This window comes from Bradyrhizobium sp. NBAIM18 (assembly GCF_020193825.1).
Lineage (GTDB): Bacteria > Pseudomonadota > Alphaproteobacteria > Rhizobiales > Xanthobacteraceae > Bradyrhizobium > Bradyrhizobium yuanmingense.
In genome coordinates this window covers 1-56,578 of the sequence record NZ_JADYVO010000029.1, presented here as the reverse complement: position 1 = coordinate 56,578, position 56,578 = coordinate 1, and the positions used below count along the sequence as shown (strand labels likewise).

General features: G+C 65.1%; 53 protein-coding genes (1 of these 53 cut by a window edge). 21 read left to right on the top strand and 32 right to left on the bottom strand.

What is annotated here, in order from left to right:
- The 4 genes from sdhA to I6F17_RS34560 form a co-directional block, all read right to left on the bottom strand.
- Window positions 1-800 carry the 5' portion of a succinate dehydrogenase flavoprotein subunit gene (gene sdhA, locus I6F17_RS34575; RefSeq protein WP_036038731.1) on the bottom strand. Its footprint begins 1,036 nt before the window's first position, so only the first 800 of its 1,836 coding nucleotides appear in the window; it begins with the start codon at window positions 798-800; its stop codon lies beyond the left edge, outside the window.
- A 3-nt stretch (window positions 801-803) separates the two neighbouring features.
- A complete protein-coding gene (gene sdhD / locus I6F17_RS34570) occupies window positions 804-1,220 on the bottom strand; it encodes a succinate dehydrogenase, hydrophobic membrane anchor protein (protein WP_036038730.1) in 417 nt (138 codons plus the stop codon).
- Window positions 1,217-1,615, bottom strand: a complete 399-nt coding sequence (gene sdhC / locus I6F17_RS34565) for a succinate dehydrogenase, cytochrome b556 subunit (RefSeq protein ID WP_225131526.1) — start codon at window positions 1,613-1,615, stop codon at window positions 1,217-1,219. Before sdhC ends, sdhD begins: the two co-directional genes overlap by 4 nt.
- 510 nt (window positions 1,616-2,125) lie before the next feature.
- A complete protein-coding gene (locus tag I6F17_RS34560; protein WP_225131524.1) occupies window positions 2,126-3,655 on the bottom strand; it encodes a malonyl-CoA synthase in 1,530 nt (509 codons plus the stop codon).
- A gap of 86 nt (window positions 3,656-3,741) precedes the next feature.
- Here I6F17_RS34560 and I6F17_RS34555 point away from each other — a divergent pair, with 86 nt between their 5' ends.
- The 4 genes from I6F17_RS34555 to I6F17_RS34540 all read left to right on the top strand — a co-directional run bounded on the left by I6F17_RS34555 (window position 3,742) and on the right by I6F17_RS34540 (window position 6,959).
- Window positions 3,742-4,503, top strand: a complete 762-nt coding sequence (locus I6F17_RS34555; RefSeq protein ID WP_225131522.1) for an SDR family NAD(P)-dependent oxidoreductase — start codon at window positions 3,742-3,744, stop codon at window positions 4,501-4,503.
- A gap of 296 nt (window positions 4,504-4,799) precedes the next feature.
- Window positions 4,800-5,354 (top strand): fasciclin domain-containing protein, encoded by a 555-nt coding sequence (locus tag I6F17_RS34550; protein ID WP_036038724.1) that lies wholly within the window; start codon window positions 4,800-4,802, stop codon window positions 5,352-5,354.
- Window positions 5,355-5,536: 182 nt separating this feature from the next.
- Window positions 5,537-6,166, top strand: coding sequence for a cytochrome b/b6 domain-containing protein (locus I6F17_RS34545; protein WP_036002769.1), 630 nt, complete (start codon window positions 5,537-5,539; stop codon window positions 6,164-6,166).
- Between the two features lie 10 nt (window positions 6,167-6,176).
- Window positions 6,177-6,959, top strand: a complete 783-nt coding sequence (locus tag I6F17_RS34540; RefSeq protein ID WP_225131520.1) for a molybdopterin-binding protein — start codon at window positions 6,177-6,179, stop codon at window positions 6,957-6,959.
- 119 nt (window positions 6,960-7,078) lie between these two features.
- Here the strand turns inward: I6F17_RS34540 and I6F17_RS34535 are convergent, their stop codons facing one another.
- On the bottom strand, window positions 7,079-8,281 hold the full coding sequence (locus I6F17_RS34535; protein ID WP_225131518.1) for a YbfB/YjiJ family MFS transporter: 1,203 nt from the start codon (window positions 8,279-8,281) through the stop codon (window positions 7,079-7,081).
- A gap of 232 nt (window positions 8,282-8,513) precedes the next feature.
- Between I6F17_RS34535 and leuB the strand changes: the two genes are divergently transcribed.
- Window positions 8,514-9,626, top strand: coding sequence for a 3-isopropylmalate dehydrogenase (gene leuB / locus I6F17_RS34530; RefSeq protein ID WP_225131516.1), 1,113 nt, complete (start codon window positions 8,514-8,516; stop codon window positions 9,624-9,626).
- Window positions 9,627-9,783: 157 nt separating this feature from the next.
- On the top strand, window positions 9,784-10,419 hold the full coding sequence (locus I6F17_RS34525; protein WP_225131514.1) for a DapH/DapD/GlmU-related protein: 636 nt from the start codon (window positions 9,784-9,786) through the stop codon (window positions 10,417-10,419).
- A 76-nt stretch (window positions 10,420-10,495) separates the two neighbouring features.
- Here the strand turns inward: I6F17_RS34525 and I6F17_RS34520 are convergent, their stop codons facing one another.
- Window positions 10,496-10,882: a hypothetical protein gene (locus I6F17_RS34520; protein WP_036038714.1), complete on the bottom strand. Its 387-nt coding sequence runs from the start codon at window positions 10,880-10,882 to the stop codon at window positions 10,496-10,498.
- 170 nt (window positions 10,883-11,052) lie between these two features.
- Window positions 11,053-11,841, bottom strand: a complete 789-nt coding sequence (locus I6F17_RS34515; RefSeq protein ID WP_036038712.1) for a hypothetical protein — start codon at window positions 11,839-11,841, stop codon at window positions 11,053-11,055.
- A 117-nt stretch (window positions 11,842-11,958) separates the two neighbouring features.
- Here I6F17_RS34515 and I6F17_RS34510 point away from each other — a divergent pair, with 117 nt between their 5' ends.
- A complete protein-coding gene (locus tag I6F17_RS34510) occupies window positions 11,959-12,993 on the top strand; it encodes an aspartate-semialdehyde dehydrogenase (protein WP_225131511.1) in 1,035 nt (344 codons plus the stop codon).
- A gap of 5 nt (window positions 12,994-12,998) precedes the next feature.
- On the opposite strand, the gene I6F17_RS34505 is transcribed toward I6F17_RS34510, so the two are convergent.
- The 4 genes from I6F17_RS34505 to murJ form a co-directional block, all read right to left on the bottom strand.
- Entirely contained in the window at window positions 12,999-13,568 is a 570-nt protein-coding gene (locus I6F17_RS34505; protein ID WP_225131510.1) for a NifU family protein, read from the bottom strand.
- 318 nt (window positions 13,569-13,886) lie between these two features.
- Window positions 13,887-14,381, bottom strand: a complete 495-nt coding sequence (locus I6F17_RS34500) for a universal stress protein (protein WP_036002710.1) — start codon at window positions 14,379-14,381, stop codon at window positions 13,887-13,889.
- Between the two features lie 106 nt (window positions 14,382-14,487).
- A complete protein-coding gene (trpS, locus tag I6F17_RS34495; protein ID WP_036002766.1) occupies window positions 14,488-15,540 on the bottom strand; it encodes a tryptophan--tRNA ligase in 1,053 nt (350 codons plus the stop codon).
- Between the two features lie 81 nt (window positions 15,541-15,621).
- Window positions 15,622-17,154, bottom strand: coding sequence for a murein biosynthesis integral membrane protein MurJ (gene murJ, locus I6F17_RS34490; RefSeq protein ID WP_225131508.1), 1,533 nt, complete (start codon window positions 17,152-17,154; stop codon window positions 15,622-15,624).
- A gap of 124 nt (window positions 17,155-17,278) precedes the next feature.
- Between murJ and I6F17_RS34485 the strand changes: the two genes are divergently transcribed.
- On the top strand, window positions 17,279-18,280 hold the full coding sequence (locus I6F17_RS34485; protein WP_225131507.1) for an adenosine kinase: 1,002 nt from the start codon (window positions 17,279-17,281) through the stop codon (window positions 18,278-18,280).
- A gap of 150 nt (window positions 18,281-18,430) precedes the next feature.
- Here the strand turns inward: I6F17_RS34485 and I6F17_RS34480 are convergent, their stop codons facing one another.
- The 3 genes from I6F17_RS34480 to I6F17_RS34470 all read right to left on the bottom strand — a co-directional run bounded on the left by I6F17_RS34480 (window position 18,431) and on the right by I6F17_RS34470 (window position 22,747).
- A complete protein-coding gene (locus I6F17_RS34480; RefSeq protein WP_225131506.1) occupies window positions 18,431-19,264 on the bottom strand; it encodes an outer membrane protein in 834 nt (277 codons plus the stop codon).
- A gap of 443 nt (window positions 19,265-19,707) precedes the next feature.
- Window positions 19,708-21,402 (bottom strand): AMP-binding protein, encoded by a 1,695-nt coding sequence (locus tag I6F17_RS34475; protein WP_225131505.1) that lies wholly within the window; start codon window positions 21,400-21,402, stop codon window positions 19,708-19,710.
- A 148-nt stretch (window positions 21,403-21,550) separates the two neighbouring features.
- Complete coding sequence (locus tag I6F17_RS34470) at window positions 21,551-22,747, bottom strand: serine hydrolase domain-containing protein (RefSeq protein ID WP_225131504.1); 1,197 nt, start codon at window positions 22,745-22,747, stop codon at window positions 21,551-21,553.
- Window positions 22,748-23,093: 346 nt separating this feature from the next.
- Here I6F17_RS34470 and I6F17_RS34465 point away from each other — a divergent pair, with 346 nt between their 5' ends.
- Both I6F17_RS34465 and I6F17_RS34460 read left to right on the top strand, forming a co-directional pair.
- On the top strand, window positions 23,094-23,414 hold the full coding sequence (locus tag I6F17_RS34465; RefSeq protein WP_036002694.1) for a hypothetical protein: 321 nt from the start codon (window positions 23,094-23,096) through the stop codon (window positions 23,412-23,414).
- A gap of 108 nt (window positions 23,415-23,522) precedes the next feature.
- Window positions 23,523-25,016 carry an NAD-dependent succinate-semialdehyde dehydrogenase gene (locus I6F17_RS34460; protein ID WP_225131503.1) on the top strand — a complete coding sequence of 498 codons (1,494 nt, stop codon included), beginning with the start codon at window positions 23,523-23,525 and terminating at the stop codon, window positions 25,014-25,016.
- Between the two features lie 167 nt (window positions 25,017-25,183).
- On the opposite strand, the gene I6F17_RS34455 is transcribed toward I6F17_RS34460, so the two are convergent.
- Window positions 25,184-26,098: a phosphoribosylaminoimidazolesuccinocarboxamide synthase gene (locus tag I6F17_RS34455; protein ID WP_225131502.1), complete on the bottom strand. Its 915-nt coding sequence runs from the start codon at window positions 26,096-26,098 to the stop codon at window positions 25,184-25,186.
- Between the two features lie 63 nt (window positions 26,099-26,161).
- Window positions 26,162-27,079 carry a pirin family protein gene (locus I6F17_RS34450; RefSeq protein WP_036024106.1) on the bottom strand — a complete coding sequence of 306 codons (918 nt, stop codon included), beginning with the start codon at window positions 27,077-27,079 and terminating at the stop codon, window positions 26,162-26,164.
- A gap of 309 nt (window positions 27,080-27,388) precedes the next feature.
- Here I6F17_RS34450 and I6F17_RS34445 point away from each other — a divergent pair, with 309 nt between their 5' ends.
- Window positions 27,389-28,444 carry a helix-turn-helix domain-containing protein gene (locus I6F17_RS34445; protein ID WP_225131501.1) on the top strand — a complete coding sequence of 352 codons (1,056 nt, stop codon included), beginning with the start codon at window positions 27,389-27,391 and terminating at the stop codon, window positions 28,442-28,444.
- A 306-nt stretch (window positions 28,445-28,750) separates the two neighbouring features.
- On the top strand, window positions 28,751-30,178 hold the full coding sequence (locus I6F17_RS34440) for a serine hydrolase (protein ID WP_225131871.1): 1,428 nt from the start codon (window positions 28,751-28,753) through the stop codon (window positions 30,176-30,178).
- Between the two features lie 51 nt (window positions 30,179-30,229).
- On the opposite strand, the gene I6F17_RS34435 is transcribed toward I6F17_RS34440, so the two are convergent.
- Window positions 30,230-31,597: an MmgE/PrpD family protein gene (locus I6F17_RS34435; RefSeq protein ID WP_225131872.1), complete on the bottom strand. Its 1,368-nt coding sequence runs from the start codon at window positions 31,595-31,597 to the stop codon at window positions 30,230-30,232.
- A 117-nt stretch (window positions 31,598-31,714) separates the two neighbouring features.
- On the opposite strand from I6F17_RS34435, the gene I6F17_RS34430 reads away from it, so the two are divergent.
- Window positions 31,715-32,830: an FUSC family protein gene (locus I6F17_RS34430; protein WP_225131873.1), complete on the top strand. Its 1,116-nt coding sequence runs from the start codon at window positions 31,715-31,717 to the stop codon at window positions 32,828-32,830.
- A gap of 312 nt (window positions 32,831-33,142) precedes the next feature.
- Window positions 33,143-33,637 (top strand): septal ring lytic transglycosylase RlpA family protein, encoded by a 495-nt coding sequence (locus tag I6F17_RS34425; protein ID WP_225131874.1) that lies wholly within the window; start codon window positions 33,143-33,145, stop codon window positions 33,635-33,637.
- A 35-nt stretch (window positions 33,638-33,672) separates the two neighbouring features.
- Here the strand turns inward: I6F17_RS34425 and I6F17_RS34420 are convergent, their stop codons facing one another.
- A complete protein-coding gene (locus tag I6F17_RS34420) occupies window positions 33,673-34,161 on the bottom strand; it encodes a DUF2867 domain-containing protein (RefSeq protein ID WP_225131875.1) in 489 nt (162 codons plus the stop codon).
- Complete coding sequence (locus I6F17_RS34415; protein WP_225131876.1) at window positions 34,158-35,558, bottom strand: MATE family efflux transporter; 1,401 nt, start codon at window positions 35,556-35,558, stop codon at window positions 34,158-34,160. Before I6F17_RS34415 ends, I6F17_RS34420 begins: the two co-directional genes overlap by 4 nt.
- 159 nt (window positions 35,559-35,717) lie before the next feature.
- Between I6F17_RS34415 and I6F17_RS34410 the strand changes: the two genes are divergently transcribed.
- The 5 genes from I6F17_RS34410 to I6F17_RS34390 all read left to right on the top strand — a co-directional run bounded on the left by I6F17_RS34410 (window position 35,718) and on the right by I6F17_RS34390 (window position 38,338).
- Entirely contained in the window at window positions 35,718-36,446 is a 729-nt protein-coding gene (locus I6F17_RS34410) for an outer membrane beta-barrel protein (RefSeq protein ID WP_225131877.1), read from the top strand.
- Between the two features lie 43 nt (window positions 36,447-36,489).
- A complete protein-coding gene (locus tag I6F17_RS34405; RefSeq protein ID WP_276325982.1) occupies window positions 36,490-37,092 on the top strand; it encodes an RNA polymerase sigma factor in 603 nt (200 codons plus the stop codon).
- Entirely contained in the window at window positions 37,089-37,517 is a 429-nt protein-coding gene (locus I6F17_RS34400) for a hypothetical protein (protein WP_225131879.1), read from the top strand. Before I6F17_RS34405 ends, I6F17_RS34400 begins: the two co-directional genes overlap by 4 nt.
- A complete protein-coding gene (locus tag I6F17_RS34395; protein WP_225131880.1) occupies window positions 37,514-37,957 on the top strand; it encodes a periplasmic heavy metal sensor in 444 nt (147 codons plus the stop codon). Before I6F17_RS34400 ends, I6F17_RS34395 begins: the two co-directional genes overlap by 4 nt.
- 78 nt (window positions 37,958-38,035) lie before the next feature.
- Window positions 38,036-38,338: a hypothetical protein gene (locus I6F17_RS34390; protein WP_036038675.1), complete on the top strand. Its 303-nt coding sequence runs from the start codon at window positions 38,036-38,038 to the stop codon at window positions 38,336-38,338.
- Between the two features lie 6 nt (window positions 38,339-38,344).
- On the opposite strand, the gene murA is transcribed toward I6F17_RS34390, so the two are convergent.
- From murA to rpsT, 10 genes are all read right to left on the bottom strand, one after another.
- Entirely contained in the window at window positions 38,345-39,637 is a 1,293-nt protein-coding gene (gene murA / locus I6F17_RS34385) for a UDP-N-acetylglucosamine 1-carboxyvinyltransferase (protein WP_036024088.1), read from the bottom strand.
- Window positions 39,638-39,895: 258 nt separating this feature from the next.
- Window positions 39,896-40,363 (bottom strand): hypothetical protein, encoded by a 468-nt coding sequence (locus I6F17_RS34380; RefSeq protein ID WP_225131881.1) that lies wholly within the window; start codon window positions 40,361-40,363, stop codon window positions 39,896-39,898.
- Between the two features lie 209 nt (window positions 40,364-40,572).
- On the bottom strand, window positions 40,573-43,008 hold the full coding sequence (gene gyrB / locus I6F17_RS34375) for a DNA topoisomerase (ATP-hydrolyzing) subunit B (protein ID WP_036002622.1): 2,436 nt from the start codon (window positions 43,006-43,008) through the stop codon (window positions 40,573-40,575).
- 387 nt (window positions 43,009-43,395) lie between these two features.
- A complete protein-coding gene (locus I6F17_RS34370; RefSeq protein WP_225131882.1) occupies window positions 43,396-45,558 on the bottom strand; it encodes a hypothetical protein in 2,163 nt (720 codons plus the stop codon).
- Between the two features lie 120 nt (window positions 45,559-45,678).
- A complete protein-coding gene (locus tag I6F17_RS34365; protein ID WP_225131883.1) occupies window positions 45,679-46,413 on the bottom strand; it encodes a hypothetical protein in 735 nt (244 codons plus the stop codon).
- Between the two features lie 120 nt (window positions 46,414-46,533).
- Window positions 46,534-47,670: a DNA replication/repair protein RecF gene (gene recF / locus I6F17_RS34360; protein WP_036002616.1), complete on the bottom strand. Its 1,137-nt coding sequence runs from the start codon at window positions 47,668-47,670 to the stop codon at window positions 46,534-46,536.
- A 46-nt stretch (window positions 47,671-47,716) separates the two neighbouring features.
- The gene (locus tag I6F17_RS34355) at window positions 47,717-48,004 is read right to left on the bottom strand and encodes a GIY-YIG nuclease family protein (RefSeq protein WP_225131884.1); all 288 of its coding nucleotides are present in this window, start codon (window positions 48,002-48,004) and stop codon (window positions 47,717-47,719) included.
- A 56-nt stretch (window positions 48,005-48,060) separates the two neighbouring features.
- Entirely contained in the window at window positions 48,061-49,179 is a 1,119-nt protein-coding gene (dnaN, locus tag I6F17_RS34350) for a DNA polymerase III subunit beta (RefSeq protein WP_172787964.1), read from the bottom strand.
- A 259-nt stretch (window positions 49,180-49,438) separates the two neighbouring features.
- Window positions 49,439-50,848 (bottom strand): chromosomal replication initiator protein DnaA, encoded by a 1,410-nt coding sequence (gene dnaA / locus I6F17_RS34345; RefSeq protein WP_036002610.1) that lies wholly within the window; start codon window positions 50,846-50,848, stop codon window positions 49,439-49,441.
- 1,255 nt (window positions 50,849-52,103) lie between these two features.
- Window positions 52,104-52,370, bottom strand: a complete 267-nt coding sequence (gene rpsT, locus I6F17_RS34340) for a 30S ribosomal protein S20 (RefSeq protein WP_036002606.1) — start codon at window positions 52,368-52,370, stop codon at window positions 52,104-52,106.
- A gap of 423 nt (window positions 52,371-52,793) precedes the next feature.
- On the opposite strand from rpsT, the gene I6F17_RS34335 reads away from it, so the two are divergent.
- Window positions 52,794-53,111: a hypothetical protein gene (locus tag I6F17_RS34335; protein WP_025033220.1), complete on the top strand. Its 318-nt coding sequence runs from the start codon at window positions 52,794-52,796 to the stop codon at window positions 53,109-53,111.
- 344 nt (window positions 53,112-53,455) lie between these two features.
- The gene (locus tag I6F17_RS34330; protein WP_225131885.1) at window positions 53,456-54,202 is read left to right on the top strand and encodes a polysaccharide biosynthesis/export family protein; all 747 of its coding nucleotides are present in this window, start codon (window positions 53,456-53,458) and stop codon (window positions 54,200-54,202) included.
- A gap of 145 nt (window positions 54,203-54,347) precedes the next feature.
- Here the strand turns inward: I6F17_RS34330 and I6F17_RS34325 are convergent, their stop codons facing one another.
- The 3 genes from I6F17_RS34325 to I6F17_RS34315 form a co-directional block, all read right to left on the bottom strand.
- On the bottom strand, window positions 54,348-55,022 hold the full coding sequence (locus I6F17_RS34325) for a dienelactone hydrolase family protein (protein WP_225131886.1): 675 nt from the start codon (window positions 55,020-55,022) through the stop codon (window positions 54,348-54,350).
- Between the two features lie 109 nt (window positions 55,023-55,131).
- Window positions 55,132-55,467 (bottom strand): hypothetical protein, encoded by a 336-nt coding sequence (locus tag I6F17_RS34320; protein ID WP_225131887.1) that lies wholly within the window; start codon window positions 55,465-55,467, stop codon window positions 55,132-55,134.
- A gap of 24 nt (window positions 55,468-55,491) precedes the next feature.
- Window positions 55,492-56,256: an alpha/beta fold hydrolase gene (locus I6F17_RS34315; protein WP_225131888.1), complete on the bottom strand. Its 765-nt coding sequence runs from the start codon at window positions 56,254-56,256 to the stop codon at window positions 55,492-55,494.
- Window positions 56,257-56,578: the final 322 nt, after the last annotated feature.

The window sequence follows — 56,578 nt, the reverse complement described above, 5'->3', positions numbered from 1 at the left end:
CCGTAGATGCCGGTCGGATGAAACTGGACGAACTCCATGTCCTGCATCGGCAGGCCGGCGCGCAGCACCATGCCGCCGCCATCGCCGGTGCAGGTGTGCGCCGAGGTGCAGGAGGCATAGGCGCGGCCATAGCCGCCGGTCGCCAGGATCGTGGTCTGGGCGCGGAAACGGTGCAGCGTGCCGTCGTCGAGCTTGAGCGCGATGACGCCGCGGCAGGTGCCCTGGTCGTCCATGATCAGGTCGATGGCGAAGAACTCGATGAAGAACTCGGCCGCGTGGCGCAGCGACTGGCCGTACATGGTGTGCAGCATGGCGTGGCCGGTGCGGTCGGCGGCAGCGCAGGTGCGCTGCGCTTGGGCCTTGCCGAACTCGGTGGTCATGCCGCCGAACGGACGCTGGTAGATCTTGCCGTCCTCGGTGCGCGAGAACGGCACGCCCCAATGCTCGAGCTCGTAGACCGCGTCGGGCGCGTTGCGCACCATGTATTCGATCGCGTCCTGGTCCCCGAGCCAGTCCGACCCCTTCACGGTGTCGTACATGTGCCAGCGCCAGTCGTCCTTGTGCATGTTGCCGAGCGAAGCGGAGATGCCGCCCTGCGCCGCGACCGTGTGCGAACGGGTCGGAAACACCTTGGTGATGCAGGCGGTGCGAAGGCCGGCTTCGCTGCAGCCGACCACGGCGCGAAGGCCGGCGCCGCCGGCGCCGACCACGACGACGTCATAGGTGTGGTCTTCGATCGGATAGGCTTTGCCGTTGGTGGCGGGAGCGCCGTTGCCCGAGCCATTCGTTGTGGTGGCCATGGGTTACACTCCGGAGGACAGTTTCAGGATCGCGTAGGTCGAGGCGAGCGCCACGGCGGCCGAGAAGAAATTGTTGAGCATGATCGCGGTGAGCTTCAGCTTTTCGTTATGGACGTAGTCCTCGATCACCACCTGCATTCCGATCTTCATGTGCCAGACGCAGGCGAAGATGAAGAGCAGCAGGATGACCGCGACGGGAATGGAGCTCAGCGTTTGTGCAGCGTAGACTTGGTTGCGGCCGAGCAGCATGATGATGATCACCAGCGCGGGGATCATCAGCAGCGTCATGGCGACGCCGGTGATGCGCTGGCGCCAGAAATCGGACGTGCCGGAATGCGCGGCGCCCAGATTGCGGACGCGCCCGAGCGGCGTGCGCATCGAGGGACGCTTCGGAGAACCGTGGGACTCGTCGAAGCTCATCGGCCGCCTCCGTTCGCATAGGCGATGATCCAGATCAGCACCGTCAGCGCGACGCCGCCGACCAGGGCGCCCCAGGTCAGCGCTTCGCGCTCATTGGCCTTGAAGCCGTAGCCGAGATCCCAGACGAAATGCCGGATGCCGCTGAGCATGTGATGCATCAGGGCCCAGGTGTAGCCGAACACGATCAGCCGGCCGATGATGCTGCCGGAGAAGGCCTGGACGTGGGCATAGGCGGCCGGGCCGGAGGCCGCGGCAACCAGCCACCAGACCAGCAGCAGGGTTCCCACATAGAGGGCGATACCGGTGGCGCGGTGGACGATGGATAGAGCCATCGTCAGCGTCCAACGATAGGTTTGGATGTGCGGCGAAAGCGGTCGTTCGATCCGTGCGGTCATGGGCGGCTTTTGATGTTTGTTGCGGCCCAGCATGGGGCGCGCGGGGATCGCGAAAGGTGGGCTCTATTTACGGAGTCGATCTGGCCTGCGCAATCACCAAATCGCCATAAACCGAACTGTGGTTCAGCTCTATGGCCTTGATGAACCAAGGCCAATCAGGGTCTTGGTATACCAGCCTATCGGTCCGCCAACGAACTTAGGAATATAAATTCATTCTTTGGCGCGAGCGCACGGCGCATTGAAATCGCTATTGGAACGCCTCTAAGCCGCCTTGAGCCCGTGCCGCCGCAACGTGCGAGGGCACGATGCCGAGGGTAAACCGTCCCGGCTGCGACCCCACCGCGACTCCCCGGCGCGCGCACCGGTTCCCGCGCTCCGGGCGGATATGCGCACCCTGCATTCCACCCCAGCCCGACCGTGCGACGTGTCAGGTGCTATCTGTTGGTCTCGGCAGCCGGCTTGCTTCGTCGCAAGAGCTCCTCGCAATGACGCCGACAGAGCGGAGCTCCCTCACTTCTTCGCGTAAATATCCTTGTACGTTTCACGCAGCACGTTCTTCTGCACCTTGCCCATCGTATTGCGCGGCAGCTCGTCGACCACGAAGACCCGCTTCGGCATCTTGAATTTCGCGAGGCGCCCGTCGAGGCCCTTCAGCACGGCCGCTTCATCGATGCTCGCGCCGGGCTGGCGCACCAGCACGGCCGTGACGCCCTCGCCGAAATCGGCGTGCGGCACGCCGATCACGGCCGACTCCACCACGCCAGGCATGGCGTCGATCTCGCTCTCGATCTCCTTCGGGTACACGTTGAAGCCGCCGGAAATGACGAGATCCTTGCCGCGTCCGAGGATGTGCACGTAACCCTTGGCGTCGATCTTGCCGAGGTCGCCGGTGATGAAAAAGCCGTCGGGCCGGAATTCGGCCTTGGTCTTGTCCGGCATGCGCCAATAGCCCTTGAAGACGTTCGGCCCCTTCACCTCGATCATGCCGATTTCGTCGCGCGCCAGCTCTTTCCCTGTCTCGGGATCGGTCACGCGCACGGAGACGCCCGGCAGCGGAAAGCCGACCGCGCCGGGCACGCGCTCGCCGTCATACGGGTTCGACGTGTTCATGTTGGTCTCGGTCATGCCGTAGCGCTCGAGCACGGCGTGGCCCGTGCGCGCCGACCATTCGCGATGGGTGTCGGCGAGCAGCGGCGCCGAGCCCGAGATGAACAGCCGCATGTGCTTCGTCGTCTCATGCGACAGCGCAGGGTTCTGCAGCAGGCGGGTGTAGAAGGTCGGCACGCCCATCAGCACCGTGGCGCGCGCCATCAACTTGATGATCAGGTCCGGATCGAGCTTCGGCAGGAAGATCATCGAGGCGCGGGCGAACAGCGTCACGTTGGTCGCCACGAACAGGCCGTGGGTGTGGTAGATCGGCAGCGCGTGGATCAGGACGTCCTTGTCGGTGAAGCGCCAATAGTCGACGAGCGAGAGCGAGTTCGACGCGAGATTGTCATGCGTCAGCATCGCGCCCTTGGAGCGGCCGGTGGTGCCCGAGGTGTAGAGGATCGCGGCGAGATCGTCGTTTTCACGCGGCACCGTCGTGAATTCGCGGCTCGCTCTGTCCGCGGCCTCCGTCAGCGAGCCCTTGCCGTCAGCCCCGAGCGTCTCGACCTTCGCCCTCACCTTGCCTGCGATCGGCGCGAGCCCCTCCGCCTTGGCGGGATCGCAGACCACCAGCGACGGCTCGGCATCGCCGATGAAATAGTCGAGCTCGTTCAGCGTATAGGCCGTGTTCAGCGGCAGATAGACCGCGCCGGCGCGCACCGTGCCGAGATACAGCACGATGTTGGCGACCGACTTCTCCACCTGCACCGCGACGCGGTCGCCGGGCTTCACGCCGCGGGCGACCAGCACGTTCGCCATCTGGCCCGCGCGCGCGATCAGATCGCCATAGCTGATATAGGCGCCCTCATGCGTCTCGATCGCAAGCCGCTTCGGATCGGCGAGGCCCTCGAACAGGCGGGAAAACAAATTGGCGTTGGCAGCTTGGTTCATGCAACATTCCTCACCGGCATAGGCCGGTCAAAACCGAGGGCTGGATTAGCAAAAACCGCCCCGATGAAGCAACGGAGACAGTTTGCATGTCAAGAAACGGGAAACGCGTGGCCTGGGTCACGGGTGGCGGCAGCGGGATCGGGGAGGCCGGCGCGGAGGCGTTAGCTGCCGACGGCTGGACGGTGGTGGTCTCGGGCCGGCGGCAGTCAGCCCTGGACGCCGTGGTGGCGAAGATCAGCAGTGCAGGTGGCGCGGCCGAGGCCATTGCGCTCGACGTCGCCAGCGCGGCCGCAGCCCAGAAGGCAGCCGATCAGATTGTCGCGAAGCACGGGCGCATCGACCTGCTCGTCAACAATGCCGGCATCAATGTCCCCAAGCGCAGCTGGCAGGACATGGAGCTGGAGGGTTGGGACAGGCTGGTCCAGGTCAATCTCAACGGCGTGCTCTATTGCATGCGCGCCGTGCTGCCGACGATGCGCCAGCAGCAGGACGGTTCCATCATCAACGTCTCGTCTTGGGCCGGCCGTCACGTCTCGAAGATGCCGGGCCCGGCCTACACCACCACAAAGCACGCGGTGCTGGCGCTGACTCATTCCTTCAACATGGACGAATGCGTCAACGGCCTGCGCGCCTGCTGCCTGATGCCGGGCGAGGTGGCGACGCCGATCCTGAAGCTGCGCCCGGTGGTGCCGAGCGAAGCCGAGCAGGCGAAGATGCTGCAGCCCGAAGATCTCGGCCGTACCATCGCCTTCATCGCGAGCATGCCGGCGAGAGTCTGCATCAACGAAGTGCTGATCAGCCCGACGCATAATCGCGGCTTCATTCAGACCCCGAACAACAGGGATTGATTGCCCATAGCAGTAGGCTCGTCATTGCGAGCGAAGCGAGGAATGCATCCGCGGAGACAGTCTGGATTGCTTCGTCGCAAGGGCTCCTCGCAATGACAGCGGATGGACTTACACGAACATCCCCGCCGATAGTTTCACCCATCACAAAGAATTTTTCCCCGAAACCGCCCCGCAAACCCTCCCGTAGTTCGGTTCAACGACGGCACTGCTGCATCACCCTCAACTGTCGCAGGCGCCGTTGTTGCCCAACTCAACGCCGGCCATCGCCGGTCTCAATTCAATCGGGAGACTCTCTCATGTCGAAGCGCATTGCCTATCTCGCTGCCGCCGCCTTCAGCGCCCTGGCCCTCACCGCGACCGTCGTCGCGCCCGCCAGTGCCGAGGAAAAGACCGTCATGGTCGGCGGCGCCGCGATGTACCCGTCCAAGAACATCGTCCAGAACGCGGTCAACTCCAAGGATCACACCACGCTCGTGGCGGCGGTGAAGGCGGCCGGCCTGGTGCCGACGCTCGAAGGCAAGGGCCCGTTCACGGTGTTCGCGCCGACCAACGCCGCCTTCGGCAAGCTGCCGGCCGGCACCGTCGACAACCTGGTCAAGCCCGAGAACAAGGCAACGCTGACCAAGATCCTCACCTACCATGTTGTGCCCGGTAAGCTCGCGGCTTCCGACCTCACCGACGGCAAGAAGATGAAGACCGCCGAAGGCGAGGAGCTGACGGTGAAGAAAATGGACGGCAAGGTCTGGATCGTCGACGCCAAGGGCGGCACCTCGATGGTGACGATCACCAACGTCAACCAGTCGAACGGCGTGATCCATGTGGTCGATACCGTGCTGATGCCGGCGACGTAACACCGCGCGATCCTGTTTCATCCCCGAACAGGACGTCCTCAGACCGCGAGCCGGGGATACCCGGCTCGCTCTTTTGTGACCACAATAGCCTCACGACATCGATTCGATGGCGAACGGGATGTAACGAAAGCCGAAACACCGGCGTATAATCGCTGTCACGCGACCTCAGGAAGGAACCCGCCATGGCGAGCCTCACAGTCACCGACGAGCAGGTCACGGCAACCAAGTCCAAAGTGATCCAGCCGGCCTGGGTGCGGGTCATGCATTGGATCAACGCGCTCGCCATGATCCTGATGATCCTGTCGGGCTGGCAGATCTACAACGCCTCGCCGCTGTTCGACTTCCGCTTTCCGCGCGAGTACACGCTGGGCGGCTGGCTCGGCGGCGGCCTGCTCTGGCATTTTGCGGCGATGTGGCTGCTGATGATCAACGGCCTCGCCTATCTCGTCACCGGCATCGCCACCGGCCGCTTCCGCAAGAAGCTGCTGCCGATCACGGCATCGGGCGTGCTCCACGACGTCAGGGCGGCGCTGACCTTCAAGCTCGGCCATGACGATCTCACCGTCTACAATTACGTGCAGCGGCTGCTCTATGCCGGCATCATCGTGGTCGGCGTGCTGATCGTGCTGTCGGGCCTTGCGATTTGGAAGCCCGTTCAGCTTTATTATCTCGTGATGCTGTTCGGCGATTATCCGGCCGCGCGCTATGTCCACTTCTTCTGCATGGCCGCGATCTGCGCGTTTCTGGTCGTCCACGTCTTGCTTGCGCTGCTCGTGCCGAAGAGTCTGCGCGCGATGATCATCGGTCGCTGAGGAGGAGAATATGGCGAAGCGCCCGTTCCTGATTCCCGGCGTCGACAAGCGGCTCCTGATCAAGGATTCCCTCAAGACGATGCCAGACGTCACCCGCCGCCGCTTCATTGCGGGCGGCGCCAGCCTGGGCGCACTGACGCTGCTCACCGGCTGCGACGTGATCGACTCGTCCTCGGCCGAGACCATGCTGGCGAAGGTCTCGAAGTTCAACGACGCCGTGCAGGCCTGGATGTTCAATCCCGACGCGCTGGCGCCGACCTTCCCCGAAAGCGCGATCACCAAGCCGTTCCCGTTCAACGCCTATTACGATCTCGACGACGCGCCTGACATCTCGGCCGCGGATTGGAAGCTCGAGGTGCGCGGCCTCGTCGACAACAAGAAGTCCTGGACGCTGGACGAGCTCCATCGATTGCCGCAGGTCACGCAGATCACGCGTCACATCTGCGTCGAGGGCTGGAGCGCGATCGGCAGCTGGACCGGCACGCCCTTGCGCGATTTCCTGAAGCTTATCGGCGCCGATACGCGCGCGAATTATGTCTGGTTCCAGTGCGCCGACAAGGATGGCTACAACTCGCCGCTTGACATGCGCAGTGCGCTGCATCCGCAGACCCAGATGACGTTCAAATACGCAAACGAGATCCTGCCGCGCGCCTACGGCTTCCCGATGAAGATCCGCGTGCCGACCAAGCTCGGCTTCAAGAACCCGAAATACGTGGTCTCGATGGAAGTCACCAACGACTACAAGGGCGGCTATTGGGAAGACCAGGGGTATAATTCGTTCAGCGGGAGCTAGCTCCGCTGTCGTAGGGTGGATTAGCCGAGCGGCTGCGCGAAGCGCAGTCGGTGGGCGTAATCCACCATACTTCCGCAGTTGCCGAGCGAAGTTGGTGGATTACGCTTCGCTAATCCACCCTACGGCACCGATTGCTTGGCCGGCCCCACCTTCCGCTGGCACAGCGCCGCCACCGCGCCCAGCGCCAATAGCGCCGCCGACACATTCAGCGCGTAACTCAGGCTCCCCAGCGCATCGGTGATCGCGCCGACCACGATCGGCCCGAGCGTCTGGCCGACGCCGAACGAGATCGTCATCGCCGCGATCGCGGTCGGCCACACCTCTGGCGGATAGTTGAAGCGGACGAAGGCGGTGGTCGAACCGACCACGGCGAAAAAGGCGACGCCGAACACGATCGCGGAGACCGCGAGCCAGGCCGGCGAATGCCCGAGCATCGGCAGCGCTGCGCCAGCTGCGTTGGTGCCGAGGATGATGGCGGTGGCGAGCCCGCCGCGGTCGAGCGCCAGCACGCCGCGCCAGGCCCAGGGCGTCACGAACGCGCTCAGACCGATCAACCCCCAGAACGCCGCCTGCGCCGCGGCCCCGCCGCCGCCGTCGCGCACATAGGCGATCATGAAGGTCATGTAGGCGATGTAGCCGGCGCCGAACAGGAAATAGCCGGCCAGATAAATCAGCACCGGCAGGATCGCGAACGAGGCATGACCGCCTTCGGAGAAGCGCGCGCCGCTCTCGATGCGGATCAGGAACAGCGGGATCGTCATCGCGACCGAGAGCAGCGTCAGCGCCCACCATACGATCCACCACGAGCCCGGCCCGAAATATTGCAGCGTGAACGGGGCGATCAGCCCCGAGGACAGAATGCCGATGCCGGGTCCGGCATAGAACAGGCTGAGCAGGAAGTTGGCCCGTTCGGGCCGCGACTGGGCGATGGTGGCGGCGAGCGCGCCGCCGGCGACGAAGCCGGCCGCCGCGCCCAGGCCCAGCACCAGGCGCGCCAGGCTCAGCGCGACGAAATCCCCCGTCAGCGCGCAGGTGGCGAGCGCGGCAACGCAGGCAATTGTTCCGCCGCGGATCGCGGCGGCCCAGCCGACGCGCCGGATCAGGCGGGACGCCACCAGCGCGCCCACGAGATAGCCGACGGCGTTGATCGTGTTCATGAAACCGGCCGCCGAGTAGGACCAGCCGAGGTCCTCCCGCATGTCCGGCAGCACCAGCGCATAGGCAAAGCGGCCGATGCCGAGCCCCACGGTGGCTGCCAGCGACAGGGTCAGGATCAGCCGCGCGGGGTGTGCGTTGGGCAGGGGGCGATCAGGTGCGTGCAAGGGGTACTCCGGCCTGTCCAGTGTGGCAGGCCCAGCCGGCCTTGCACAGCCGCAGCGCGGCAATGGTGTCTTGCCAAGCGCGCAACGCCGCTCTAGCACTCCGGCGCCGTCATTCCGGGGCGCGCGAAGCGCGAGCCCGGAATCCATAACCCCGGCTGGTGGCTATGGATTCCGGGCCCGCGCTAAGAGGCGCGTCCCGGAATGACGAGAGAGGATCGAAAAGGACACGACCATGGCGACCCACAAACTGCTGCTGCTTCCCGGCGACGGTATCGGCCTCGAGGTGATGGGCGAGGTGAAGCGGCTGATCGACTGGCTCAATTCGGCCGGGATCGCCAAGTTCGAGACCGACACCGGCCTCGTCGGCGGCTCCGCCTATGACGCGCACAAGGTGTCGATCTCCGAAGGCGACATGGCCAAGGCCAAGGACGCCGACGCCGTGATCTTCGGCGCGGTCGGCGGTCCGAAGTGGGATGCCGTGCCTTACGAGGTGCGCCCGGAAGCCGGCCTCTTGCGCCTGCGCAAGGATCTCGCGCTGTTCGCCAACCTCCGTCCCGCCGTGTGCTATCCGGCGCTGGCGGATGCTTCCAGCCTGAAGCGCGAGGCGGTCGAGGGCCTCGACATCGTCATCGTGCGTGAGCTCACCGGCGGCGTCTATTTCGGCGAGCCCAAGACCATCACCGATCTCGGCAACGGCCAGAAGCGCGCCATCGATACCCAGGTCTACGATACCTATGAGATCGAGCGCATCGGCCGCGTCGCCTTCGAGCTTGCCCGGAAGCGCAAGAACAAGGTGACGTCGATGGAGAAGCGCAACGTCATGAAGTCGGGCGTGCTCTGGAACGAGGTCATGACTCAGGTCCACAAGCGCGAATACCCCGATGTCACGCTCGAGCATCAGCTCGCCGATTCCGGCGGCATGATGCTGGTGAAATGGCCGAAGCAGTTCGACGTCATCGTCACGGACAACCTGTTCGGCGACATGCTCTCCGACATCGCGGCGATGCTCACGGGCTCGCTCGGCATGCTGCCCTCGGCCTCGCTCGGCGAGGTCGACGTCAAGACCAAGAAGCGCAAGGCGCTGTACGAGCCCGTGCACGGCTCGGCCCCCGATATCGCCGGCAAGGGCCTCGCCAATCCCATCGCGATGATCTCGTCCTTTGGCATGGCGTTGCGCTATTCTTTCGACATGGGCGATCTCGCCGACAAGGTCGACCAGGCCATCGCTGCCGTGCTGGCCAGCGGCCTGCGCACCGCCGACATCAAGTCGGAAGGCACCACGGCCGCTTCCACCACGCAGATGGGCGAAGCGATCCTGAAGGAATTGCAGAAGCTGCACGCGTAGCGGCAAGCACAGATCGTAGGGTGGGTTTGCCATGCGGACTGCGCGAAGCGCAGACCGCGGGGCGTAACCTACCTCTTCTGTCTCCACGGAAACTAAGATGGTGAGTTACGCTGCGCTAACCCACCCTACGCACTACGACCTCATTGGAAACCGCATCATGGATACACCCCGCCCCAAGATCGCGGAAACCATCATCCATGAGACGGTGCGCCTGCGCGAGGCGCAGGTCGGGCGGCGTTGCGAGGTGCTTGCGGGCACGCGCATCGAATTTGCTTCGCTCGGCGACTACTCCTATCTCGGCGAGAATTGCGACGTCGCCGACGCCGTGATCGGCAAGTTCACGGCGATCGCCAACTCGGTGCGGATCGGTGCGCCAAACCACCCGATGGGCCGTCCCTCCCAGCACCGCTTCACCTACGTCCCCGAATATTACGAGGCGGGCGCGACGCGCGACCGCGACTTCTTCGCAGGTAGGCGCGGCGACCGGGTGATCGTCGGCAACGACGTCTGGATCGGCCACGCCGCCATTCTGCTGCCGGGCGTGAGCGTCGGCGATGGCGCAGTGATCGCCGCAGGCGCCGTCGTCAGCCGCGATGTCGAGCCGTACACCATCGTCGGTGGCGTCCCCGCCCGTCCCATCCGCAAGCGCTTTGACGATACCGTTTCCGCAAGCCTGCGCCGCATTGCCTGGTGGGATTGGCCGGATGAGCTGATCTTCGAGCGCCTCAGTGATTTCCGCTCCGAGGACATCGAGGAGTTTTGCCGGCGCTACGATCCGGCAGCCAATGGGTAAGACGGACGCATCTCGCGAAAAACAAAAATGGCCGGGCGTGAGCACCGGCCATTTTGATTCGGTCGTGACGCCCGCCTCAGTACAGCGGGAAGTTCTGCGGATAGCCGCCGACATCCTGCGGCGGGGAGAGCGGCTGGCGGTCGATCGGCCGGTTGAGGTTCTCGCGAGCGAAGGACGGATAGCCCACGGCCGGGGGGAAGGCGTAGTCGGTGAACTTGCGGTCGCCCGGATTGACCTCGGTGCCGCCATCGAGCCAGGAGCGCTTGCTCACATAGAGGCGGGTGCGGCCCTGTTGATAGACCGCGTTGGGGCCGCTCGGGCCGTAATAGGGCCGGCCGCGTTCGTCATAATAGCGCTTGGTCCTGGTGTCGGCGGAGGCCGGGGTCGCGAACGCAACGGCAATTGCGGCGCCCGCCGCAAGCAATGTCGCCAGTTTGTTCGCGGCAGAAAATTTCAAGCTCATCACGTCCCCTTCATGCGGCAGGCCGCCAGTCGATTTCACCCCATACTAGCCCGGCCGGGGCGGACGCAACTAGGTCAATTGGGTCACACCAGCTCGGAATAATCGTGCGCGCCGGCAAAAGTTGCATGCAAACCAGCTACTTGAGCTTGATGCAGAATCCTTGATGCAAGTCAAAGCGCTCCGCGCAATTGCGCGTTCGCTGCGCCCAGCAGCCAGTCCGGCGAGCCCTGGGGGTCACAGCCGCGGCGCCTGAGCTCGGCATGGGCGAACAATTCCGCCAGCCTCGGCTCGTTGCCCGAGGCCAGCAGCGTCAGCCGGTTCAGCGTGCAGGCGATCGCCGCGCGGCGGGCGGGCAAGCTGTCGCCCTGGCAGGAGAAGCCGGAGATCTGCAAGGCGGGCTCCTCGTAGCGCTTGAGATAGCCGAGGCAGGCCCGCGCCCCCTTTGCCCCGCCGACCGGCCGGAACAGGGCAACGGGTCCGAATTTGGTGTCGATCAGGCCAGCCTGCTCGAGCGGGGTATCCGCACTCAAGCCCATCCGAGCGGCCAAACCCGCGGCCGCCGGCCGCGTTACGTCGAATTCGGCGCCTTGGCGGTAGATTTCGAGTTCGGCCACCGGCTTGTCCGCCATATCGGTCCAGCGCAGCACGTCCCTGCGGCCGCCCTCGGGATGCCTAAAGATGACGTAAGAGGCTGTTTTTTCTGATGAATCGATCCGGCTGACGGCGAAGGCCGGATGCGAGCGGTCGGCGATGCTCCAGCCCGGTCTGTCCGCCGGACCATCGCCACGCAGGTCAGGCAGCTGTCCCAGGCCTGCGAGGGCGAGGATGGCAAACAGGGCGAGCGCCCCCACATAGGCGACCAGATGCGCCAGCGTGCCGACGACCTCGTCGGCCAAGGCCAAGAGCGTCAGCTGGATCTGGGTAGGGCTAACGGCCGTGCTGGCCTCAGGCGACTGCATCCACGTCCCTAAGGCATGGTCTTAACGTTGTCTTGAGGCTGGTTCTCGCATAGAAGCGCTGCTCTTCCTGTTTAAGCGTCAGCTTCGGGAACGGGCTTTTTCATCGGAGAGTGAACGATGGGTTACAAAGTCGCAGTCGTCGGCGCGACCGGCAATGTCGGTCGGGAAATGCTCAACATCCTCGATGAGCGCAAATTCCCCGCGGACGAGGTCGTGGCCCTGGCCTCACGCCGCAGCGTCGGCGTCGAGGTCTCCTACGGCGACCGCACCCTGAAGGTCAAAGCGCTCGAGCATTACGACTTCTCCGACGTCGACATCTGCCTGATGTCGGCGGGCGGGTCGGTGTCGAAGGAATGGTCGCCGAAGATCGGCGCCGCCGGTGCCGTCGTGATCGACAATTCCTCGGCCTGGCGCATGGATCCGGACGTGCCGTTGATCGTGCCCGAGGTGAATGCGGCCGCGACCGAAGGCTTCAAGAAGAAGAACATCATCGCCAACCCGAACTGCTCGACCGCCCAGCTCGTCGTCGCGCTCAAGCCGCTGCACGAGAAGGCGACGATCAAGCGCGTAGTGGTCTCGACCTATCAGTCGGTGTCGGGCGCCGGCAAGGACGCGATGGACGAATTGTTCTCGCAGACCAAGGCCGTCTACACCAACGACGAGCTGGTCGCGAAGAAATTCCCCAAGCGCATCGCCTTCAACGTCATCCCCCACATCGACGTCTTCATGGAGGACGGCTACACCAAGGAAGAGTGGAAGATGATGGCGGAGACCAAGAAGATCCTGGATCCCAAGATCAAGCTCTCCGCCACCTGCGTGCGCGTGCCTGTGTTCGTCGGCCATTCCGAGGCCGTCAACATCGAGTTCGAGAATCCGATCACCGCCGATGAAGCGCGCAACATCCTGCGCGTGGCGCCGGGCTGCCTCGTCATCGACAAGCAGGAGCCCGGCGGCTACGCCACTCCTTACGAAGCGGCCGGCGAGGACGCGACTTACATCAGCCGCATCCGCGAGGACGCGACGGTGGAGAACGGCCTCGTGCTCTGGTGCGTGTCGGACAATCTGCGTAAAGGCGCCGCCCTCAACGCGATCCAGATCGCCGAAGTCCTGATCAACCGCAAGCTGATCAGCGCGAAGAAGGAGGCGGCGTAAGGGGCTTACATCGGGCGGACTTCGACCACGTCAGGCACGAAGTGCTTGAGCAGGTTCTGGATGCCGTGCTGGAGCGTCGCCGTCGATGACGGGCAGCCGGAGCAGGCGCCCTTCATGTTGAGATAGACGATACCGTCCTTGAAGCCGCGGAAGGTGATGTCGCCGCCGTCATTGGCGACGGCCGGCCGCACCCGGGTCTCGATCAGGTCCTTGATCATGTCAACGGTCTCGGCGTCGGCCTCGTCGAAGAACTCGTCCTCGTCATCGAGATCGGCCTCGCTTGTGGCCGTGCCGTTGGCCAGCAGCGGCGCGCCCGACATGTAGTGCTCCATGATGGCACCCAGGATCGCCGGCTTGAGCTGCTGCCACTCACCGCTCGCCTTCGTCACGGTGATGAAGTCCGATCCGTAGAACACGCCGGTGACGCCGGGCACCTCGAACAGCTTTTCGGCGAGCGGCGAACGCGCCGCCGATTCGCGGCTCGAAAATTCCATCGGGCTGCCGTCGACCACGACGCGGCCGGGAATGAACTTCAGCGTGGCGGGATTGGGGGTGGCTTCGGTTTGAATGAACATGGTTTTCTCCAGACGTCGCCGGTTCAAGGCCGGCGCGTGCTCTATCCCCTAGCAGATGGCGACGGCTAACGCACGGTCAAGGGGAGGCGGGATATTAGCTCATGAAAATCAGTGGGTTGGCCTTGCCCTCCCCTGGAGGAGTCCGGGACGAGCGTAGCTCGCCCGTGGTCGATCGCGCACAGCGCGAGCGGGGTGGGGTGATCTCTCCACTCGGGAAGTGTCGGATGTGGAGAGACCGTCACCCCACCCCGTCTCATGCCTCGCTTCGCTCAACATGAGCCGACCCTCCCCTCCAGGGGAGGATAAGATGCATCGTCGCTAGGACAGCGAATCCACGCTCTCATCGCTCAGGGCACCCGAGATGATCGTCACCGGCACCGGGAATGTGCCGAGCGCATGCGCGAGCAGCGAGACCAATGGCCCCGGGCCCTCCGCGCCGGGATTTGCGGCGAGCACCAGCATGGCGATATCAGGATCCTCGTCGATCACTGCGAGCAGCTGTTCCATCGCGCTGCCTTCGCGAATGACGCGCTCCGGCGTGATGGCGGCGATGCCGTTGGCGCGCCCGGCGGCGCGGTCGAGCGCGGCTTCGGCGGCTTCCTGTGCCTCGGCGCGCATGATGTCGGCGACCCCCAGCCATTCCTGGCTCTGCTGCTCAGGCTCGATGATGCGCAGCATCACCACGCCGCCGCCGGCGCGAATCGCCCAGCGGCTGGCGTAATAGACGGCGCGATCCCATTCGGCGCTGTCGTCGACGATGACGAGGCATTTGGGCTTGTGACCCGGCTCGTAGCAAAGTCGCTTGCTGGTCATGCATGTCCCGGATTGTGCACGGGGAGCATGCTGCCACACTCCCGCGATGTTTGGGAGGGGCGAAGCGGCCGGCGCCGTGGCGCCAGCCGGTATCGCGAAGCGCGCCCTAGCGCCGGCGAATGAAGCCGACGATGTCCTTGGAGAGCTTCATGGTCTCGTCGGCGATCGCGCGCGCCCGGTCGGATCCGTCGTTCAGGATCGCCTCGATGTGGCCAGGGTCGGCGACGAGGCGCTTCATCTCGCCGGCGATCGGCGCGAGCTTGGTCACGCACAGCTCTGCCAGCGCGTTCTTGAAGCTGGAGAACTGGCCGCCGCCGAACTCGCGCAGCACGTCCGCCTTGGAGCGGCCGGACAGCGCGGCGAATATGCCGACGAGATTGTCGGCCTCGGGCCGCGCTTCCAGGCCCTTCTCTTCCGTCGGCAGCGGCTCCGGATCGGTCTTCGCCTTGCGGATCTTCTGCGCGATGGTGTCGGCATCGTCGGTGAGGTTGATGCGCGAATTGTCGGAGGCGTCCGACTTCGACATCTTCTTGGTGCCGTCGCGCAGGCTCATCACGCGCGTTGCCGGACCCGTAATCAAGGGTTCCGGCAGCGGGAAGAACAGCCCGTCATTGACGCCCTGCGCGCGGATCGAGTCGCCGAAGTCGTTGTTGAACTTCTGCGCGATGTCGCGCGAAAGCTCGAGATGTTGCTTCTGGTCCTCGCCTACGGGAACGTGGGTAGCGCGGTAGAGCAGAATGTCGGCGGCCATCAGCACGGGATAGTCGAATAGACCGACCGAGGCGTTCTCGCGGTCCTTGCCGGCCTTCTCCTTGAACTGGGTCATACGGCCGAGCCAGCCCATCCGCGCGACGCAGTTGAAGATCCAGGCGAGCTCGGCATGGCCCGAGACCTGGCTCTGGTTGAACACGATGTGCTTCTTCGGGTCGATGCCGGCCGCGATGAACGCGGCGGTCACCTCTCGGGTGTTGCGCGCGAGCTCGACCGGTCCGCCCCAGACGTCCACCCCCTGCGTGATCGCGTGCATGTCGACGACGCAATAGATGCAATTGTGGGTTTCTTGCATCTTCACGAAGTTGACGATGGCGCCGAGGTAATTGCCGAGGTGCAGATTGCCCGTCGGCTGGACGCCCGAAAAGACCCGTTCAACGAATGGCATGGTCAGCCTTCCCATAGGTATTCGGCCGTCGTTTCCAACAGCGGCGCTGCCCCGTCAAGGGTCTTTCGCGGAGGCCGTGGTCTAGCTGGGCCGTTTCAACGCGTTAACCGCCTCGCGCCAGGAGGCGGCACCGAGGCTTTGCAGCAGCAAGCCGTAGACGGCGATCCCGGCTGCGATCTGCACACCCAGCACAATGAAGTGGATGAACCCATGGGCGCCGGCCGGCACCAGACCCGTTGTCAGCCAGAGCAGGGCGCCCATGGCGATCGCGGCCAGCACGATGCGCGGCAATCGCGTGCGGGCCGCCGCGTCGATCGAGAAGCCGAACTCGCCCGCGCCCTTGCGGACCAGCGCGAGCGCGCTGCTCCAGGCGCCAGCCGCGATGCTTGCCGCGATTCCGCTTGCGCCAAAGACATGACCGAGCAGAACCGCGAGCACGACCGTCACCACGAAGCCCTTGGCGGTCGCGAGCAGCGGCGTCATCGTGTCGCTGCGGGCATAGAACGCCGGCGACAGCGCCTTGATCAGCACATGCGCCGGCAGGCCCAGCGCCAGCCACATCAGCGCGCGCGCAGTCGCCGCGCTGTCGGCCGCGCCGAACGCGCCATGCTCGAACAGCAGCCGCACGATTGGCTCGGCGAGCACGATCAGGCCGGCCGTCGCCGGCAGCGCCAGCCCGGCGGCAAGCTCGAGCGCGCGGGATTCGGCATGCGCCACCGCGTCGCGATCGGAGCTAGCGACGGCGCGCGTCAGCTCCGGCACCAGCACCGTGCCCATGGCGACGCCGACGATGCCGAGCGGCAGCTCGATCAGGCGGTTGGCGAAATAGAGCCAGGACACCGCGGACGGCGTTGCGGACGCGATGATCGCGCCCGCCACCATCAGCCATTGCGGCCCCGAGCTTGCGATCATGCCGGGGATCGCCTTGGCGAAGAAGCCGCGCATCTCCTTGTCGAAACTCGCGCGCAGCGGTGTCGCAAGGCGCGCGCTTCGCTGCGACAGCAGCATCAAGAGTTGCAGCAAGCCGGCGAGGCCGACGGTCGCTGCCAGGATCCACGCGGCGAAGCCGGCGTCTGCATGCCAGACCAGCAGCATCGCGATCGCGGCGATCAGCGCAATGTTGAACAGTAGTGGCGAGAACGCCGTCAGCGCGAAGCGTCCCTGCGCATTGAGCAGCCCCATCAGCACGGTGACAGGACCGGCGAAGGCGAGGTAAGGCAGCATCAGCCGCGCGTTCTGAACCGCGAGATCGAGCGTGCCACTGCCGAGGAATCCCGGCGCGATCACCGTCATGATCAGCGGCATAAACAATGCGAGCAGGAGTGAGATCCCGATCAGGGCCGCGCTGACCGTGCCGAGCACGCGCCCGGCGAATGCCGCGGCTTCCGCCACCCCGTCGCGGTCCCGCACCCGCAGCCAGGCCGGGATCAGCGCCGCGTTCAGCGCGCCCTCGCTGAGCAGCCGCCGCACCACGTTGACGAGCTGGAACGCCGCCAGAAACGCGTCCGCCACCGCGCCAGTGCCGAGCAGCGCCGCAATCAGGGAATCGCGGGCGAAACCCAGCAGGCGCGAGGCCAGCGTTCCCGTCGAGACGGTCAGGAAGGAGCGGATCATGCTCTCGAAAATACCGTTGCTTGCCCGCCAAGGCCCGGTCGTGATAGGCCGCGAGCTTGGATTTCAGGCCGACAGGAAGCGGATTTCCGGTTAGATCGCAATCCGGCAAACAGGATCAAGGTGAATGGCTGACGTGAAATATGACGTTCTCGGCATCGGCAACGCGCTGTTCGACGTGCTGGTTCGGACCGACGAGGCCTTTCTGGCCAAGCATGGCATGGCGAAGGGCAGCATGTCGCTGATCGACGAGGCGCGCGCGGCGGCCATCTACAAGGACATGGGGCCGGCCACCGAAGTCTCGGGCGGTTCGGCCGCCAACACCATCGTCGGCATCGGCAGCCTGGGGGCACGCGCCGCCTATGTCGGCAAGGTCAAGGACGACCAGATCGGCAAGCTCTACGTGCACGACATTCGCGCCGCCGGCGTTGCCTTCAACACGCCGGCCGCCAAGGAGGGCCCCGCCACCGGCTGCTCCTACATCCTGGTCACCGGCGACGGCGAGCGCACCATGAACACCTATCTCGGCGCGGCGCAGGACCTGTCGCCCGCCGACATCGATCCGGCCGAGATTGCCGGCGCAGGCATCGTCTACCTCGAAGGCTATCTCTGGGACCCCAAGAACGCCAAGGAGGCCTTCGTCAAGGCGGCCAAGATCGCCCATGACGCCAAGCGCAAGGTGGCGCTGACGCTGTCCGATTCCTTCTGCGTTGATCGTTATCGCGACGAGTTTCTCTCGCTGATGCGAGGCGGCACCGTCGACATCGTGTTCGCTAACGAGTCTGAGCTGCACTCGCTCTACATGACCTCGGACTTCGACACCGCGCTGAAGCAGCTGCGCAACGACGTCAATCTCGGTGTCGTCACCCGCAGCGAGAAGGGCTGCATGGTGGTGTCGTCCGAGGATGCCGTCGCAGCGCCGGCCTTCCCGGTCGAGAAGGTGGTCGACACCACCGGCGCCGGCGACCTGTTCGCCGCCGGTTTCCTCTACGGCCTCGCGCGCAACTTCGGCTACAAGCAGTGCGGCGAGCTCGGCGCGCTCGCCGCCGCCGAAGTCATCCAGCACATCGGCGCGCGGCCTCAGGTATCGTTGAAGGAGCTGGCCGAGCAGCGCGGGCTGACGGCGTAAGAAATTATCTCTGCCTCCACGATGCGGTCGGCATAGCGACCGCACTTTGCCGGCGTGCCGCGTAGAACGAGGCGCTCTCTCTGGCTTCTGATCAAAAAAAACGGCTCCGAGCCGAATGGCCGGAGCCGGGATCTTGGGCTTCTTCGCTTCTCAGTACTTGGCCATCATCGGCCCGCCGAACTTGTAGTTCAGGCCGGCCCGCACGGTATGGAAGGTGAGGTCCTGCGAGATGCGTTCGACGTAGTTGGAGCCGGGCGGAGCAAAAGTGCTGCCGGGCACGTAGGTCGACGTGTAATCCACGCCGCCGAGATCGGTGTAGAGATATTCGAGCTTAACCGTCCAATTCGGCACGAAGGCGTGCTCAACGCCGGCGCCGACCGTCCAGCCGACCTTCGTCTCGGACACCGAACCCGTCTTGGTATAACCATTGGACGAGGTGAGATCCCAGCTTCCCTTGACGCTGCCGACGGCCAGACCGCCGGTGACGTACAGCAGGGTCTTGTCGACCGCATAGCCGGCGCGGCCGCGAACGGTCACGAGCCAATCGTTGCGGATGCTTTCGTCGAATGTGCGGATCACCGGCGGATTCGCTCCGGTGAAAACGGTGCGCGCACCGATATCTGTTGCGTTGGCGTCGGCTTCTACACCCAGAACCCAAGCACCGGTCTGCCAGTTCGCGCCGATCTGAAGACCGCCGATAGCGCCGGCCGGATCGAGGCGGCGATTGCTCAGCGCCACAAACTCGTTCCTGAACGCTACGCCTTCCACGGCCCAGCTGCTGGTGGGATCGAGCACGGTGCCGAGATCCGACTGCCCCCAAGCGTAACCCGCATTCACGCCCACGTAAAAACCGGTCCAGTTATAGACGGCTACGGCGGTCGCTGGTGCCTTGAAGGGCCGGGCCGCGAGATCTGCGGCGCTTGCCGAATTGACGGTTGCAAGTCCAACTCCTGCAGCCAGGATGGCTCTCCAAGCGAATTTCATGGCATTCCCCCCTAGATCAACAATCGATCAAGTCAGGACACGACCGTAACATTGTACTGCCGCGATGTCTGTGCCGGGCCTGCCACAGGTGATCGACATTGAACGCGCGTGGGAGACGCCACAAGCAGAATGAATGGCGCACCTGTCCAAATAGCTGGAACTAAGGGTGCCGCGCAGCATCCGGCGGCGTAACGCTCGTCATCCCCGTCATTGCGAGCGCAGCGAAGCAGTCCAGAATCTCTGCGGGGAGACAGCTGGATTGCTTCGCTGCGCTCGCAATGACGATGTAGGCAGGCGCGGGCCTCAATCAAAACTGTCATCGCCCGGCGAAGACCGCGCGATCCAGTACTCCGAGCGGCTGTGATGGATCGAGAAGCCGCGGCGTACTGGATTCGCCTGCGCGGGGAATGACGGTCGTTGTATATGGAGAGCGTTCAACACTTTCACGCCGTCTTCGCCGCCTTCAATCCGAGCCGCTGCTCGACTGCCTCGCGCATCAGGAATTTCTGGATCTTTCCGGTCACGGTCATCGGAAATTCGTCGACGAACTCGACGTAGCGCGGGATCTTGTTGTGGGCGATCTGGCCCTCGCAGAAGGCACGTACTTCCTCAGCCGTCAGTTGCTCGCCCGTTCTGACGCGTATCCAGGCGCAGAGCTCCTCGCCGTAGCGAGTATCGGCGACGCCGAAGATTTGCACGTCCTGGATCTTGGGATGGCGATAAAGAAACTCCTCGATCTCGCGCGGATAGAGGTTTTCGCCGCCGCGGATCACCATGTCCTTGATGCGGCCGACGATGTTGCAATAGCCTTCGTCGTCGACGGTGGCGAGATCGCCGGTATGCATCCAGCCGTTGGCGTCGAGCACGTCGGCTGTCTTTTCCTTCTCCTCCCAATAACCCAGCATGATGCTGTAGCCGCGGGTGCACAGCTCGCCGCGTTCACCGCGCTTGACGATCCTGCCCTCGAGATCGACGATCTTGACCTCGACATGCGGATGGATACGTCCGACCGTGGAGACACGTCGCTCCAGCGGATCGTCCACCGCGCTCTGGAAGCTGACGGGGCTGGTTTCGGTCATGCCATAGGCGATGGTGACCTCCCGCATATTCATCTCGGTGTTGACGCGCTTCATCACCTCGATAGGGCAGGGCGCGCCGGCCATGATGCCGGTCCGCAGCGATGTCAGGTCGAAGCCGGCGAATTCGGGGTGATCAAGTTCGGCGATGAACATCGTCGGCACGCCGTAGAGCGCCGTGCATTTCTCCTGCTCGATGGTGCGCAGCGTCGCGAGCGGGTCAAAACCCTCGCCGGGATAAACCATTGCGGCGCCGAGCGTCACGGAGGCAAGGTTGCCCATCACCATGCCGAAGCAATGATAGAGCGGCACCGGAATGCAGATGCGGTCCTGCTCGGTGAGGCGCATCGCGCGGCCGACGAAATAGCCGTTGTTGAGGATGTTGTGGTGGGTCAGCGTCACGCCCTTCGGTGATCCGGTCGTGCCGCTGGTGAACTGGATGTTGACGGGATCGTCGAACTGCAGCTCGGCGCCGAGCGCGGCCAATTGCTGACGGTGCCGGTCGCCACCCATCTGCGCGACCTCGTCGAAGGCAATTGTGCCCGGTGCGGCCGGGCCGCCGATCTGGATGACATTGCGGAGGGCCGGCAGCCGTGCCGCTTGCAGCTGTCCGGGCCTGGCGGATGACAGCTCCGGCAATAGCGTGTTGAGCATCTCCATGTAGTTGCTGGTCTTGAACGCCGTCGCGGTGACGATCGCCGCGCAGCCGACCTTGCGAAGGGCAAATTCCAGCTCGCTCAGGCGATAGGCAGGATTGATCGTCACCAGGATCAGGCCGGCCTTGGCGGCGGCGAACTGGGTCAGCGTCCATTCCGGTCGGTTCAGCGACCAGATGCCGATCCGCTGGCCCCGCTCGAGTCCGAGCGCGAGAAAGCCGGCGGCGAGCGCATCGACCCGTTCGGCGAATTCCGACCAGGTCCATCGCACCCCGTGGCTGGGCGAGACCAGCGCTTCGCGATTGCACCAGCGCTGCGCGGCCTGGTCGAGACTCCGGCCGATCGTGTGGCCGAGCAGCGGCGCGTCCGAGCTGCCGCAAACGTAGCTGTCCGCTTTGTCCGCCAAGTCGAAATCCTTTCGTGAGTGATGATCTGCACACTCTACCCGTCGTCATGCCCGGGCTTGTCCCGGGCATCCACGTTCTTTGTGCGGCGTGGCAAGTCGTGGATGGCCGGGACAAGCCCGGCCATGACGTCAGGTGAGAGGTTGCGAGTCACGCCGCCTTCTGCCCGCTTCCGGCAGCATCGAGCCCGGCATAAACGCCGCGCTCAAAGCCCGCGAACGCCTCCAGGCATTTCGCATCCGCGAACGGCAGCAGCTGCATCAGGATGACGCCGGTGACGTCGCGCGCCGGGTCGATCCAGTAATAGGTGTTGGCGAGGCCCGCCCAGGCGAGGCTGCCGGCGCTGCGGCCCTCGGCGGTCTTGGCGGTGTTGATCATGAAGCTGAGGCCCCACTTCTTCACCTGCTCCGGATAGAGATCGACGTCGTTGGTATACATCGGCGCCGCTGTCGTCATCTTGGTCATGTTGAGATCGCCCATCTGGTTCTGGCTCATCATGGCGATCGTGTCGGCCTTCAGCACCTGATTGTCGTTGCCGCGGCCCTTGTTGAGGATCATCTGGGTGAACTTGATGTAGTCGGCCGCCGTCGAATAGAGCCCGCCGCCGCCCATGTGGAATTCCGGCTCCTGCTCCAGCTCGAACGGGATCGCTGCCAGCTGGCCGTCCTCGCCGCGCGCATGCATGCCGACCAGGCGCTTGCGCATGTCGTCGGTGATCTTGAAAGCGGTGTCGCGCATGCCGAGCGGCGCGAACAGATTGTCGCGCAGGTACGCGTCGAGCCGCTTGCCGCTGACGGCCTCCACGGCCTTGCCGACGAAATCGATATTGGTGCCGTACTCCCAGCGCGTGCCGGGGTCGGACATGATCGGCGTCTTCAATGCCGCGTTCTGGCAGGTGGTGATGGCTGGAATGCCGTTCTTGTCCAGATAGACCGCGAGATCGCCGTTCCACATGTTGTAGCAGAAGCCGGCGGTGTGGGTCATGAGCTGGCGCAGCGTGATCGGCCCCTTGGCCGGGCGCAGCTTCGCCTCGCCATTGGCGTCAAAACCTTCGAGCACCTGCGGATTGGCGAGCTCCGGCAAGACATCGCCGATCGGCGCATCCAGCGACAGCCTGCCCTGCTCAACCAGCTGCATGGCGCCCGCTGTGGTCACCGCCTTCGTCATGGAGGCGATCCAGAACACGCTGTCGACACTCATCGCATCGGGCTTGGACAGATCGCGCTTGCCGAACGCGCCCTGATACAGCACGTCTTGACCGCTGGCCGCGATGGCGACGACGCCCGGAATCTCCTTGGTCTCGCTCTTCTGACGCAGAATCTCATCGATCTGTGCTTGGCTTTGCATGGCGTTTCCTCGGGTTTGATTATTGTTGGAAGTGATCGATTGTCTTCCCGGATCTCCGGCGCGGCAAGCGCCATCTATGGACCTGCACCGGTCGCGATGTCGTGACTTGACGGTCTTGATCCAACGCAGGACGACAACGAGGCTGAGCGCGTACGCTCTTTTACAATCTGCGGTGGATCGACGTGTCTCGCCTCACCTCGGATGGGTTTCTCGCGATATGCTTCGTGGTTCTCGAACCCCTGAAACATTTCGTGAGCTGCCGCGTTCAGCACCCGGCCCGATCGACGAGCCGTTAAGACTTGATGCAAATGTGCCGGCCGTGGATGGGCGGCGAGGGGGACCTCAGATGATTTCGACCTGGAGCGAATGGAAGCGCTATCCCCGTCCGGGACGTGGCGAGAACCTGGAGGCGCCGATTTCGCCGGGGATCTACGAGGTCCGCGTCGCCGGTACCGGCGCCCTTTATTCCTTCGGGGCGGTGGACAATCTGGCGCAGGCGCTGGCGCTGCTGCCGGTCGGCTCGAAGTCATGGTTCGGTCGCCGCGACACCTCGTCAGTCCCCGATTTAGAGTATCGGACCTGCGCGACGTCCACGAAAGCGGATGCCAAGGCTGCCGCGGAGCGCATGATCGGCCGCCGCGAGACCTATATGAGCGGCGCGGCCTAAGGCCGCTGCCAGTTTAGCTGCCATCTGACGTGCGTTTGCAGGGCGGTGCATTGCGCACCGTCTGTCCCTATATTGCGGCCGATCCGATCGCCGCCAGGGAGAAACGCCATGACACCGACCGCCGCCGCCCGCGCCCCGCAAGCCACCGCCACCCTGCGCGACCGGCTGAAGGACCCCTCGCTGCTGAAGGAGGCCTGCTACATCGACGGCGCCTGGGTCGGCACGCCGGTCTTCGCCGTCAACAATCCCGCCACCGGCGTCGAGCTCGCAAAGGTGCCGCAGCTTGGTGCCGACGACACCACCCGGGCGGTTGAAGCCGCCGAGCGCGCCTTTGCGGCCTGGGCCAAGCACACGGCCAAGCAACGCTCCAACACCTTACGCACATGGTTCGAGCTGATCACCGCCAACCGCGAGGATCTCGCGCTGATCCTCACCTCAGAGCAGGGCAAGCCGCTCACCGAGGCGCTCGGCGAGGTCGATATCGGCGCGGCCTATATCGAGTTCTTCGCCGAGGAAGCGAGGCGCGTCTATGGCGAGACCATCCCGACCCAGCGCGCCGATGCGCGCCTGCTCGCCATCAAGCAGCCGATCGGCGTCTGCGGTGCGATCACGCCGTGGAATTTCCCGAACTCGATGATCACGCGCAAAGTGTCGCCGGCGCTGGCGGCCGGCTGCACGGTGGTGCTCAAGCCCGCCAACGAGACGCCGCTGTCGGCGCTGGCGCTGGCCGTGCTCGCCGAGCGGGCCGGCATCCCCAAGGGCGTGCTCAACATCATCACCGGCGATGCACCGCCGATCGGCAAGGTGCTGTGCGAGCATCCGGCGGTGCGCTTCGTCGGCTTCACCGGCTCGACCGCCGTCGGCAAGATCCTCTACCAGCAGGCCGCGGTCGGCGTGAAGCGGCTCGGCCTCGAGCTCGGCGGCAACGCCCCCTTCATCGTATTCGACGACGCCGACATCGACGCCGCGGTCGAAGGCGCGATCGTCTCGAAATATCGCAACATGGGCCAGACCTGCGTCTGCGCCAACCGCATCTACGCCCAGGACAATATCTACGACGAGTTCGTGCAGAAGCTGTCGAAGAAGGTCGCGGCAATGAAGATCGGCGACGGCACCGAGAGCGGCGTGACGCAGGGCCCGCTGATCAACATGAAGGCGGTCGACAAGGTCGAGCGCCACATTGCCGATGCCGTCAAGCGCGGCGCCAAGGTCGTCACCGGCGGCAAGCGCAGCGAGCTCGGCCGCTCCTTCTTCGAGCCGACGGTGCTGGCCGACGTCAAGCCCGACTCGCTGGTGTCGCAGGAGGAGACCTTCGGCCCGCTCGCGCCCGTGATACGCTTCAAGGACGAGGCCGACGTCATCGCAATGTGCAACGCCTCGCCGTTCGGCCTCGCCTCGTACTTCTATTCCCGCGATATCGGCCGCGTCTGGCGCGTCGCCGAGGCGCTGGAATCAGGCATGGTCGGCGTCAACACCGGCCTCATCACCACCGAGGTCGCCCCCTTCGGCGGCGTCAAGGAAAGCGGCCTCGGCCGCGAAGGCTCGCGCCACGGCATGGAAGAATATGTCGAGATCAAATACGTGATGATGGCGGGGGTGTAGGCCGGCCGTTGTTGTCGCGAATGTGAGCCGGGCAGGAATGCTGGAGGGGCCGACCGGCCTCTCCACGTCATTGCGAGCGGAGCGAAGCAATCCAGAATCCCTCCGCGGAAACACTCTGGATTGCTTCGCTGCGCTCGCAATGACGGAGCGAGACGCGACAGTCGGGCCTAAATCTTCAGCTCTGTCCCCGTCACGCGCCGATACGCTTCCAGGTATCGCTTGCTGGTCGCGTCCACCACGCTGGCCGGCAGCGGCGGCGGCGGGGCGTCGCCGTTCCAGCGGCCGGCGCGGCGCTCGACGTCGAGATAGTCGCGCAGCGGCTGCTTGTCGAAGCTCGCCTGCGGCTGGCCCGGTCTGTAGGCGTCGACCGCCCAGAACCGCGACGAATCCGGCGTCATCACCTCGTCGATCAGGATGATGCGGCCGTCCTTGTCGCGGCCGAACTCGAACTTGGTGTCGGCGATGATGATGCCCTGCTCGCGGGCGAGCTCCTCGCCCAGCGTGTAGATCGCCCGCGTCATGCTCTCCAGCGTGTAGGCGACCTCGTCGCCGACCACCGCGCGCATCTTCGCGATGGTGATGTTCTCGTCATGGCCGCTTTCGGCCTTGGTCGCGGGGCTGAAGATCGCCGGCTCCAGCTTCTCGCTCTCGACGAGGCCCGGCTTCAGCTTCTCGCCGGCCAGTGTGCCGCTCGCGGCATATTCCTTCCAGGCGGAGCCCGAGAGATAGCCGCGGATCACGCATTCGATTGGGAACACGGTGGTGCGCTTGCACAGCATGGCGCGGCCGAGGATCTCGGCGCGGTGCGGTTTCAACGCCGGCACGGCCGCAATGATCTCGTCGGTGTCGGCGCTGATCATGTGATGCGGCACCACGCCTTCGAGCTCATTGAACCACCACGCGCTGATCTGGGTCAGCACCGCGCCCTTCATCGGGATGGTCTCGCCCATCACCACATCGAAGGCGCTGACGCGGTCGGTGGTGACGAGTAGCAGGCGGTCGTCGTCGACGGCGTAGATATCGCGCACCTTGCCACGTCCGATCTTGGGGAGCGGCAGGTCGCTGGAGAGCATGGTGGTCATCGGCAAAGCCTTCGCACAGGACATCTGGCCGCGTCTGATGGCGCGGCCAGACACCGGATTAGCCTATTCCGGCAGCGGAATGAACTCGTGTTCCTGCGGAACTGCGGCGAAGCGCCCGGTTTTCCAGTCCTGCTTGGCCTGCTCGATCCGCTCCTTGCTGGAGGAGACGAAATTCCACCAGATGTGGCGCGGGCCTTCCAGCGCATCGCCGCCGAGAAACATCATTCGCGTCGCCTTCAGCGCCTTCACGGTGATGCGGTCGCCGGGCCGGAAGATCAGCAGGCGCGGCCCCTCGTAGCGCTCGTTGGCGATCTCGACCTCGCCGTCGACGACATAGATCGCACGCTCCTCATGATCGGGGTCGAGCGGCACGCTCGCGCCCGCGAGCGCCGTGACCTCGGTGTAGAACCAGGGCGAGACCATCGACACCGGCGAGGCGATGCCGAAGGCGGAGCCCGCGATCACCCGCGCAGTGAAGTCGCGCTCGGAAATCATCGGCAAATCGCCTGCCGCATAATGCTGGAACGACGGCGCGATCTCTTCGGAGCCCGCCGGCAGCGCGATCCAGCTTTGCAGGCCGAGCATCTTCTGGCCCGAGGCGCGCTGCGCGTCCGGCGTGCGCTCGGAATGGGCGATGCCGCGGCCGGCCGTCATCAGGTTCATTGCGCCGGGCGCGATCTCCTGGACGTTGCCCTCGCTGTCGCGATGCATGATGGCGCCGTCGAACAGATAGGTGACGGTGGCGAGCCCGATATGCGGATGCGGCCGCACGTCCATGCCCTTGCCGGAGACGAACTGCACCGGGCCGAAATGGTCGAAGAAGATGAAAGGCCCGACCATCTGCCGCTTGCCATGCGGCAACGCCCGGCGCACCGCGAACCCGTCACCGAGATCGCGCGTGCGCGGCACGATGACGAGATCGAGCGCATCGCAGGACATGGGATCGCCGAGCACGGGATCGTTCGAGGGCTGCCAGCTCATGGGGGGACTCCTTTTGGCTTTGTTGAACGCGACGCTAGCAGGATTTGGCGTCGCCGTCGCGACAAAGGCCGGGCCCGACGTCACAGCTGCGATAGCCCACATACTCCGCTGTCATGCCCCGGCTTGACCGGGGCATCCAGTACGCCGCGGCTTATCGATCCAATCACAACCGCCTCGGAGTACTGGATCCCCCGCCTTCGCGGGCGATGACAGCGGTGAAATGCCGCTCCAACGGTGGCATGCCGCTTGAAAAAACGAGCCTGACGAACGATGTTCGGCTGCCTTCAACCGCTGCCCTCGCACCGTCTGATGACCCTTGCCGCAACCGAACTTGCCTTCCGCGCTGCCAGCGTCGCGCTGCTATTGGTGCTGGCGGCGTCATTGCTCTCCGATTTCCGCAATGTGCTCGCGGCCCGCCTCGGCGCGGCCTTCGCGCTAGGCTCGGCGGCGCATGCCGCGAGCTATTCCGTCGGCCTGTCGTCGCTCGTTCTAATCTGGCACGCGCCGCTGATTGCACTGTCGACCGGCAACATCGTCGTGTTCTGGCTGTTCACGCGCGCGCTGTTCGACGACGAGTTTCGGCTACGCTGGTGGCATGGTTTGATCTGGGCCGCGGTGACCGCCTTCAGCTTCGTCGGATGTCTCTGGATCGCGCCGGGCGGCAACGCGCGGTTCTCCGTGACGGCAGTGAACCTGATCGTGCTCGGCTTCATCGCGCTCGCGGTGGTGCAGACGATCGGATCGTGGTCCGCCGATCTGGTCGAGCGTCGCCGCCGCCTGCGCGTCGTCATCGTCTGCGCCGCCGCACTCTATGGCGGGTTGAATGCGCTGCTCCAGATCCTCGTTGCCTTCAGCGCGAGCGATGTCGCCGACACCATCAATACAGGCGTGCTCGCCTGCATCGTTGCCGCGATCGCCTACGCAATGTTGCGAGTCGATGGCGCCGATCTGTTTCCGATTGCGCCAGAGCCCGCACCGGCGATCGCGCCGATCCAGCCTTTGGCCGAGGACTCCGACCAGAAACTCATCGATGCCATGATGCGCCTGATGGCGGACGAGCGGATCTATCGCCAGGAGAACATTACCATCGGTGTGCTGGCGGGCCGGCTCAGGATTCCCGAATACAGGCTGCGCCGCCTGATCAACCAGCGGCTCGGCTATCGCAATTTCAATGTGTTCCTGAACAACCACCGCATCGAGGAAGCCAAGGCCGCGCTCGCCGATCCCTCCCAGGCTGAGGTCCCCGTCATCACCATTGCCATGGACGCCGGCTTCCAGTCGCTGGGACCATTCAACCGCGCCTTCAAGGCGGTGACAGGCGTGACGCCGACCGAGTACCGGCGGTTGAAGACGAGTGCGGCTTGATCTTTCTTTACTTCTCCCCGCTTGCGGGGAAAGGTCGGATCGCTCTTGCGATCCGGGTGAGGGGGTACAGGTCTCACGACGGGCTCGTCTGGGGAGAGCCCCCTCACCCTAACCCTCTCCCCGTAAGAACGGGGAGAGGGAGCAGACCCATCGCTGTCTCATTTTTGTATCACTCTGAAATAGCTCGCTTATTCCAAAATCGGCCAGCCCGCCCCGATTTCAACCAACCCCTTTTCCAAATCCGGCGAGCATCCCCCGCCCGCATCCCGCTTCCTCCCCGGCATACGCCTCAGCCGGAGAACGCCCGTGACCCGCCGCCGCAAGATCGTCCTTTTCGCCTCCGCCATCACCGCGGCCGGCCTCGCGCTCGGCGCGGCTCGAGCCCACGACGTGCCGAAGGTCGCGACCGGCTTCGTCGCCGACATCCTGTGCGCCGAGACGTTCGTGTCCGGCCTCGATCCCGGACGCAACTTCGCCGAGACCACCGACGCCATGCCCGGAGCGAGCCTGATCAGCTGGGCGATGGAGTACGGAATCGACCGCGTCCGCAAGGATGTCACGGTGACGCTGTTCGGCCTCGGCCGCAGCCACGCCATGTATCGCGAGGGCCTCGGCTGCACGCTTGAGCACGGCGCTGGCATTGCCTCCGTCGAGCCGCTGCCTGACGACAAGCGGCCCGCGTTGCTTCCCGCGATCGCCGGCCCCGCGATCGTGCCGCCGCAGAGCCCCGAGCTCGGCGCCGCGCTCGACCGCGCCTTCGCCGAGCCCGCTCAGCCGCCTTACCGCCGCACCCGCGCCATCGTCGTGATGAAGGCCGGCCGCGTCGTCGCCGAACGCTACGCCGACGGCATCGGCCCCGAGACGCCGCTGCTCGGCTTCTCCATGACGAAGTCGGTGATCTCGGCATTGATCGGCGTGCTGGTGCGCCAGGGCAAGCTGAAGCTCGACGGCCCCGCACCGGTCGCCGCCTGGAAAGATCCCGACGATCCGCGCCATGCCATCAATGTCGATCAGCTGCTGCGCCACACCGCGGGCCTTGCGCTCGGCAGCTCGTTGCAGGCCTCGCTCGGCTCCGCCTTCGAGCCGGTCAACCGGATGAAATTTGCCGAGAAGGACATGGCCGCCTATGCCGAGAGCATGCCGCTCGCAACCGCGCCCGGCACAGCATGGAATTATCACGACGGCAACACCCTCATTCTCTCGCGTCTGATCCGCGATGCGGCCGGCGGCACACCGCAAGACGCGCTGCGCTTTGCGCGCCGCGAATTGTTCGCCCCGCTCGGCATGCGGAATGTGGTGCTCCAGCTCGACGGCGCCGGCACGATCGAAGGGTCGAGCGAGATGCTCGCCTCCGCCCGCGACTGGGCGCGCTTCGGCCAGCTCTATCTCAATGACGGCGTCGCCGGTGGCAAACGCATCCTGCCGGGAGGGTGGGTCACCTATTCGGCGACGGCCACGCCGAATGCGTGGGTCGGCATCGGCGCCGGCTTCTGGACCAACCAGGGCGACAGCTTCGGCGCAAATCTTCGCGTGGAGCACGGCTGGCCGCGCGATGCCTTCTTCGCCAAGGGCACGATCGGGCAGTACACCATCGTGATCCCGTCGGAGCAGCTGGTGATCGTGCGCATGGGGCGCTCGCCGAACGCGCCGCCGCACGCCGACGGTGTGTTCGATCTGGTGCGCGATGTGGTCGCTGCAACGCGCGAGAAGGGGAAGCTGGCGGGAGTGGACTGAGCTCTTTCTTACCCTCCAGGGGAGGGTAAGAGGCGCGCTCTGCGGCGCCAACTACCTCCCCAATTCCGTCGCCCGCGCCACGCGGTCGAACCGCTCCAGCGTCATGATCGCATCCGCGAACTTCTCCGCACGCGCGTTCAGCACGGGGCGGGCGAGTGTCAGGAATTTCTGCTGCATCGCCTGCGTATCCGGGAACGAGGTCGGCTCCCCGGACGGATCGGCATAGAGCCGCTCGTGCACGCCATCGTCCGTCGTGATGCTGACGCGGGCGCCGAAGGGATGGGTACGGCCGATCTCGAGGCGATCGTCCTGCACCACGTCGAACTTGTCGGCGAGCGCGTCGATGGCGGCGTCGCCGAGCCGGTTGTAATCGTCCCAGCCGAATGAACCCTGGTCGAGTGCGAGCGCGCCGGTGAAGAACATCGAGAACTGGCCGCCGACGATCGAGCGCGGATGCCGCTTGGTGGCGGCGTCGCCGGTCAGCGTGATGCCGTTGCGGTGCAGGCCGATCTCTACGCGCTTGACCTGCTCCGGCGTCAGATTGTGCTCGCGCCGCATGGCGATCAGCGCGTCGATCGCGGCATGGGTGTAGCGGCAGCTCGGATACGGCTTCACGCCGATCTTCATGGTTTCATAGGTCTTGCCGAGCTCAGCCACCGCCTTGTCCGGATGCGCATCGTCGGTATAACCGGCGAGCAGGCCGTGCTTGCCTTCGACCGACGCGGTCGCACCGACGAAATCGTTGCGCGCCAGCGTCGCGGCGATCACCCCGTTCATCGCGGCGGCGCCGACCTGGTAGCGCTTGTTCCAGGCGCCGTTGACCAGAAATTGCAGCGAGCCCGCGGCCTGGCTGCCGGAGACGCCGAACGCGGCAATCAGCTGCTTTTCGCTCAGGCCGAATAGCTTGCCCGCCGCCGCGGCTGCGCCATAGGTGCCGGCCGTCGCCGTCGGGTGGAAGCCGCGCGCGTAATGCGAGGTCGGATCGAGCGCATTGCCGAGCCGGCAGCAGACCTCGTAGCCAGCAACGATCGCCGTGAGCACGTCGCGCCCGGAGGCGCCGACCATCTCGCCGACGGCGAAGGCGGCCGGCACCACCGGTGCGCTCGGATGCAGCGAGGAATCGGCATGGGTGTCGTCGAAATCGAGGGAGTGGCCGAGCGCGCCGTTGAGCAGCGCCGCGACCGCCGGCGTCCAGGTCTTGGCATCACCGAACACGGTGGACTCGCCCTTGGTGTCGAGCGCCAGCGCCTCCAGCATCTTCAGCATCGACGGGGTCGATTCCGCCTCGCGCCGCGCCCTGATGGCGCTGCCGAGGAAGTCCAGCGTCAGTACCTTGGCGCGCTCCAGCACCTCCGCCGGAATATCCTGGTACTTGAGATTGAAGACATAGGCGGCGAGCGTTGCGGTTTCGTGAGCCATCGTGTTTCCTCGATTTGGCGCGCAAGTTAGGCGGGCTGATTTGGCCTTTCAAGCGGCCTTGCGTCGGCGGGGATCAGCCATGCTTTTGCTTAGGCGAAAAGGATCGGGATATTCCGCATGACGCGCGCAAGGCAGCTGTTGGACCGGGTCCGGGCGCGGCGGACGCAATTGGGGCTGGCGATCCGGGTCACGGTCGCCGCGACCGCGGCCTATGCGATCGCGACCGCGCTGCATCTGCTGCTGCCGCTCTGGGCCGTGCTGACCTCGCTGATCGTGACCCAGATGAGCGTCGGCCGCTCGCTGAAGGCGACGCGCGACTACATGCTCGGCACCATCGGCGGAGCCCTCTATGGCGGCGCCATCGCCATCCTGATTCCCTATTCCAGCGAGGCGGGCCTGCTCGGCCTGCTGGTCCTCTCCGTCGCTCCGCTCGCCTTCATCGCCGCGATCAATCCGAGCCTCAGCGCCGCCACGGTCACCGCCGTGATCGTGCTCCTGGTTCCGACCCTGCATCATGCCGATCCGCTGACCTCGGCGATCGATCGGGTCAGCGAGGTCGGTGTCGGTGCCGTCACGGGATTGCTGGTCTCCTTCCTGGTGCTGCCCTCGCGCGCGGTGCGGCAGATCCGCGCCAGCGCGGCGGTTCTGCTCGAATTGATCGCCGATGCCCTCGCCGAGCTGCTGGCAGGCCTCACGCGCGGCCGCGACAACGACGCGCTGCACCGGATCCAGGACGGCATCGGCACCGCGATGGTCAATCTGAATGCGATCGGCTCCGAAGCCGAGCGTGAGCGGGCGGCGCGCTTGTCGAGCGGTCCGGACACCGGCCCGTTGCTGCGAACGATCCTGCGGCTGCGCCATGACGTCGTGATGATCGGCCGCGCCACGGTGGTGCCGCTGCCGGTGGAAGTGCAATTGCGGCTGGCAGCGCCCCTGTCGGAAGTGTCGACCGTGATCGCCCGCTTCCTCCGCTCGGCCGCTGGCGCCTTGCGCGAGGGCGCCGGCGCGCCGCCGATCCATCCCGTCCATGTCGCGCTCCAGCACTATGCCGAGGCGGTCGCGTCCGTCCGTCAGGATGGCCTGATCCGCGGCCACGCGAGCGACACCGCCGAGCGCTTCTTCGCGCTCGGCTTCTCCCTGGAGCAGATGCACCAGAATCTCGGCGATCTCGACCGCGTCGTCGGCGAATGGTCGGAGGCCTCGACAGATAAAACCGCACGCGTTGCGGAGTGAGTTCGGCCGCGTCGTCGTCAACGTCGGCTTTCGACAGTAATGCGCGTGTGCGAAGCGCGGCGGTGATCGGCGGTCTGCGGCTCTGAGTCGCTCCACGCACGAGGTTCCATCGGGTCATGTTGCTGACGCATTCTCTGTTTTAATCGGCGAGAAGCTAAACACGACGTGAGACCACTCCGGTTCTCACAACGGTTCCGTAGCCAGGGGTTGGCTCGAATCCGCAAAACGATCGGCAAGTTCATGAACGCTGCTGCGTTCGCTTGACCACGTTTGCGGTTCTGGAACCGGACAATCTAAAAAATCACAGGACTCATGATGCTCTTCCGCTCGAGCGTCGCAGTTTGCGGCGCCCTGGTTACGCTTGCCTTCTCTGTTGCCGTTGCTCGAAGTGAAACGCGTGGGGATCACTCAAGTGCCGTCGTCGATGCCGCCTCCGGCGATGCGATTGTTGGCGCGGCGTCCACCTATAATCCGTTCAAGCCCGGCAAGGAGGAGGGCGGTCCGCAGACGGCTTCCGGCGAGCGTTATGATCCCGCTGCCTGGACGGCTGCCATCAAGACGAGCCTGCGCCGGAAATTCGGTGGGGTCGGATTTGGCGCGAGGCCGAAATATGCTCTCGTCGAGGCCGTGGGCAAGAAGGTCATCGTCAAGATAAACGATGTGGGACCACTAAGACCTGGCCGCATCATCGACCTCAATGAGCGGACGATGCGCCATTTCGATCCGAGCATGGACCTCGGTGTCATTCCTGACGTGAAAGTCAGTCCGCTCGCTGGCGACAATTGGACTGCAGGGCCGGTGGGCTGAACACGGCGTGTTCGTTCAATGTCGGCCCGCACAGTTCATCGGGCCGTCTCCACGATGCGTCCCATCATGTTGCGGACCACGAGCTTGTGGAAGGGCATGATCAGCGCAAGATAGGTCCGGCCGAGCAAATTGTGCGTGCGCACCAGCGTGGTCGAGGTCACATGGCGGCGCGCGGCATTGCCTGAAACGTCGACCACGATGCGGAAATCGAGGTGCGAATCATCGAAGCCCGCGACCAGCTGCTCCGGCGTCTCGCTCAGCACCGGAAACAGGCCGATCATGCCGCCCGGCGCCGGGGCGCCTTCGCCCGATGTCTTCAGCCCGAACGGCCTCACCAGAATGTTGCGCAGGCGCAGCAGTGCGTCGATCCAGCGCGGCCCGTGCAGCACCATCCTGGTGCAGGCTTCGCGGGCATTCACCGCCGCGGCGCCGATGTCCACGCAAAACGCGTCGATGAACTGCGCGCCGGCGAGCAGCGCATCGGCATCGACTTCAGGCGCGACTTCGCGGACCGTCCCGATCATCCCGCCATTTTGCGCGTCAGCATCCGGAAGCGCAAGATCAGGAGCCCGGCATAGACGAACGTGCCGATCGAGAATCCGATCCAGACGCCGATCGCGCCCAGCCCTGTGTGGAACGCCAGCAACCAGCCGATGGGAAAAGAGACGCCCCAATAGCCGATCGCGGCGAACAGCAGGGTCATCTTGGTGTCGTTGATGCCGCGCAGCGCACCGCCCATGATGGTCTGCAGGCCGTCGGCGATGAAGAAGCTGGCCCCGACCAGCAGCAGCGTTGCCGTCAGCTCGATGGTGGCCGCACTTTCGCTGCCGGCGCCGAAGAACAGCCGGCCGAGCTGATAGCGACCGATCACGATGGCGATCGTCAGCGCGGAGACCAGCGCGAGGCCGAGCACGGCTGCGACGAGCCCTGCGCGCTTCACCGCCGCCGGATCATTGCGGCCGAAGGCGTGGCCGACCCGCACCGTCGCCGCCATGCCGATGCCGAGCGGCACCATGAACAGCACGGCGGTGACCTGGAGCGCGATCTGGTGCGCGGCAATCGCGGTGGTTGAGATCAAGCCCATCAGCAGCGCGGCCGAGGAGAACAGGCCATATTCCAGCAGCAGGGAAAACGAGATCGGCGCGCCGATCGCGATCAGCTGGCGCATCAAGGGCCAGTCGATCCGCCACAGGCGCGCAAGCGGGTGATAGTCTGCGAACGGCTTGCGCAGCCCGGCGATCGCGAGCGCGGCGAGGAAGGTGCCGAGATTGACCAGCGTGGTCGCAAGCCCCGCGCCGAACAGGCCGAGCTCGGGCAGGCCGAACAGGCCGTGGATCAGGGCATAGACCAGCGCGGCATTGACCGGGATCGCCGCCAGTGTGATCCACAGCGGCGCCTGCGGTCGGTTCACCGCGCTCATCATGCTGCGCAGCGCGATGAATCCGAGCGCCGGTGCGATGCCCCAGGCAAGGCCGTTCAGATAGTGCTGCGCCAGCGCGGCCGAGTGCGGCGTTTGACCGAGCGCGAGCAAAATCTGCTCGCCATAGAGCGGCGAGGCCATCATCGGCAGCGAAATCAGCAGCGCGGCCCACAGACCGACGCGCAAGGAGCGCCGAATGCGCCTGACGTCGCCGGCGCCGAACGCCTGCGCCGCCAGCGGCGACACTGCGGACGTCAATCCGAGCCCGAACGTGAAGCTGACGAAATAGACCGTATGTGCCAGCGCCGCCGCGGCCACCGCCTCCTCGCCGAGCCGCCCGATCATCGCAAGATCGGTCGTGATCATCGCGATCTGCCCGAGTTGCGTCAGCATCAGCGGCACGGCGAGGCGCAGCGTCTCGACGAATTCTTCGGCAAGGTGGCTCTGCCGTGCGTCCAGGCGTGCCCGGTACCGCCGTTTGGTATCCAAAAGCTCGGTCATGCCGGGGACATAGCAGCCTCGATCGGCGAAGTAACGGCAAAGAAATGTGAGGGCGGGTGCCGCTGAAAAAAAGGCGGGGCTCAGGCGAAGGAAAGGTCGGGTTGCGCCGTATTCGTCATGTGCGGCGAATCTGGGCCGGTCTCACATTGGGAATTGAGTATGATAACGAGATTTAGACTGACGTTCGCCGCACTGTTCATCGGTTCCGCCATCCTTAGTACCGACGCCGCTGCAGCGGCCGACCTGAGGCTGCCCGCAGCGCCGCCCCCGCAGGCGGCATCGGCAGCCCTGCTGAGCTGGGCGGGGCCCTATGTCGGGATTCAGGCCGGCTATGTTTCCGGCCGTTCCGATATCTCGCTGCCGGCGACGGGTGAATTCCACTTTGTCGATCCGAAGGGCGCAATCGTGGGTGCAACGGCGGGCTTCTCGGCGCAATGGGGCCGGATCGTCGCCGGGCTCGAGGGCGACGTGAACTTCGTCGATGCGCGCGCGACGATCGATACCGGCTTTGCGCCGACCCCCGCGGTCACGCAGCTTCAATCCGCGGTCAATTGGAACAGCCACCTTCGTGGACGGATCGGCTATGCTTTCGACCGAACGCTGCTGTTCGCCGCCGGTGGCCTTGCCGTCGCGGGCGCCGAGAGCAAGGCGTTCGACAATGGGATCGGGGCCGTTGCGAGCTGGAGCGATACACGGATCGGCTGGTCGATCGGAGCGGGCGGGGAATTCCGCTTCGCACCACAGGCCTCGGTCCGGCTCGAATATCTCTATGACAATTACGGCTCGAAGACGCTGGCCGCCCAGACGGTCGGCGCGACGACCTTCGGCGCGCGCGAGTCCCGGCTCGACACGCACACGGTGCGCGCCGGAGTCTATTGGCGCTTTTGATGCTCGGTTGGAGGCGGCTATCGCCTGGTAGGATCGGTTCGCAATTCTCGGCTACGATGTCCGCAGGCCAGAGCAACAGATCGATGTGATGGAAGAGCCATCGGACGAGGCCTTGATGGCGGAGGTTTCGGCGCAGCGGCAGCACGCGTTTCGCGTCCTCATGCGGCGCCATATGCCTCGGGCGCTGCGCGTCGCGGAGCGGATCGTGCGCGACCCGGCCGAGGCCGACGACATCGGCCAGGAGGCGTTCATGCGCGTCTGGACTCACGCAGCCTCTTTCGACCCGCAGGTTGCGAAATTCACGACCTGGCTCTACCGCATCGTCCTCAACCTGACGTTCGACCGCACGCGGCGCCGAACGTTCCAGCCCCTCGAAGACGCCGGCGATGTGCCCGATTCGGGACCGCACGCCGTCGAACGGCTCATCGCCGATGAGGAGCTTCGCCTCCTCAACCGCGCGATGGCCGGCCTGTCGGACCGGCAGCGCGGTGCGATCGCCCTCTTCCACATGGAGGGATTGAGCGGCGAGGAGGCGGCGAACGCGATGAATCTCAGCGCCAAGGCGTTCGAATCGCTGCTGGGCCGCGCCCGCACGGCGCTCAAGGCAAATGTTCAGAAAATACAGCAGACGGGGAGCCACGTATGACGCCCGAACAGTTCAGACAATTGGCCGAGACATGGGGAGGTGACGTCGAGCGCTGGCCCGCGCCGACGCGCGAAGCCGCGCGGCGGATTGCGGCGACTGCGGAAGGCGCTGCGGTCCTGGACCAGCAGTCGCGCCTCGACCGGCTCCTTGCCGTCGCCCCGGAGATCGAGGCTGCGAGAGTGGATCGTTCGAGCTTTCTGGTCCTGCAAAGGCTCGCCGCCATCCCGCAGCAGCATAGGCCGGCATTGCATCAGCGCCTGCTGCGCTGGCCGGCGCTCGTTCCCGCCGCAAGTCTCGCCTGCTCTGTGATGGTGGGTGTGTGGCTGGCGGGAGCGCTGCCCTATGTCCATTCGCCGTCGGACCCCTTGTCCGTCATGAGCGGCGTCTTCGACGTCTATGCAATGGGATTTGGATCGGTGCAATGAAGTTCTGGCGAGAATGGTTCACGCCTTGGCGGGCGCTCATGCTGCTGTCGCTGTGCGTCAACGTCGTCCTGTTCACCTACGTCTCGGTGCAATGGCTAAGGCCCGGCGGCTTCAGGGCCGGTGCGGGCGTGCCGCTGCGCATGATTGAGCGTGTCGCCGAGAGACTTCCGGCGGAAGACGCGGAGATCCTGTGGAGCATTTATCGCGGCAAGGAGGCGGAGCTGGCCCCGCTCCAGGCCGAGTACCGGCTCGCGCTGATGAAGGCGATGAAAACGGCGGCGCAGACGAATCTCGACAAGGCCGAGCTGGACGCAGCCGTGAAGGATGCCCGCGACAAGCGCGTGAAGATTGGCGACATCGTCGTCTCGACCTTCGTCGAGATGCTGGAACGAATTTCAGCGAAAGGACGCCGACAGCTCGTCGGCGGCTATTTTCGCTGAGTCGCGCAAAGTGAACGAGGGATTCGGCCCGTCCAGACGTATCACCTACATCGATGTCTGCGAATTGGTGGAGATGATATGGTGCAACGATTTGACAGGACGGCAAGCGGACCAGTGGTGAGGTTCTCGCATCGGACGGCGGTCTACGTGCGTGCGGGTCTTGCGGCCGCGAGTCTGATCGCACTTCTCGTGCTGTTTCTTTCGCAAGCCTCCGCAGGTGATGCGCGGAGTGAGGCGAAGCAGGCCTGCAAGGCAGACTATTCACGGTTCTGCGCCGGCACCATGCCCGGGAGCGGCCGCATCCGCAAATGCCTCGGCGACAATTACGCGAGCTTGTCCGCGGCCTGCAAACAGGCCTTCGACGCGAATCCGCCAAAATAGAACAGGTTAGCTCCGCTCCGGCACGCGCTTGATCTTCGCACCAAGCGCGTTCAGCCGCTCCTCGATGCGCTCATAGCCGCGCTCGATCTGGTCGGCGTTGTTGATGGTCGAGGTGCCCTCGGCGCAGACGGCGGCCAGCAGCATCGCCATGCCGGCGCGGATATCGGGCGAGGTCATTGTGGCGCCGTGCAGGCGGCTGGGGCCGGCGATGATGGCGCGGTGCGGGTCGCACAGCACGATGCGCGCACCCATCGCGATCAGCTTGTCGACGAAGAACATCCTGGATTCGAACATCTTCTCGAACATCAGGATCACGCCCTCGCATTGCGTGGCCGTGACGATGGCGATCGACATCAGGTCGGCCGGGAAGGCCGGCCAGGGCTGGTCCTCCAGCTTGGGCACATGGCCGCCGAAATCGTCCTGGATCTTCAATGTCTGGTTGGAGGGCACGATGAGGTCGTCGCCCTCGATCCGGCAGACGATGCCGAGCCGCTCGAAGCCCATGCGGATCGAGCGCAGATGCTCGACGCCCGCGCGCGCGATGCGCAAGGGAGAGCGCGTCACGGCGGCAAGCCCGATCAGCGAGCCGACCTCGATGTGGTCGGGCTGGATCCGGTAGGTCGTCCCGCCGAGCGTTGCTTGACCATGGATGATCATGGTGTTGGTGCCGATGCCTTCGATCCTGGCACCGAGCGCGACCAGGAAATTGGCGAGGTCCTGCACATGCGGCTCGGAGGCCGCGTTGCGCAAATAGGTGATGCCGTCGGCGGCGACCGCCGCGACCAGCGCGTTCTCGGTGGCGGTGACGCTCGGCTCGTCCAGGAACACGTCCGCGCCCGCGAGCTTTGGTGCACGGAATTCGAGCCGGTCGGTCGCGGTAACCTTGGCGCCGAGCTGCTCCAGCGCGAGCACATGCGTGTCCAGTCGCCGGCGGCCGATGACGTCGCCGCCCGGCGGCGGCAGCATCACCTCGCCGCAGCGGGCGAGCAGGGGCCCGGCGAGCAGGATCGAGGCGCGAATGCGCACGCACAGCTCGGGGTCGAGGTCGGCGGCGCGGATGCTCTTGGCGTGGATGTGAAGCGTGTTGCGCGCGGACCATTCGGCCGACGCGCCGACCGAGCGGACCAGCTCGACCAGCGTCTCGGTGTCTCGGATCCGCGGCACGTTCTCCAGCACGACCGGATGCTCGGTCAGCAGCGCGGCGGCGATGATCGGTAGCGCCGAATTCTTGTTGCCGGACGGCTCGATCGAGCCCGAGAGCCGGTGACCGCCCTCGACGATGTATTGGATGGGCGCCACGGGGTTCTCGCTGTCCTGTTGAGTGGGAGGGCCTGTTTCGGGCGGAAACTACAGAGATTTGAGCGCGGGAGCAATTGTAGTGGGCGGTGGTTCGTGGCCGGTCCGTGAGCCCAGGCGAGGCTGCTGATCCCTCATGGTGAGGAGCGCGGAACGCGCGTCTCGAACCATGCAGGCCCCTATGTCGCCCGTGGCCATCCATCGAGACGCCCGCTTTCGCGGGCTCGTCAGGATGAGGACGGGAGCTTGTGGCAAGAGGCCTCAAAACAGACCGATGATATTCCCGATCACATAGAGGATCGCGATCAGGATCAGGGCCCCCATCATGACGAAGGAGATTTCGATGGCGATGGCGCCGGTGCCGAGTGTGGCGGCGACGGCGGCGAGGAGCCGTTCCTCCCGAAAGATCAGGGAGAGCACCGAAAGCAGGATGGCGAGCAGGCCGAGCGAGATTGCCGTGACCGACGCGGTTTCACTCCAGCTTCGTCCAGCCGATTTCTCGACCTTCGGGGCCTGATACTCGACGCCCTTCACCTTCGCGACGATGCGGTCCTTGATGCGATGTCCGGTGTCGACGATCACCTTGTCCGCCGGCGGCGGCGGAAACACGATCGGCACGACCCAATGCGGCAGCACCGCCGCCATCAGCGCCAGCACGCCGACAATGCTGCCGATGATGCCGAGACGGCGTGAGGGCGCGGCGGAGCTGGTCGTTGCAGAGGCGGTCATGGCGCGACACTTCCCGGCCGGAACTGGCCTTGCGGGGTCATGCCGTTTCGTCGCGACGGCGCGTGGAGAGGTTCAGAGCCGGATTGGTGCTGCCGTCATGCCAGGGCTTGTCCAGGCTTGTCCCGGGCATCCACGTTCTTTGTTCCGCGGGGGCAAGACGTGGATGCCCGGGACAAGCCCGGCCATGACGCCGCGGAAGCAGCGAGCCCTCAAATATCGATCGTCGCGCTCAGCGAATGTTCCTGAATGAAATCGCGGCGCGGCTCGACGACGTCGCCCATCAGCTTGGTGAAGATGTCGTCGGCCTCGTCGACCTCCTTGACCTTCACCTGGAGCAGCGAGCGTGCCTCGGTGTCGAGCGTCGTTTCCCAGAGCTGCTCCGGGTTCATCTCGCCCAGGCCTTTATAGCGCTGCAGGCTGATGCCCTTGCGACCCGAATCGGTCACGGCCTCGAACAGATCGACCGGGCCGTGGACCACGTGCTCGGAATCCTTGCGCCGTAGCTTGCCGGAGCGGGCGTAAACGTCCTGGAGCTTGGTCGTGTATTCGTCGAGCTTGCGCGCCTCGGCCGAGCCAAGCAGCGCATCGTCGATGACGGCGGCTTCCTTGACGCCGCGCACGGTGCGCTCGAACAGGAAGCCCTGGCCCTCGATGAATTGTCCGACCCAGCCCCGCTCGACCTCCTCGGCCTGGTTGTCCAGCCGGCTCGCGATGTATTGCGCGGCGGCCGCCGCCTTCTCGGGATCGCCGTAGATCTCCTTGTTCAGCACGCCGGTGATGGCGGCCTGCTCGACCACCTTGCGATTATAGCGGCTGTGCAGGTTGCGCAGGACGCTGCGGACTACGCGGGCGTCGTCGACCAGCGCGCGCAGATCGCGCCCGGAGCGGTCGCCGCCGGTGCCGGGGATGTACACGCAATCATCGAGGCCGGCGTCGATGAGATAGTCTTCCAGCGCCCGCTCGTCCTTCAGGTACTGCTCGGACTTGCCGCGTGAGACCTTATAGAGCGGCGGCTGGGCGATATAGAGATAGCCGCCATCGATGATGTCGCGCATCTGCCGGTAGAAGAACGTCAGCAGCAGCGTGCGGATGTGGGCGCCGTCGACGTCGGCGTCCGTCATCACGATGATCTTGTGATAGCGCAGCTTCTCGACCGAGAACTCGTCGCTAATGCCGGTGCCGAGCGCGGTGATCAGCGTGCCGATCTGCTCTGACGACAGCATCTTGTCGGGACGCACGCGCTCGACGTTCAGGATCTTGCCGCGGAGCGGCAAGACGGCCTGGAATTCGCGGTTGCGGCCCTGCTTGGCGCTGCCGCCTGCCGAGTCGCCCTCGACGATGAAGAGCTCGGACTTGGCCGGATCCTTTTCCTGGCAGTCGGCGAGCTTGCCCGGCAGCGAGGAGACCGAGAGCGGGCTCTTGCGCGTCAGTTCGCGCGCTTTTCGCGCAGCTTCACGGGCCGCCGCGGCCTGGATCACCTTGCCGACGATCATCTTGGCTTCGCTCGGGTGCTCCTCGAACCAGGCGGCAAGCGCCTCGTTAAGGACGTTCTCGACCACGGGGCGCACTTCCGAGGACACCAGCTTGTCCTTGGTTTGCGACGAAAACTTCGGATCGGGCACCTTCACCGAGAGAACGGCGGTGAGCCCTTCGCGGCAATCGTCGCCGGTCAGCGCGATCTTTTCCTTCTTGGCATTGGCCTCGGCATAGCCGTTGACCTGGCGCGTCAGCGCGCCGCGGAACCCGGCGAGATGGGTGCCCCCGTCGCGTTGCGGGATGTTGTTGGTGAAGCACAGCACGTTCTCGTGGTAGCTGTCGTTCCACCACAAAGCGGCCTCGACGCCGATGCCGTTGGCTTCCGAGCGCACCATGATCGGCGCCGGCACCAGCGCCTTCTTGTTGCGGTCGAGATATTTGACGAACTCCTCGACGCCGCCGGAATAGAACATCTCCTCGCGCTTCTCGACCGCGTGGCGCATGTCGGAGAGCACGATGTTGACGCCGGAATTGAGGAAGGCGAGCTCGCGTAAGCGATGCTCGAGCGTGGCGAAGTCGTATTCGATGTTCTTGAAGGTCTCGGTCGAGGCCAGGAACGTCACCTCGGTGCCGCGCCGGCCCGGCGCCTCGCCGACCACCTTCAGCGGTGCGACGGCATCGCCGTGAGCGAACTCGATATAGTGCTCCTTGTTGTCACGCCAGATGCGCAAGCCGAGCTTGCTCGACAGCGCGTTGACGACGGAGACGCCGACGCCGTGCAGGCCGCCGGAAACCTTGTAGGAGTTCTGGTCGAACTTACCGCCGGCGTGCAGCTGGGTCATGATGACCTCGGCCGCCGAGATGCCTTCGCCCTTGTGGATGTCGACGGGAATTCCGCGGCCGTCGTCGCGCACGGTGACGGAATTATCCGCGTTGAGGATCACCTCGACGCGCGAGGCATGGCCGGCGAGCGCTTCGTCGATGGCGTTATCGACGACCTCGTAGACCATGTGGTGCAGGCCCGAGCCGTCGTCGGTGTCGCCGATATACATGCCCGGGCGCTTGCGGACGGCATCGAGTCCCTTGAGCACGCGGATCGATTCCGCGCCGTAATCGCTCGCGTTGGAGGGCTCGTTTTCGGCAGCGTGCTGCCGAGCAGGTTCTGTCATGAGAGGCCTTCGAGATGTCGCCCGAATCAGCGGCGCAAAAGGCGCTGATTTGCGGGGCTATTTGTGCCATGAAAGACCGCTTGCGCCTAGCGCAAAGTATCCTCCAGCAACCCTTTGAGCAGATAGGGTTTTTCGGCCGGCTTTCAAGGCGCCGGAGGGCCGATTCTGGGCGCCGCAAAAAGCCCGATTCGAGGGCAGTTTTTTGCCTCGAAAAGCCGTGGATTTTGCGGGGCCAGGAAGAGTGGTTTTGGGGCACCTGAAACTGATTCATCGATCGCCGTCATGCCCGGCCTTGTCCTGGCATCCACGTTCTTGGCGTCGCGGAAGACGTGGATGGCCGGGACAAGCCCGGCCATGACGATACCGCGAATCTGAAAGCGTGCAGCCTCAATACATCTGCAGCGGCAGCACGTCGCCGCTCGGGCCCACCAGAAGGCCCCAGGCCTCGCCGGCGGCAACGGTCAGGGACTCGCTACGCGCAGGGCGGCCGGGCAGGCGCAACGCGTACACGTACTTGCCAGGCGGCAGGTCGAGCATCGGGCCTTTCGGTGATTGCGGGCCGCCGGCGCCGGCTGCGATCTTCACCGACTGCTTGTTGATCGTCAGCGCGGCCTCGTTCGCTGCCATGTTTCCAAGCATGAGCCGCGCTTGTCCCGCCTTCGGCATGATCTCGGCCTTGGTCGCGGCATCGGCATTCTTCTGCGCCAGGCTGACCGTGGTCTCGCCCTTGGCGCGGCCGAGCTTGAGCACGGCGGGACCTTGCGGCGAGGTGAATTCGATCTGCGCGCGTTCCGCTGACAAGGCCACGCCGTCGGTCTTCTCCTGCCAGCCCAGCTTTGCAAGCTCGGCCCGGTAGAAGGCGAGGACCTCGTCGAGCGAAGCGGGGATGCGGGCCTCGAGCTCGCGGCGGAGCGGCGCTTCGCCTCCGGGTATCTTGGTGGTGGCGAGCGATTTCGACGAACGCTGCGTCGGCACCGGCAGCGGGGACTCAGGATCGGGCTTGAGCGGCTCGGCGGATTTGGCCTGAACCTCCACCTCCGCACCGGCCGCAGCCTTGGCCGCTTCGGTCACCAGGCCCGATCCGTCGGCGCGGACATTCACCTTCGGGCCCATCTGCATCACCGTCATCGAGATCGACTTGCCGCCCTTCGAGAACGCCATCACCGCCATGTTCGGCTGGTTGATGACGGAGGGCTGCTCCTTCCAGCCCGAGCTCTTCAGCGCGGTCCGATAGAAGCTGCTGAGCGCCTTCACGCTCGACGCCGAGGAGAATTCCAGCCGGCCGTCGCCGCCTTCGAACTTCACGGCTTCGGCGTTTTCGGGCAGCGGCACCGGCGTCTTGCTGTCAGCGAGCGCGGTGAGCGGGGCGTCCGACAGGGCGGCGGCTTGCGTCTTGCGCCTGATATCATCGGCCGCAATGAGCTGCTGAGCCGTACCCAAGGCATCGCTCAGGAACCGCGCGTCGGCCTCCTTCTTCGCCTTGGCGCGAGCGGCGAGCGCGGATTCCTTCACCTGCGCGGTCAGGCTGACCATGGTGAAATCATACTTGCGGCCGAGCCGCAGCACACCGGTTTCATCAGTGTTGGAAATCTTGATCGCCACCTCGTCGCCGGGCGCGAGCGGCGCGCGGCCGTCCTCCTGCCAGCCGCGCGCGGTGAGCTCGCGCTGATAGAAGGCGCGCACGGCGGGCAGCTCGGCGATCGCGGCGGCCGAGATCTCGCGCTTGTTCGAGCTGGCGCTGCCGAGACCCCGTGCAGATTTGGTCGGCTTCGGCCGCGGCAGGCCGGCCATATCGTCGTCGGCCTCGAGCACCTCCGGCAGCGCGAACGGCGCGACCCGGATCTCGACATTGGTGCGGCCATCGTCGCGGCGCGTCAGGGTCAGCATCACCGGCTTCTGGTAGACGTGCGTCGCGTCGCGATCGGGGTGGTCGTAGAAGGCGCGAACGCCGTTCGGAACGTCCCCGGCAAGATCGGCGTTCGGCCAGCGCGATGCCGTATCGGGGTTCAGCTTGCGCCATCCCATCGCCGCCATGTCCTTGGTAAAGAATGCTGCGGTCGCATCGAGCGCGCCGGGCGCAATGCAGCTGAGATAGGGCCGGGTCTCGTCGAACACGAGATCGATCGCACCTTCCGGAAAGGGCACGTTCGCATAGATCCGGTTCGGCGTGTAGAACACGGCGGACTGGTCGGGTCGCCCGCGCGCCTGTGTGAAGGAAACGCGCAGCCCCTGCCGTCCCTTCTTGAAGGTCAACGCTGTGCTTTTCTCATCCAGCGGATACACATAGGGCACCCAGCCGTCGGCGCTCAGCAGCTTCCTGGTGGCGTCCGACGTGGCGGCAAGCGGGGTCGGCACGGTGTAGATCACGCGATAGGTGTCGGGACGCGAAGTGTCCTCCACCGCGCCGTCGAGCCGCGGCAGCGTATGGACGTCGACGATGCCGTCGTCTGCCGCGCCGGCGGGACGCGAGGGGATCACTATCGCGAGAATGCCGCAGGCAAGCAGCAGCCATCTTGCCGGGACTTGCGCCCCGCGCCGGATCATCGGCATCGTCAAAAAACTCCTGGATGTCGCGCGGGTCGTCATGCCCTTGCGCATTGGCGGGCTGCGGCGCCGTCGGTGCGGCCTCAGACGAGAAGTCGCGCCGGGAACCGGAGAGGTTCAACAGGCTCAGTACAGCTGCAGCGGCGGCCAGGCGTCACCGTCGCGCCCGACCGTGAGCTCCCAGGTGTCGCCGGCGGCGACGGTGAGGATGTTCGTGGTGGCGGGTTGGCCCGGGACGCCCAGCCTGTACGAATATTCGCCCGGCGCGAGGTCCAGCGCGACGGCGTTCGCGCCGGCCGGGCGCGGGATGGTCCGCTCGTTGATGGTGAGGACCGCTTCCTTGTCGCCGATATTGCTGAACACCAGCTTCGCCTGGCCGGGCTCGGGCAGCACGTTCGCCTTTGTCGCCATGTCCGCGTTCTTCTGCACCAGATGAACCGAGGTGCCGGAATCCTTGCGGTCGAGCTTCAGCGCGGCCGGCCCCAGCGGCGAGACGAAGGCGAGCCGGATGTGATCGGCATTGATCACGGCGCCATCATGCTGCTCTTGCCAGCCGAGCTTGCGAAGCTCGGTCCGGTAGAAGGCGAGCACGTCGCTGAGCCCCGCGGGCACGGTGGCCTCCAGCCTGACGCGGAGCGGCGCGTCGACGCCCTGCATCAGCGTGGTGTGGATCCCCCTGTAAGTATAGCGGGTCGGTGCGGGCAGCTTGGCATCGGAATCCAGCGTGAGCGGCGTCGGAAACAGATGCGGCAGCGAGGCACCGGCGCTGGCCGCGAGCATGCACATCGCAAACAGGGCGAAGCCGCACGCAAACAACTGCCATCGTGCCGGAGCTTGCGCCCCATGCCTCACCGCCGTCATGCTCATGCTCCAAAAATATCGCGAAGGATGTCGCGCATGTCGGAGTGCTGCGCGATGGCCGCTTCTTGCGGCCTCAAGCAGCTAGTCGCGATCTGGAACAGGCGGGTTCAATGCGGCGGCCTAGCTGCGGGCCGAGACTCGTCCGCTCTCGACGTCAAACACTTCGCCCCCCGCGCCGATCTCGGCGAAGGCGGCAGGATCCGCACCGGTCAGCCACACCTGCGCGCCGAGCTTCTTCAGCTCATCGAACAGCGCCGCCCGGCGGTTCGGATCGAGATGCGCAACCACCTCGTCGAGCAGCAGCAGCGGCACGATGCCGGTCATCTCGGCGACGAGGCTCGCATGCGCCAGCACGAGGCCGATCAGCAGCGCCTTCTGCTCGCCGGTGGAGGCATCGCGCGCCGGCATGCTCTTGGGCGCGTAGATCACCTGGAGGTCGGTGAGATGCGGGCCGTCGGTGGTGCGGCCGGCGATCGCATCGCGCGGGCGGTTGTCGCGCAGGATCTGGCGGTAGCGGTCCTCGACCGAGGTCGCGGTCTCCTCGAGCAGCGCGTTCTCCATCCAGCCGTCGAGCGCGATTTGAGCGGACGGAAATGCGGATGCCTGCGCGCGCGCGTTGAGCATGCCGGTGAGCCTTGCCGCGGTCTGGCCGCGCGTGGCCGCCACCGCGACGGCGAGCTCGGCCGTCTCGCGCTCGATCGCGTCGCACCAATGGTCGTCGTAATTGCGCGTCTCCAGCAGGCGGTTGCGCGAGCGCAAGGAGCGCTCGAGCGCGTTGATGCGGCTGGAATGCTCGCTGTCGATGGCGAGCACGAGACGGTCGAAGAAGCGCCGCCGTTCGGACGCTGCGCCCATGAACAGCCCGTCCATCGCCGGCGTCAGCCACACCATGCGGATATGATCGCCGAAGGCGCTGGCCGAGCCCACCGGCTCGCGGTCGATGCGGCAGCGCCGGCTCACCGTGGTATCCGCGCGCGGCGCATCGATGCCGGTGCCGAGCGTCGCCAGCCCCAGCGCGCCCTCGACCTGCGCCGACACCGCCCAGGAGCCGTCGCCCTGGTTGTCGGCGACATCCTCCAGCGTCGCCCGGCGCAGGCCGCGGCCCGGCGACAGGAACGAGATCGCCTCGATGCAATTGGTCTTGCCCGCCCCGTTCGGCCCGACCAGCGCCACCAGATCAGCCGCCGTCTCGAGCCCCGCCGCCCGGTAATTGCGAAAATGCGTCAGCGTCAGCCGATGAATGCGGGAGGGGGTCATATCACTCTGTCATTGCCGGGCTTGACCCGGCAATCCATCGCCCGCGTCAGCGGGCTATTTCATCATATAGGTCTTGCCACGCGGGATTGCTTTTCACGATCAGGTCGATCTTCCACTCGCGTGACCAGTGCTTCATGTTCTTTTCGCGCTGAAGGGCAGCGGCGATCGTGTCATGCGCCTCGAAATAGACCAGGGTCTCCACGCCGTAACGCTTGGTGAAGCCGTCCGCCAGGCCTTCGCGATGTTCGTAGACGCGCCTGACCAGATTGTTCGTGACGCCGATGTAGAGTGTTCCACCGGGCTTGCTGGCGAGGATGTACACCCAATAGGTCATCTTGCTTGATGGATGGCCGGGTCAAGCCCGGCCATGACGAGAAGAGAGAAATCGCCTCACACCCGCATCGGCATCAGCACGTACAGCGCGCTCTTGTCGTCGCGGTCCTGCACCAGCGTCGGCGAGCCGGGGTCGGCGAGGCGGAGCGTTGCGACGTCGCCTTCGATCTGGGCGGCGATGTCGAGCAGATAGCGGGAGTTGAAGCCGATATCGAGCGCGTCGGAGGCGTATTCGACCTCGAGCTCTTCGGTCGCGCTGCCGGAATCCGGATTGGTCACCGACAGCACCAGCTTGCCCGCCGACAGCGACAATTTGACCGCGCGGCCGCGCTCGCTCGAAATCGTCGAGACGCGGTCGACCGCGTTCTCGAAATCCTTCTTGTCGACCACGAGCTCCTTGTCGTTGTTCTGCGGAATGACGCGGCCGTAATCGGGGAAGGTGCCGTCGATCAGCTTCGAGGTCAGCACGACGTTGCCGATGGTGAAGCGGATCTTGGCCTGCGACAGCTCGATCGTCATCTCGGCTTCGGTGTCCTCGATCAGGCGCTGCACCTCGCCGACCGTCTTGCGCGGCACGATCACGCCGGGCATGCCCTCGGCCCCCTTGGGCTGCACCAGGTCGAGCTGGGCGAGGCGGTGGCCGTCGGTGGCGACACCGCGCAGGGTGGCGGCCTTCGCCGTGCCGGCGGCATGCAGATAGATGCCGTTGAGGTAATAGCGCGTCTCCTCGGTCGAGATCGCGAACTGGGTGCGGTCGATCAGCCGCTTGACGTCCTTGGCGGCGAGCGAGAACGAATGCGACATGTCGCCGGCGGCCAGATCCGGGAAATCGTTCTCCGGCAGCGTCTGCAGCGTGAAGCGCGAGCGGCCGGCGCGGATCGCGAGCACGGCGCGGTCGCCGTCGGCCTCCAGCACGATCTGCGAGCCGTCCGGCAGCTTGCGCACGATGTCGTAGAACATGTGCGCCGGCACGGTGGTGGAGCCCGCGGTCGCGGTTTCCGCCGGCAGCGTCTCGGTCACTTCGAGGTCGAGGTCGGTCGCCTTCAGCGACAATTTCGCGTTCTCGGCGCGCACCAGCACGTTGCCGAGGATCGGGATCGTGTTGCGGCGCTCGACCACGCGGTGGACATGGCCCAGCGACTTCAGCAATTGTGCGCGTTCGACCGTAACCTTCATTGCACTACTCGCCCGATCCCTTAGGAAAACACAGCGTTGAGAAGGCCGGGCGGCGGGACGCGCGCCACGGCACCGAAGACCCCGGCAAGGCCGGATCATTCCTGCCGATATGACCAAAGCCGTCTGGGTCGCGCAAGGTGGCGCGGATGGACCGCAGATTCAAGGGATTGGGGCCAGTTCCCCACGATTTACCGCCTCAAAACGAAGACGCCGCCCAGGCAAGCCGGGGCGGCGGGAGCAGGGCGGGAGCCCTAGGCCTTTATTCCTGAAGCTGGCGCTTCAGCGATTCCACTTCCTCCGACAGCGCGGTGTCCTTGGAGACCAGCGCCTCGATCTTGCGCACCGCGTGCAGCACCGTGGTGTGGTCGCGCCCGCCGAAGCGGCGGCCGATCTCGGGCAGCGAGCGCAGCGTCAGCGTCTTGGCGAGATACATCGCCACCTGGCGCGGGCGCACCACGTTGGCGGTGCGGCGCGAGGACAAGAGGTCGGAGCGGCTGACATTATACTGCCGCGCCACCACGCGCTGGATGTCCTCGATCTTGATCCGCTTCGGCTCCTGCGGCCGCACCAGGTCGCGCACCTCGTGCTCGGCCATCTCCAGCGTCACCGGCCGGTTGTTGAGCTTGGAATGCGCCAGCAGCCGGTTGATCGCGCCTTCGAGGTCGCGGCCGTTATGGGTGATGGTGCGCGCCAGATAATGCAGCACCTCCTCGGGCACCTCGAACGTGGCGTGATGGGCGCGGGCCGCCGCGACGCGCGACTTCAGGATGCCGTGGCGCAGCTCCTCGCCGAGCGATCCCATCTCGACCACGAGCCCGCCGGCGAGCCGCGAGCGCACGCGATCGTCGAGGCTTTCCAGATCCGATGGCGGACGGTCGGCCGCGATCACGACTTGGCGGCCGGCGTCGATCAGCGCGTTCAGCGTGTGGCAGAACTCGGCCTGCGTCGACTTGCCCTGCAGGAACTGGAGGTCGTCGATGACAAGCACGTCGATGCCGCGCAGCGCTTCCTTGAAGGCCAGCGCCGTCTGCGTCTTCAGCGCAGCGACGAAGCCATACATGAATTTTTCGGCCGTGAGATACAGCACCTTGCGCTCGTTGCCGGAATTGCCGGCCCAGGTCACGGCCTGCAAGAGATGCGTCTTGCCGAGGCCGACGCCGGCATGGATGTAGAGCGGGTTGAACATCACGGGGTCGCCACGACGCCCTTCGGCGACTTGGCGCGCGGCCGCATGGGCCAGCGTGTTGGAGCGGCCGACGACGAAGCTCGCAAAGGTCAGGCGCGGATCGAGCGGCGAGCCGCCGAGCGCGTCGTGATTGGCCGAGACCGGCGCGGTCGCCGTCGAGCGCAATTCCGGCGTCGGCGCGCGGCGCGCCTCGACCGGCGCGGGCGCTTCCTTCGGCTGCGCCGAGGGGCGCACGGCGGACCGCACCGTGAGGTCGATGCGATGCACTTCCGGCATCTCGGCCTGCCAGCACGACAGCACGCGCTCGGCATAATGGGCCTGGATCCAGCTCTTCAGGAACCGCGTCGGCACCGAGAGCCGCACGCTCTCGTCCTGCACGCCTTCCAGATCCATGCGTGCAAACCAGCTCGTGTAGACGTCCTCGCCAACGCTCGAGCGCAGCCGACCCTTCACGCGTGACCAGCGATCCTGTTCCATTGTCATCGTCAGAAAACTTCTCTTGAGAGATATAGTTGCGTTGTGAGCGCCATGCAGGGTTCTTGCCACGGACCCTGAACTGGCGCGACCTCGAGCGAGTCCATCGTCGGGCATGGCTCGACCGTTCGGCGCGAACGCCGCGGGTCAGATCAGCGATGTCAGAGATGGAGGGGTCGCGAGGTCAGCGCGTACTCGGCGCTCCGTCACACGCGGGAGGCTGGAGATCCGACGGGGCTGAAACGGCATCGTTGGAAAAGGAAACGTGCTGAAATACCGCGTTGAGTCCGTAAGACATGATACCTCCCCGTCCTGCCGTGATCACTCACGGCAAGGTCCTGCGTGTCCTGAAGACAACCGCGCCGTACTCCTGTCGCGGATGTCTGCCCAAATGTACTAGTCGTCCGCTCGACTTCGCCACCTTGTGTGCCGGGATAGCTTCGCGATGTCTCTCTTGTACGCCTTGGCGCGACGGGATGGATAAGATCCCGCTTGGAGACATTCAGACAAAAAACTACCCTTCCCACATTGCTGTGGGTTCGACCGACAATCACTTGTTGAAGCGTCGCCTACGTGCACATCGCCGCCGATTTGCACGCTCGCCCCGTTTCCGATACCGCGCTGGTCTCAAGATCGTGGGCGCCGCTGACGACCTAAGGAATACACTAAGCGGAAAGACTCGCAACGAATTGATTCACACTTGAGCCAGCAAAAAAACTTGACGTCAGTTAACGCCGCACGTGGGTTGTGCACAGGCTCGGAGCAAGTTTTTGGATTCGTGCACAGAATCGAAAATGCCGGACCTCATGTGACAATTCTCCGCCACCGCCGATTTTTTTTACAAATTTGTCACGCGTTCGACGCGCGGGCCGAATTTTCCAAATGCTTGCGGTCGCTATGTCGATAAGTGATTAGCGAGACATCGTTTTTTGAGTCTCGTTTCACAGGGTAACTCCATCGTCACACGCTTTCCTGTGAATCTACGGTGTGCAGAACTCTCGTCCACCACCGATTCAATTCGCGCCCGCCTCACAGGGGTTTTTTGCAACGCAGTGAAGTTTCCGCTGTGGCAAAACATCGGCAGGTAGAATTACGGAATGAAGACTGACGCAGACGATGTAAATCGTCCAAGCGACACATGAGCCTCGCGTGACAGCTTGCGTGAATATGACAGCCAACAAAAAAGCCCGGCGCGAGGCCGGGCTTTTTGACGCGCTGACCGGATCGACCGATCAGGCGATGTCGCCAAGATGACTTAGCAGATTTACTTCGCGAGCTTGGCGATCTGCGCGGTGAGGCGCGAGACTTTGCGGCTGGCGTTGTTCTTGTGAATGATGTTGCGCTGGGCGGCGCGCATCAAGGCGGGCTCGGCCGTCGCGAGCGCCTTCACGGCAGCGGCGCGGTCGCCGCTCTCGATGGCTTCCTCGACGTTGCGCACGGCGCCACGCATCTGGGTGCGGCGCGACTTGTTGACGGCGGTGCGGCGGGCGATCTTGCGCGTCGCTTTCTTGGCGGAAGTGGTATTGGCCATGGTCTCAATGTCCTTTGCGGGTACCGGTCGCGTCTTGGTCGGGTAGCGCCGGCTTGCTTGACCGCGGAATCGACGCTCGGATTTAGGGTGTTCGGTTGCTGGGCCGTTCCCGGAACATGAGCGACCGCCTTGCGGCTGTCTCTGAGGCTCCAAGGTGTCTTCAAGCTCGGATGAGTCCTGAAGCCCAGGGTGCCTGCAACTGCTCAAAGAACAGCGGCGGCGGGATTGCGCCCACCGCCAGTTGGCGCCCTTATAGAGAGGGTCTTTCGCACCGTCAACGCTTTCGGGCGCCGGAAACGCGCCTTTGGCGGCCTGGATGAGTGCCGTAACGCCCTGAAGAGGTTGAATTTCTGCCGTCGCCCGGCTATTGGCTGGCATCGTTCCGAAAAGGTCGTCTGCTCGGACGGCCATCGTAGGTGAGGCATGATCCGCGGCTTTTTCCGACTGATAGGGCTGTTGCTGCTCGCCGGCGGGTTCATCTTCATGGTCTATGACGGCGCCCGCTGGGTGGCCGACCAGACCCTCAAATTCACCCGTTTCGGCCAGTTCTGGAACGACATCAATCAGGCCAGCCAATCGGCCTTCCGCACCTGGGTCGAGGCCAAGGCGCCCTGGCTCTGGACCTCGGTGATCCGCCTGGTGCTGGAGCAGCCGGTCTTCGCCGTCCTCGGCATTCTCGGCATCCTCCTGATGATCCTGTTCCGCCCGCGCAAGCCCTTGATCGGCTATTCCCGGGATTGAGCTTTCAACTCTTCCGCGACCAAAGCACGATCCGGAAAAGTGCAATCGGTATCGGCGTGAGAGGGTATCGCCGCAAACGAGGTGTCGCCTACCCTCCCCTGGAGGGGGAGGGTCGGCACGTGATGGAGCGAAGCGAGATCGCGTGACGGGGTGGGGTGATCTCTTCACTCGGGCACTGTCCGTCGCGGAGAGACCGTCACCCCACCCCGCTCGCGCTGCGCGCGATCGACCCACGGGCGAGCTACGCTCGTCCCGGACCCCTCCAGGGGAGGGTAAGACACTCAACGCTTTATTAACCATAACCGGTGCATCACTGGAGCTGTCTCGTTTCGAGGATGGGTCCGGTGCCGGTTGCACGCGCGTTTCGATGGTCGAACTTGGCGTCCTTGGCAGCGTCCGCCGCGCTCGCTTTGGGCGGCTGCATGCAGACCGCAACTCCCGTCGCGATGGTGCAGCCTCGTCCCGATCTCGATGCCATGGCCTATGGCCAGCCCTATAATGCGCCGCGGCCGGTCGTCGTCGCCAACAACGGCGGTGGCGCAATCGCAGCGCTCAGTAATTCCTTTGCCGCTTCGCCCGCACCGATGCCGGTCGGCTACGCCGCGCCGATGGCGGTGCCGGTGCGCAATGGCGCCTCCTACCATCTGGACGCCGGCGACAAGCTTCGCGTCGTGGTCTACGGCCAGGAAGGTCTCACCAACAGCTATGCGATCGACGCCGGTGGCTCCATCACCATGCCGCTGATCGGCGCGGTGCCCGCCCGCGGCCGCACCACGGCAGGGCTGGCCGGCGAGATCGCCGCACGCCTGCGCAACGGCTACATCCGCGAGCCTTCGGTGGCGGTCGAGATCGAGACCTATCGTCCGTTCTTCATCCTCGGCGAGGTCCTCGCGCCCGGCCAATATCCCTACGTGCCGAATATGACGGTCGAGAGCGCGGTCGCCATCGCCGGCGGCTTCTCCCCGCGCGCCAAGCGCGACATGGTCACCGTCACGCACACCGAGAACGGCGGCGCCATGCGCGCCGTGGTGCCGCTCGGCACGCCGCTCGCGCCCGGCGACACCGTGTTCGTCGGCGAGCGCTGGTTCTAGGGCTCAAGCCCGACTCTCTCCTTCGTCATTCCGGGGCGCGACGAAGTCGCGAGCCCGGAATCCATTCATCCACGAACGCTGACGCACGATGGATTCCGGGCTCGCGCTGCGCGCGCCCCGGAATGACAGTGGAAAGAGCCGCGCGCTACTTCGTCAAATGCTTCGCGAAAAAATCCATGCTGCGCGGCCAGGCGATGTCGGCGCTGGCCTTGTCGTAGCTGGCGCGCTCGTCGCAATGGAAACCATGCTGGGCGCCTGGATAGATGAAGACCTCCACATCCGGCCGCTTCGATTTGATGGTCTCGACGTCGGCGAGCGGAATGCCGGCATCCTTCTCGCCGAAATGCAGCTGGGTCGGCACCTTCGGCGTCTCGTCGGCGAAGCGAACGACGGCGCCGCCGTAATAGCCGATCGCGGCCTTCAGGCCGGTCAGTCGCGTCGCCGCGACGAAGGCGATGCTGCCGCCCAAGCAAAAGCCGATGATGCCGACGGGCCCGACGCTCTTCACCGCATCGATCGCAGCCTGCGTGTCGCGCAGCATCGCGGCCCAGTCCGGGTTGGCCACGAACTTGCGCGCCTCCGCGATCTCGTCGGGCGAATAGCCCGACTGGAAGTTCGGCGCCGTCCGGTCGAAGATCGACGGCGCGATCGCGACATAGCCTTCCCCGGCGAGGCGGTCGCAGACCGAGCGGATGTGGTGATTGACCCCAAAGATCTCCTGGATCACCACCACCGCGCCCTTCGGCGTGCCGGCGGGATCGGCGCGATAGGCGCCGAGCTGGAAATTGTCCGAGGCCGTCAGCTTGATGTCCTGTCCCACGCGGGTTGTCCTTCTTGGTTGGTATTGATCCGAGGTCGCGTTCGTTCCACGCGCTAATCATGGCCGGGACAAGCCCGGCCATGACGATCCGGAATATCGGCGCTCAACACTACTCCCACATCCAGTTCTCGCCGTAATCCTCCTTCCATCCGGCCAGCCGGCCGTGGCGGAATTGCAGGAACAGGCGATGGCGATACGGGATCAGGCCGCTGCCGCCGATGTTGCGCAAGGCGAGATAGATCTCGTGGCCGGGACGTCCCCGCACATATTGCAGCTGCTGCCCGAGGGCGCGCGCGGTCTGTTCGGCATCCATGCCGAAGGCGAGCGGAATGTTGTTCGACAAGGTCGTGACGAAAGGCTGGCGCTGCGGCACGGCGCCGAACGGCTCGGCCTGCGCGGAGATCGACAGCAGTATCGTGCCCGCAGCCAGCATCATCAGCTTCATCGCCTGTGTCCTTGCTCGATCGCCCTATGCCGGCAAGTTCTTCAGGAAAGGCACGACCGCGTCAACAAAAGCCTCGGGCTGATCGATGTTGACGGCGTGTCCGGCCGCGGGGATCACGACCTTTTGTGCGCCGGGAATCTTCGCCGCCATGTAGTCGGAGGCAGCAAGGAACGGGGTGTCGTCGGCGCCGACAACGATCAGGCTGGGCACCTTGATCTCAGGCAACAGCTCCATCACGCGCGCATCGCGCTGGGTCAGCATGCCGCGCGCGGCGAGCGCAAGCCCGCTGGCGTTGCGATGGCTCGCGGTGGCGCGCTCGCGCGTCGCCGCTTTCAAGACCTCGAGGCCTTCGCGGTCGAGCCGGTCGGCGGTGGCAAGCGCCCGCGCGTTCCAGGCTTCGCGCGCATCGTCCTTCCTGAAGCCGGGGCCGGTGTCGATGATCAGCAGCGCGCGGGCCCGCTCCGGATGTGCGCGGTAGAACGCCAGCGACATGTAGCCGCCGAGCGAAAGCCCGCCGATGATGGCGCGCTTCGCGCCGACCGCATCGAGGATCGCCGCCATGTCACCGACCGTGAGGTCTTCGCTATAAGCACTCGCATCGTCAGGGTAATCGGACTGGCCGTGGCCGCGCATGTCCCACAGGATCAGCGTGTGGTCCTTCGCCAGCGCGTCGATTTGCCCATGCCACATCGCCGACGTTGAGGAATAGCCGTGCGTGAGCAGCAGCGGCGGCCCGTTGCCATGAACCTCGTAGTAGATGTTGACGCCGTCGCGATTGATCTCCGGCATTGCTTCCCGCCCTTTCTTTTTCCTCGCCACGACACCGCTGCACCCTCTCCCCTTGCGGGAGAGGGTGACTTCGCTGAAAGCGAAGCCGGGTGAGGGGTCTCTATCCGCGCATGACTCTCTCAATGCGAGTGCGCGGATACAACCCCTCATCCGGCGCTTCGCGCCACCTTCTCCCACAAGGGGAGAAGGAAGAAAGCTGTCCAGACCGGATAGATGGGTAACACAGTAGACCGGATGGATGGGTAACAGTTCTCTATCGGCTGGGAGGATCAGCCGATGCCTTGGCGAGAGAGCTGTGCGATGGACCAGCGGATTAGCTTCA

Bases quoted from the DNA above. Each gene is read 5' to 3' on its own strand.
- I6F17_RS34390 (WP_036038675.1), top strand. From the start codon at position 38,036: ATGGTGCAACGATTTGACAGGACGGCAAGCGGACCAGTGGTGAGGTTC.
- I6F17_RS34510 (WP_225131511.1), top strand. From the start codon at position 11,959: ATGGGTTACAAAGTCGCAGTCGTCGGCGCGACCGGCAATGTCGGTCGG.
- rpsT (WP_036002606.1), bottom strand. From the start codon at position 52,370: ATGGCCAATACCACTTCCGCCAAGAAAGCGACGCGCAAGATCGCCCGC.
- I6F17_RS34460 (WP_225131503.1), top strand. From the start codon at position 23,523: ATGACACCGACCGCCGCCGCCCGCGCCCCGCAAGCCACCGCCACCCTG.
- murJ (WP_225131508.1), bottom strand. From the start codon at position 17,154: ATGATCCGCTCCTTCCTGACCGTCTCGACGGGAACGCTGGCCTCGCGC.
- I6F17_RS34520 (WP_036038714.1), bottom strand. From the start codon at position 10,882: ATGAGCTTGAAATTTTCTGCCGCGAACAAACTGGCGACATTGCTTGCG.
- sdhC (WP_225131526.1), bottom strand. From the start codon at position 1,615: ATGACCGCACGGATCGAACGACCGCTTTCGCCGCACATCCAAACCTAT.
- I6F17_RS34540 (WP_225131520.1), top strand. From the start codon at position 6,177: ATGGCGAAGCGCCCGTTCCTGATTCCCGGCGTCGACAAGCGGCTCCTG.
- I6F17_RS34430 (WP_225131873.1), top strand. From the start codon at position 31,715: ATGACGCGCGCAAGGCAGCTGTTGGACCGGGTCCGGGCGCGGCGGACG.
- I6F17_RS34470 (WP_225131504.1), bottom strand. From the start codon at position 22,747: ATGCAAAGCCAAGCACAGATCGATGAGATTCTGCGTCAGAAGAGCGAG.
- I6F17_RS34515 (WP_036038712.1), bottom strand. From the start codon at position 11,841: ATGCAGTCGCCTGAGGCCAGCACGGCCGTTAGCCCTACCCAGATCCAG.
- I6F17_RS34525 (WP_225131514.1), top strand. From the start codon at position 9,784: ATGGATACACCCCGCCCCAAGATCGCGGAAACCATCATCCATGAGACG.
- I6F17_RS34480 (WP_225131506.1), bottom strand. From the start codon at position 19,264: ATGAAATTCGCTTGGAGAGCCATCCTGGCTGCAGGAGTTGGACTTGCA.
- I6F17_RS34435 (WP_225131872.1), bottom strand. From the start codon at position 31,597: ATGGCTCACGAAACCGCAACGCTCGCCGCCTATGTCTTCAATCTCAAG.
- leuB (WP_225131516.1), top strand. From the start codon at position 8,514: ATGGCGACCCACAAACTGCTGCTGCTTCCCGGCGACGGTATCGGCCTC.
- I6F17_RS34395 (WP_225131880.1), top strand. From the start codon at position 37,514: ATGAAGTTCTGGCGAGAATGGTTCACGCCTTGGCGGGCGCTCATGCTG.
- I6F17_RS34370 (WP_225131882.1), bottom strand. From the start codon at position 45,558: ATGCCGATGATCCGGCGCGGGGCGCAAGTCCCGGCAAGATGGCTGCTG.
- I6F17_RS34455 (WP_225131502.1), bottom strand. From the start codon at position 26,098: ATGACCACCATGCTCTCCAGCGACCTGCCGCTCCCCAAGATCGGACGT.
- I6F17_RS34550 (WP_036038724.1), top strand. From the start codon at position 4,800: ATGTCGAAGCGCATTGCCTATCTCGCTGCCGCCGCCTTCAGCGCCCTG.
- I6F17_RS34420 (WP_225131875.1), bottom strand. From the start codon at position 34,161: ATGATCGGGACGGTCCGCGAAGTCGCGCCTGAAGTCGATGCCGATGCG.
- I6F17_RS34450 (WP_036024106.1), bottom strand. From the start codon at position 27,079: ATGAGCTGGCAGCCCTCGAACGATCCCGTGCTCGGCGATCCCATGTCC.
- I6F17_RS34485 (WP_225131507.1), top strand. From the start codon at position 17,279: ATGGCTGACGTGAAATATGACGTTCTCGGCATCGGCAACGCGCTGTTC.
- I6F17_RS34545 (WP_036002769.1), top strand. From the start codon at position 5,537: ATGGCGAGCCTCACAGTCACCGACGAGCAGGTCACGGCAACCAAGTCC.
- I6F17_RS34555 (WP_225131522.1), top strand. From the start codon at position 3,742: ATGTCAAGAAACGGGAAACGCGTGGCCTGGGTCACGGGTGGCGGCAGC.
- I6F17_RS34465 (WP_036002694.1), top strand. From the start codon at position 23,094: ATGATTTCGACCTGGAGCGAATGGAAGCGCTATCCCCGTCCGGGACGT.
- dnaN (WP_172787964.1), bottom strand. From the start codon at position 49,179: ATGAAGGTTACGGTCGAACGCGCACAATTGCTGAAGTCGCTGGGCCAT.
- I6F17_RS34320 (WP_225131887.1), bottom strand. From the start codon at position 55,467: ATGAAGCTGATGATGCTGGCTGCGGGCACGATACTGCTGTCGATCTCC.
- I6F17_RS34560 (WP_225131524.1), bottom strand. From the start codon at position 3,655: ATGAACCAAGCTGCCAACGCCAATTTGTTTTCCCGCCTGTTCGAGGGC.
- I6F17_RS34315 (WP_225131888.1), bottom strand. From the start codon at position 56,256: ATGCCGGAGATCAATCGCGACGGCGTCAACATCTACTACGAGGTTCAT.
- I6F17_RS34500 (WP_036002710.1), bottom strand. From the start codon at position 14,381: ATGACCAGCAAGCGACTTTGCTACGAGCCGGGTCACAAGCCCAAATGC.
- dnaA (WP_036002610.1), bottom strand. From the start codon at position 50,848: ATGACAATGGAACAGGATCGCTGGTCACGCGTGAAGGGTCGGCTGCGC.
- I6F17_RS34400 (WP_225131879.1), top strand. From the start codon at position 37,089: ATGACGCCCGAACAGTTCAGACAATTGGCCGAGACATGGGGAGGTGAC.
- I6F17_RS34355 (WP_225131884.1), bottom strand. From the start codon at position 48,004: ATGACCTATTGGGTGTACATCCTCGCCAGCAAGCCCGGTGGAACACTC.
- I6F17_RS34335 (WP_025033220.1), top strand. From the start codon at position 52,794: ATGATCCGCGGCTTTTTCCGACTGATAGGGCTGTTGCTGCTCGCCGGC.
- trpS (WP_036002766.1), bottom strand. From the start codon at position 15,540: ATGCCATTCGTTGAACGGGTCTTTTCGGGCGTCCAGCCGACGGGCAAT.
- I6F17_RS34425 (WP_225131874.1), top strand. From the start codon at position 33,143: ATGATGCTCTTCCGCTCGAGCGTCGCAGTTTGCGGCGCCCTGGTTACG.
- I6F17_RS34415 (WP_225131876.1), bottom strand. From the start codon at position 35,558: ATGACCGAGCTTTTGGATACCAAACGGCGGTACCGGGCACGCCTGGAC.
- gyrB (WP_036002622.1), bottom strand. From the start codon at position 43,008: ATGACAGAACCTGCTCGGCAGCACGCTGCCGAAAACGAGCCCTCCAAC.
- I6F17_RS34365 (WP_225131883.1), bottom strand. From the start codon at position 46,413: ATGACGGCGGTGAGGCATGGGGCGCAAGCTCCGGCACGATGGCAGTTG.
- recF (WP_036002616.1), bottom strand. From the start codon at position 47,670: ATGACCCCCTCCCGCATTCATCGGCTGACGCTGACGCATTTTCGCAAT.
- I6F17_RS34380 (WP_225131881.1), bottom strand. From the start codon at position 40,363: ATGACCGCCTCTGCAACGACCAGCTCCGCCGCGCCCTCACGCCGTCTC.
- I6F17_RS34410 (WP_225131877.1), top strand. From the start codon at position 35,718: ATGATAACGAGATTTAGACTGACGTTCGCCGCACTGTTCATCGGTTCC.
- I6F17_RS34505 (WP_225131510.1), bottom strand. From the start codon at position 13,568: ATGTTCATTCAAACCGAAGCCACCCCCAATCCCGCCACGCTGAAGTTC.
- sdhD (WP_036038730.1), bottom strand. From the start codon at position 1,220: ATGAGCTTCGACGAGTCCCACGGTTCTCCGAAGCGTCCCTCGATGCGC.
- I6F17_RS34445 (WP_225131501.1), top strand. From the start codon at position 27,389: ATGACCCTTGCCGCAACCGAACTTGCCTTCCGCGCTGCCAGCGTCGCG.